This window comes from Sphingomonas sp. PvP055 (genome assembly GCF_040546365.1).
Classification (GTDB): Bacteria; Pseudomonadota; Alphaproteobacteria; order Sphingomonadales; family Sphingomonadaceae; genus Sphingomonas; species Sphingomonas echinoides_A.
In genome coordinates this window covers 2,688,835-2,746,505 of the sequence record NZ_JBEPNS010000001.1, presented here as the reverse complement: position 1 = coordinate 2,746,505, position 57,671 = coordinate 2,688,835, and the positions used below count along the sequence as shown (strand labels likewise).

Sequence of the window (57,671 nt, the reverse complement as noted above, 5' to 3'; positions counted from 1 at the left end):
TCAACGGGTGCCATGCACGGCTATTTGCAGTCCAGCTCCGCAGGCGCGGCGAGACGAGCGACCAGCGGAGCGGACGGGCGATTGGAATGAAGGCAACATCGCTCGCCAGTGCCGCATCCGCAGCGGCAATCTGTTGGGAACGAAGCCGGGGAGAGTCGGCTTCGCGTGCCGCTTCGATCGCCAGCTGGGCCACGCCGCCGCAAGGCTGGCATGCGCGCGCGACGTACCATCGCGCGCTGTCATACGGGGCGACTTCGTCGATCAGACGCAAGTCGGCGGGGGCATCGGGTGCGACCCGTTCCGCGGCAATGCCGAGCGACGCCAGCGCGCCCGCGACATAGCCATACAGGATCGTCGCGCCGGGGCCGGGCGGTAGCGCCACCCGCATCGTGATGGTGCCCGGATTGGCGGCACGCCACGCATCGATCGTCGCGCGGGGGGAAAGATCGTCCGGGCCGGAGGCCTGTGTCCACGCCGCAAGCGCCGGCGGAGCGGCGGAATCAAGTTGTTCCGGCAACAACTGGACCGTCGATTCCCATTCCGGCGAAATGGCAGCGGTAAAGCCCGCGCGGTCGATGCTCCGCGCGATCGCCGCGCGATTGACCGCATTGGCCAGCACGCCGTCCCGGTTGTTGAATGCCAGCCCGAACAACCCCGCCGCCGGATCGAACCGGCGCGCGATCGGCGCGATGCGGGTTTCCAGCACGATCGGCCAGTCGATGAAGCTTCCGCCCAGGACCACATCCGCCAGCCCGGCATCGAACCGCGCGATCGCCATCGCGGCCCGTTCACCGATCAATTTCACGTTGGCGTCGGTCGAGGGCTCGGCAGCCTGATCATCGGCGGCGCGCGACGGATCGAACGCAGGCCGCAACCGCGCGACCGGACCGCGCTGCGCGAGGATCCGGAAAGGGCCGCTGCCGCTTTGCGACGGTGCGACGCGAAAGATTGCGAGCTCGGGTTGCGCGAACAGCTTGAGCAAATCGGGGCGCGGGCGCTTGAGCCGGATCTCGATGACTTCGGGGGTCATCTCGACGATCTCGTCGATCGCAGTGAGAAAGGGGGCGAGGATGTTGCGCGATCGGGGAACGAGCTGACGCCGCAGGAGCCTGACCACTTCCGCTGCGGTAACGGCCTGCCCGTCGGGCCATTCGGCGTCGCGCAGGCGGAAGATGTAGCTGGTACCGTTGTCGATCACGCTCCAGCGTTCGGCGATACCGGGTTCGATCTGGCCCGCTGCATCGAACCGGACCAGTCCTTGCGCGGTCGAGTCGAGCAACACGCGCGCGGATGGGTCGAGCTGTCCTTTGGCCGGATCGACCAGTGCAGGGGCGGCGCCGATCGCGCTTGCGACGATGGGGCCGCTATCGGGTTTTTCGGAGCACGCCGCGAGCAGTGTCGCGGCACAGACCAGAAGCGATGACACGACCGTTCGGGGGGAGGGCGGCAGCAGCATGATGCCCCTGTGCCATCGCAACCGCGGTCGCGCCACTCCCGATGCGGGGCTGGCAGCCGTTATCCTGCTCGAATTCCGGATGGTGCGGACGGCGGGACTCGAACCCGCATTCCGAAGAGGGAGATTTTAAGTCTCCTGCGTCTACCGATTTCGCCACGTCCGCAACCTGCCGTGCCAAGCGCAAGTCACGTGCTGCGTCAAGCGTGCGATGGAGTTTCGGCGCATCGCACGAGAGAGATCAACGGATCAGGCGACGTTCAGTCGCTGCCGCATTTCCTTGCCGGGCTTGAAATACGGGACACGCTTCGCGTCGACCGCGACGAGTTCGCCGGTGCGCGGGTTGCGGCCCGTTCGCGCGTCGCGGGGGCGCGTGGAGAAAGCGCCGAAGCCACGAAGTTCGACACGGCCGCCAATGGCGAGGCGCTTGGTGATTTCTTCGAAAAACGTCGTGACCAGCGCTTCGACATCACGCGGCGTCAGGTCAGGGTTTTCGTTGGCGAGCATTTCTACGAGTTCGGAACGGATCATTGCGTTTTTTCCCACCCCCTACGGACCATGCCCCCACGGTATGGATTAAGGCCGTATCGGCATTGATTTACCGCAACTCCACCAACGTACAAAGGCAAATTACGACGGCATAAGTTAAGTGGGGGTCGTTCTTTCGAACGACCCCCGAACAGTCTTACTTCTTGGTATCGCTGTTCTGTGCCTTGAGCGCTGCGCCCAAGATGTCGCCCAGCGACGCGCCCGAGTCGGACGAGCCATACTGTGCCACGGCCTGCTTCTCTTCGGAGATCTGCATCGCCTTGATCGAGAAGGTCGGCTTCTTGGAACGATCGAAACCGGTCACCATCGCATCGAACTTCTGCGCGACCTGGAAACGCTCCGGACGCTGCTCGTCACGATCGCGGCCGAGATCGGTCCGCTTGATGAAGCCCGTTGCGCCGTCGTCACCGACCTGCACTTCGAGACCGGCATCGCGCACTTCGAGCACCGTGACGGTGACGATCGCGTTCTTGCTGAGGCCCGACGACGCATTGCCGCCTGCTGCAACCGTGCCTGCCGCCGGGGCGCCACGCTCGAGCTGCTTCATGCCCAGCGAGATACGCTCCTTCTCGGCATCGATGTCGAGCACGATCGCCTGAACGACCTCGCCCTTGCGATGCAGGTTGAGCGCGTCCTCGCCCGACACGCCCCAGGCGATGTCCGACATGTGGACCATGCCGTCGACGTCGTTGTCGAGGCCGATGAACAGACCGAATTCGGTCGCGTTCTTGACTTCGCCTTCGACGGTCGAACCGATCGGATGCGCTTCAGCGAAGGCCTCCCACGGGTTGTTGATCGCCTGCTTGAGACCAAGCGAGATACGACGCTTGTCGGGATCGACCTCGATGACCACGACATCGACTTCCTGCGAGGTCGAGACGATCTTGCCCGGGTGGACGTTCTTCTTGGTCCAGGACATTTCCGAAACGTGGACCAGGCCTTCAATGCCCGGCTCCAGCTCGACGAACGCACCATATTCGGTGATGTTCGTGACGCGACCGGTGAGCTTGGCACCAACCGGGTACTTCGCTGCTGCGCCCTCCCACGGATCGCTCTCGAGCTGCTTCATGCCGAGCGAGATACGCTGCGTGTCCTTGTTGATGCGGATGATCTGAACACGGACGGTGTCGCCGATGTTGAGAACTTCCGAAGGATGGCCGACGCGCTTGTAGCTGAGATCGGTGACGTGGAGCAGACCGTCGATGCCGCCGAGGTCAACGAACGCACCGTAATCGGTGATGTTCTTGACGACGCCGTCGATGATCTGGCCTTCAGCGAGGCTGAGGATGAGGCCCGAACGCTGCTCGGCGCGGGTCTCTTCGAGGATCGCGCGACGCGACACGACGATGTTGCCGCGCTTGCGGTCCATCTTGAGGATCTGGAAGGGCTGGGGGATGTCCATCAGCGGGGTGACGTCGCGCACGGGACGGATGTCGACCTGCGAACCCGGCAGGAAGGCCACGGCGCCGTTGAGGTCGACCGTGAAGCCGCCCTTGACGCGGCCGAAGATGACGCCCTCGACACGTGCCGACTTGGCGAATTCGGTTTCGAGCGTGTCCCATGCGGCTTCGCGGCGTGCGCGGTCGCGCGACAGCATCGCTTCGCCGTGGACGTTCTCGACGCGGTCGACGAACACTTCGACTTCGTCACCGATCTTGAGGTCCGCCTTCTGGCCGGGCATCGCGAATTCGCGAAGCGGCACGCGGCCTTCCGACTTGAGGCCGACGTCGATGACGGCGAGGTCGTTCTCGATCCCGGTGACGGTGCCCTTGACGACGCGTCCCTCGAAGCTGTCGGCGCCGCCGAGCGTGAGTTCGAGGAGTGCCGCGAAATCGTCGCGGGTTGGGTTTGGCTGAGTGGCCATAAAGTGTTGAGTTCCTAAATCATGTTCCGGCCAGCCGGTTGTCTCCGGCGGTCTTGGCCAATATTGCCGCGGCGGCCGAATGCCGGACGCGACATCCGCCGGGAAAGAACACGCGGAGGGGCAAGTCGCGGTCATGCGAAAAGGGCGCGAAAGGGCATGCCTGACGCGCCGACCTCCGCGGGCACCGCCCGCCGAACGCCGTCGCTATAGCGCAAGTCGCCCTTTCAGGCAAGGCGATCAGTCTCGCTGAGTCCTCGCGTCGACGATGGCGATAGCGCGCTGGACCGAGGCCTCGATCGACAGGAAGCTCGTGTCGAGCAGCGCGGCATCTTGCGCGGGCACCAGCGGTGCGGTTGCCCGGGTCGAATCCCGCAAATCGCGCGCGCGAATGTCGGCGAGAACCTTGTCCAGGCTCAGCGTCGATCCGCGGTCCTTGAGTTCCGCGTGGCGGCGTTTCGCGCGAATGTTGGGGGTTGCGCGGACGAACAGCTTGGCGTCGGCGTCGGGCGCGATGACCGTGCCGATGTCCCGCCCGTCGAGGACCGCGCCGCCCTCCTGATAAGCGAACCGCTTCTGCCGGTGGAACAGCGCGGCGCGCACCAGCGGGTGCGCCGACACGACCGAGGCGAGCGACCCGATCTCGTCGCTGCGCAGATCGGGATCTTCCATCAACGCATCCTCGAAATCGCACGCGGCGACCGCGTCGGCTTCGATCGCGGGATCGAGCTCGAGCTTCGCGACGTTGGCCGCGACCGCGCGGTACAGCAGGCCGGTGTCGAGATAGGGCAAGTCGTAATGACGCGCGAGCGCCCGCGCGATCGTGCCCTTGCCCGAGGCGGCGGGTCCATCGACGGCGATGATCATGCGCGCGCTCCCGGCCGTGCAACGGTCATTCGGACGAGCCCGAACGCCGCAATGGCGGCCCAGGCGAGTTCGAGGCACAGCGCGGGCAAGTTGAAGTTCACGCTCAGCGACAGCGCGAGCAGCGCTGCGCCGAGGAAGTTCAGCAGCGTGGAGAACAGGTCGGGCGCAGCGTTGCGCAGCGTCTGATGGGCATAGCCGATCAGGATCGTCAGCGCGCCGACGAACCCGATCAGGTCGGCAGTGGAGGCGGTCATCGGTCGGTGGCACCCTGAAGTTGCGCGATCTGGTCGAAGAACGCGGGGTAGCTGGTGGCGACGGGCGACATGTCGTCGAGCGTCACCGGCTTATGACAAGCGAGCGCGGCAATCGCCAGGCTCATCGCGATGCGGTGGTCGAGCAGCGTCGCGATCGTCGCGCCGCCGGGGAGGGGTTCCCCGCCCGAACCGTGGACGATCATCCCGTCCTCGACTTCCTCGACTCGCGCGCCGATCGCGCTGAGCGCGGAAGCCATCGCAGCGATCCGGTCCGATTCCTTGACGCGCAGTTCGTCTGCGCCGCGGGCGATCGTCGTACCGGTGGCGAAGGCGGCCGCCACGAACAGGATCGGATATTCGTCGATCATGCTGGGCGCGAGATCAGCAGGGACTTCGATTCCCGATAGCGCGGCGTAGCGGACGCGCAGATCGGCGACGGGCTCGCCACCGACCTCGCGCGCGTCGCATTCCTCGATGCTCGCGCCCATCATGCGCAGGGCGGTGAACAGGCCGGCGCGGGTCGGGTTGAGGCCGACATTCTCGACCGTGATGTCCGACCCCGGCACGATCGTCGCCGCGACCACCAGAAAGGCGGCGGACGAGGGATCGCCGGGCACGGTGATCTGCTGCGGCTTGAGTTCGGCCTCGCCGCGGATCGAGATGATCTTGCCTTCGGGGGAGTCCTCGACCGTCACGTCCGCGCCGAACCCGCGCAGCATCCGCTCGCTATGGTCGCGAGTCGCGACGGGTTCGACCACGCGCGTGATCCCCGGGGTGTTGAGCCCGGCGAGCAGCACAGCGGACTTCACCTGCGCCGAGGCAACGGGAAGGGTGTAGGTGATCGGGATCGCCGGGCAGATTCCGCGCAGCATCAGCGGCAATTGCCCGCCGGGGCTCGCGGTGAACTCGGCGCCCATTTGCGACAAGGGCGTGATGACGCGGCCCATCGGGCGCTTCGACAACGATGCGTCTCCAGTGAACGTCACGGTGATCGGGTGGCTTGCGACCAGCCCCATCAGCAAACGCGTGGAAGTGCCCGAATTGCCCATCTCGATCGCGCTGGTCGGCTGCAACAGGCCACCGACCCCGACACCGTCGATTGTCCACACGCCATCGTCGCCGCGCACGATCGTCGCGCCCATCGCGCGCAGCGCGGCGGCGGTAGCGAGGACGTCCTCGCCTTCAAGCAGCCCTTCGACCCGGCTGCTGCCCACCGCGAGCGCGGAGAACATCAGCGAGCGATGACTGATCGACTTGTCGCCGGGGACGCGGACGCGTCCCGCCAGCGGACCGGAGGAAGGGATTTCGAGCGGGGTGGGGGTGGAGTGCTGCATGGGGCCTGCGCTTTGACAGTGCGCTTGCGCTATGGCAAGGCGCGCCCCACTTTGCGACGTTCGCGTTGCAAGCTCTCAAATTCAATTTTGAAGAAGGTCAATCGGCCCATGATACAGCCGGAATGGGGCACGAAGCGTACGTGTCCGAAATGCGCCACCCGTTTCTATGATCTGGGCAAGGACGATCCCGTCACGTGCATCAATTGCGGTGCGCATTGGGAGCCAGAGCCCATCCTGAAGTCGAAGCAGCCGCTGCCGTTCGAGCAGGCCAAGCCCGAGCAGGTCAAGAAGGACGACGATCTCGCCGGCGACGACGAGGATATCGACACCGGTGAAGACGAAGAGCCCTCGCCCGACGACGAAGTCGACCTGGGTGGCGACGACGACCTCGGCGTGGAAGCGCCGACGGAAGACGACGAGCATTGATCGGCGGATCGGCCCGCGCGCCTCGGCGTGCGGGTCGATCGCGATAAAATTTCCCTCTAATTTCGGCAAAGCGACGTTCCGCGCTTGCCAACCGCGCCGCCTCTCGGTAGGGGCAGCGCCTTCCCGCCGCAGACCCGCTTGGGTCAGCGCAGAAACGATGGGGCCGTAGCTCAGCTGGGAGAGCGTTCGCATGGCATGCGAAAGGTCAGGGGTTCGATCCCCCTCGGCTCCACCATTCGTTTCCCGTGACGACTACGTCACCTTCACCACCACATTAAGACAGCGTCTTGCGGCAGTTCCGTTCAGGACCGCGATGTAACCTTTCTCGGTCGTCGTGCGCCGCCCGCGCAGGCGAGTAGGCCGCATCCGTTTCGCTGCACTGTCCGTCGGCTGAATGTGCGCGGAAGGACTGGATTCTGCGTCCATTCCTCAATCCTGATCTCAGCGGCGAACCGTCAGGGTTGCGTGGCCGTCCGGCGACCGCGTGCTGATTCCAGAGATTAAATGAATTTCGGACGATACGTCCGGCGCCGCGGACCTCAATAGGAACGCCGTTTTCGTATCATCCAAATTATTCAGTCCGTCGCAGCGCGTTCCTGCAAGGACGGTCCTATAATGAAAATACGATCCAATACAGTCCTGTACACTACGAACTGCATAACTCTGCATCAGCGACCTTAACCTTCGTTCCTCCATGGTAAAGACGCGGTAGCGATCTCTACCATGTCACCGTCGACATTGTCCGGCATCCGGTTTTCGACATTCACGACTTTCCGAGCACTATGCTCGGAGGCTTGAATAGGCGTGCCTACTTCGCATTACGCGCTTCGGATCGTCGCCTCACGCATCGAAATTGACGCAATCGACGTCGATCAGCCAACCTGGAAGGCTCAATAATGCACGCAAGAAACTCGCATCTGCTCCATGCGGGCGTTTCCGCCGTGGCTATCCTGTCTGCTTGGACTCCAGGTCTTGCGCATGCGCAGGAGGCTCCGGCGTCGCCCACCGCCTGGGAAGCCAGTCGGACGATCGACGACCGTGCGACGATCTCGACTGGCGTTGCGAAGGCGCGTGACCCTCTCAATAGCGCAACGTCGACCAGCGCCTTGAAAGAACGCGATATCTCGCTCCTCGCACCGATGTCGCTGGCGGACCTTTTGCGCGACGTTCCTGGCATCCGGGCCGAGGCCGGTACCGGTATCGCCAACAACAGTTACACGGTGCGCGGCCTGCCGCTGGTAAACGCCGGTGCCAAGTATCTGCAACTTCAGGAAGACGGTCTTCCCGTTCTTGAATTCGGCGACTTCGTGGTCGCGCCGTCCGACATTTTCCTACGCACCGACCTCAATGTCGCGCAGATCGAGTCGATTCGCGGTGGCTCATCCTCCACTTTCGCGTCGAACGCGCCGGGCGGCGTGGTGAACCTCGTCTCCAAAACCGGGGAGGTCGAGGGTGGATCGGTCCAGGCGTCGACCGGACTCGACTATAACACCCAGCGGCTGGATGCTGACTATGGCGGCCAGCTCGGCGGGGGATGGCGCTTTCACGTTGGTGGTTATTATCGCCAGGGCGACGGACCGCGCCGCACCGGCTATAATGCGCTGCAAGGCGGTCAGGTGAAATTCAACATCACCCGACAATTTGCCGACGGCTACATCCGCTTGAACGCCAAATTGCTCGATGAGCGTTTCCCCTATTATTACACCTATCCCGTGGCGGTGACCGGTACGAACGCGAAGCCCACGTTCCGCAACGTCGCGAATTTCGATATCAATTCGGACACGGCGCAGTCGCGCTACATTTCCACGCGCATCGCGCCTGGCCTTGGTGGTGCCGTCACCAACACCGATATGCAGGACGACATGCGGGCGAAGTCCAAGAGCCTTGGTTTCGAGGCGCAAACCGTTCTGGCGGGCTGGACGGTTTCCGACCACTTCCGGTATGCCGACAACAGCGGATTGCTCAACCAGGTCGTGCCGCTCGCAGTCGGCCCTGCGGCCGAGCTTGCCCAGACGTTTGGCGGCCAGCCAGGCACGATGCTGAGCTATGCCAGCGGACCCGCCAAGGGTGGCCAGATCGACCCGGCGACGCTCAATGGCAACGGGCTGCTTCTGGCGACGGGGTTCTACCGCGCCGGGATCAACAGCATGCGCAACGTTACCAACGACCTACGCTCCAGCAAGGCGTGGACGATCCACGGCACCACGCTGACCACCACCTTCGGGGTCTACAAGGCATTGCAGGATCTTAAGACGTCGGAGGGAATGACGTCGGTCTTGCAGGACGTGATGGGGGACGGCAGATCGGCGCTGGTCGACCTGCGCCGCCCGGACGGGACGCTCATCACCCAGAACGGTGTGCTGGATTACGGCTTTCTCGGACAGCCCGGCGTCGCCCGGAACGCCGATGTCCGGTACGATATCACTGCGCCTTATGCCTCGTTCAACGTCCAGAAGGACCGCTTCGTTCTGGGCGGGTCGATCCGTTATGATATGGGGAAGGTACGCGGCAGCGCCTTTGCGGATCAGACCAGTCGCCCGCAGGACATGAACGGGGACGGCCTTATCGACCTCAATGGCCCGGAAGCCACGGTGCCCTTTATCGACCCCGCATCGCGCTGGCCGGTGAACTACAATTATCACTACATCTCATACTCGGTCGGTCTCAACTACCGAGTGGCCGAGGCGCTGTCGGCGTTCGCGCGATACAGTCTTGGTGCGCGGGCAGGGGCGGACAGCGTGCTGTTCTCGCCGGCGCTCGACCGGGCGACGGGCGCGCTGGCCGATCGTACGGCAGCCTATGATCCGGTCCGGCAGGTCGAGGGCGGCTTCAAATACCGTTCCGGTGGAATCATCGTCAACGTCACGACCTTCTACGCGTTGACGCGCGATACCAACTCGCAGATCTACAATGACGCGAATGGCAATCAGGTGATCGGACTCGTCCAGCGGTCCTACCGGACGTATGGCGCCGAGCTGGAATCGAAGGTGCGCAGCGGCCCGTTCAGTCTCGCCGGCAATGTCACTCTGGCGGGTGGCAAGATCACCAAGGCGAACGATCCGGCCGTCGTCGGCAAGGCGCCGCGCCACCAGTCCGCTGTCATCTACAGCGTGACGCCGCAGTATGAGACCACGCGGTTCACGATCGGCGTGAATGCGGTTGGCCAGACGTCCAGCTATTCGCAGGACGTCAATCAGTTGAAGATGCCCGGGTTCACGACGGTCGGGGCATTCCTGCAGATCCGCCCGATCGAGCGTCTTTCGCTCGGACTGAATGCGAGCAATCTCTTCAATACGACGGCCTTCGTCGATATCGGGGATGCCGTCCTGCCTGCCTCCGGCGTCGTGCTGGCGCGAACGCTGCCAGGCCGGATGCTCACGGGTTCGGTCCGCGTGTTCTTTTGAGGTGCAGCGGCTGGGGGACGATCCTTGTCGTCCCCCGGCCGCGGCGAAAGTGTTGCCGCGTGGCGGAGGGCCATGCCATTGTTCCGCATCCCGTTGGGGGCAGGGCATCATTGCGAACGCAAAAACCCTAAGCTAGATGCTTGGCGCATCCGCCATTCGGCCTACGCCTCTTCGAAGTTGGGAAATCATGCGCACAGTGGCGATCATCGGGACCGGCTTCGTGGCCGATCTCTACGCAGCCTCGCTCCGGACCTTTCCCGATATCCAGGTGGTCGCCTGCTACGACAAGGATGCCGAGCGGTTGCAGCGCTTCTGTGCGCATTGGCAGCTTCCTGCGGTCGACAGCATCGACGCGGTGCTGACCGGCCCGGCGACGCTGGTGCTCAACCTTACCAACCCGCACGCGCATTTCGAGGTCAGCCGACAGCTGCTCGAAGCGGGCAAGCATGTGTATTCCGAGAAGCCGCTGAGCATGCGGATGGAGGATGCGATCGTGCTCCACGAGTTGGCGAAGGCGCGGGGGCTGCAGATCGCGTCGGCGCCGTGCAGCCTGCTCAGCGAAGCGGCGCAGACCTTGCGGCTCGCGGTCGAGGAAGGGCGGATCGGCGTCCCCAAGCTGGTCTATGCCGAGTTGGACGACGACTATATCTCGCAGGCGCCGCTGACCAAGTGGAAGAGCGAGTCGGGCACGCCCTGGCCGATCGAGGACGAGCTGGTCGTCGGCTGCACGCTCGAACATGCGGGCTATTATCTGACGTGGCTGATGGCGATGTTTGGTCCGGTGCGAACGACCGTGTCCGCGTCGGCCGGGCTCGCGGACGTGTCCGGGCTGACCAGCGCCAAGACCGCGCCCGATTATTCGTCCGCGACCCTATTCTTCGAGAGCGGCGTCGTCGCGCGGCTGACGTGCAGCATCCTCGCGCCGCATGACCACCGGATCCGCGTGATCGGTGATCGCGGCGTGGCGAGCGTTTCGGAATCGTGGGACAATCGCGCGGCGGTCAAGGTGCGGACGCGGCATGTGATCCGGCGGCGGATGATCAACAGCCCCGTCGCGCGCAAGGTGCCGTCGCCTGCGTTCACGCGCCACCCAGCGGTCAAGCGGCGCGGGGCGGCGTCGATGAACTTCATGCTCGGGCCAGCGGAAATGCTCGACGCGATCGCTTCCGGGCGCGAGGCGCGGCAGGCGGGCGATTTCGCGCTGCACCTGACCGAGGTGTCGCTCGCGATCCAGTCCGCGGGGGAGAACACCGGCGCGCAGCACATGACGACGCGCTTCACGCCGTCGCCGGTGACGCGGTGGTCGGGCCAGCGGACCGGGGTGTAAGCGATGGCGCACGACATTCGCGTCGGCGTGGTCGGCACGGGCTATATCGCCCATACGATGGTCGCCGCGATCGGGCATGTTCCGGGGCTGCGCGTCGTCGGCATCTGTTCCGCCAGTGCCGATCGTGCCGGTAGCGTGGCGAAAGCGCTGGGGATCGCAACGGCGTTCACCGGGGTGGACGCGCTGCTCGCCGATCCGGCGGTGGACATGGTCTATATCGCGAATGCCACGGCGGAGCATGCCACGGTTGCGATCCGGGCGCTCGAAGCGGGCAAGGCCGTGTTGGGCGAGAAACCGTTCGCAATCGATTCTGCGGAAGCGCAGCAGGTCGTCGCGGCGGCGCGCCGGACGGGCGTGCTGTTCATGGAAGCGGTAGCGACACCGCTCCTGCCCGCGGTCCACAATGCGCTCGCCGACGTTGCGTCGGGGCGGCTGGGGGCGGCGCGGCAGCTGTCGGCGAGCTTTGGCTATCCCACCACGCCCGCCAGCCATCCCGGGTGCTATGCCGCGGTCGGGGGCGGGGTGCTGCTCGATCGCGCGGTGTACCTGGTAACGCTGGCGCGGCTGGCGCTGGGGCCGGTGGCGGACGTCCGTGCGCAGATCACGCGGGACGGGAACGGCGTGGATACCGAAGCCGCGCTCCTGCTGACGCACGCCAATGGCGCAACGGCCCAGCTGACCGCGTCGCTGACCGCGATGCTCGGCAATATGATGACGATTGCGTGCGAACGCGGCGCGGTGACGGTGGCGGCGCCGTTGCTGTCGGCAGAGAAGATCGCGGTCGAGACGGTCGGCCCCCCGTCGCGCCCGACCGGGGCTAGCGGTATGCGTGACCGCGTCAAGGCGCGCCCGTTGGTGCGGCGGCTCGCGGGCATCGCGCGGCTGCGCAAGACCGGTTTCGCCTCATTTGGTGCGAGCCCCTACGTCCCCGAGCTGCTCCATTTCCGGGATCTTTACCGGGCTGGTGCCATCGAGAGCCCGGTGCTGCCGGTGGACGTGTCGCTGGACGTGATGCGCATCTTGGATGCAGCGCGGGAAGACCGTCGATGAAGCTCGCCTATCTGATGAACTCCTACCCGATGACGAGCACGACGTTCGTCCGCGGGGAGATCGAGCAGCTCGAGGCGCTTGGCCAGCCGGTGAAGCGCTTCGCGGTTCGACATTGGGAAGGGACGTTGCTCGACCCTGACGACATCGCCGAGCAGCGCACGACCGAATATCTGCTGACGGGGAATCTCCGCCGGCTCATAACTGCGGCGCTGGCCGAGCCGTTCGTCAATCTTGGCGGATTGCTGCGCACGCTGCCGGTCTTCCGCCATGTGCTGAGTCAGTCGCACGGCGGATTTGCCAAGAACGTCAACTATTTACTGCAGGCGATCTATCTCCGGCGGCGGACCAAAGCGCTCGGGATCGACCACGTCCACACGCATTTTTCCACGAATGCGACGACGGTTGCGATGCTCGCGAAACATCTCGGCGGGCCGACCTATAGTTTCACGGTTCACGGGCCGGACGAACTCGTCGACCCGAAACAGAATGCGATGGGGCGGAAGGTTGCCGATTCGGCGTTCACCGTCGCGATCACACAATATTGCCGTGGGCGTATTCTGGAGGAAGCGCCTGCGTTCGCGGACAAGGTGCGGATCATCCCGTGCGGGATCGACTTGCCCAAGTTCACGCCATCGGGGCATGCCGGAGAGGCGGGACGGTTCGTGTGCGTCGGGCGATTGTGCCCGAACAAGGCGCAAAGCCTGATCCCAGCGGCGGTCGCACAAGTGTGCAAGGAGTTTCCGAACATCCGGGTCGATCTGATCGGGGACGGCGAAGACCGCGCGCTGATCGAAGCCGAGATCGCGCGCCACGGCGTTCAGCAGCACGTCCACATTCTTGGCTGGGCAGATGCGCCGGGCGTCCGCAGCGCGATCTCGCGGGCGTCGGCGCTGCTGCTGCCGAGCTATGCGGAAGGGTTGCCGATCGTGCTGATGGAAGCGTTCGCGCTCGGGCGGCCAGTGCTGACGACGACGATCGCCGGCATTCCCGAGCTGGTCGACGCGGAATGCGGCTGGATCTTTCCGTCAGGGTCGGTCGAAGCGATCGCGGATGCGCTCCGCTCGGCGTTGCGCGCCTCGCCGGAAGCGATGGTTGCGCTGGGTCAGGAGGGGCGGCGCAGGATCGAGGCACGCCACGACGCGGCGAAATCGGCGCAACAGCTTCAGCACGCGATGGCTGCGACGGTCCCCGCGACGCGCTAAAGGTTCACAGGGACCGCCGTCCACTTTGCGGAACGTGGTCCCGTCCTAGGGCCGCGTCTTGGTTCCCGCAGACGCGAGGGGGGCGAGGTGCGCGGTCAGGACGCGCGCGAAGCGGGCGGCGGGGCACAACGCCGTGCCGCATCCTGGGACCGTGAGCGTAGTAAGCGACGTTTCGCGTCCGAGCTGCCGCAGCGCGGCCGGCGACTGGGTCCGGTACGATACGCGAACGAAGCGGGCGCCGGTTTGCCGGTCGCGGAGCCGTTCGATCAGCAACGCGCCGCCCGGCGGAACATCGTTCGTCGCATAACCCGGCGCAGGAAGCTCGACCCGGAGCGCGCTGGCGAGCGCCGTCACGGTCGTGTCGTGCCCCATGAACACCGTCAGTCGCGGGCCGGGAGACGACAGGGCGCTAAGCACTTCCCGCCCGAGCACCGCGGCCTGATGCGCCGCCATGTACGGAGGATGCGTGAATACCGCGAACAAGGCGGCGTGCAGCGTCCCGATCTGCTGTAGCGTTGCCAGATCCACCCGGCCCCAGCCTACGTCGCTACGGGGCAATCCCTGGACCTCCTGCAGCAACAGCACTTGTGCGACGCCGGACGCGGCGCGGATCGGCCCGGCCAGGACGATTTCCCGTCCATCCGCGCTTGGCGTGACGGCTGGCGCATCGGTCGGGACACACCCGTTGTCCGGTTGCGCGCAGCCGAGAATGCGACCCAGCGTCGCAAGCGCAACGCGGTGACGGTTGGCGAGCACTGCCATCCCGCCCGTGTCGCGATTGATGGAGGCGATCGCCAGGGCCGGATCGAAGGTGGTGGCTCCAGCGCGAAGCGGTTCGAAGATCGGATCGATCGTCCCGATCGGTCGATGATCGACCGCGAGGTGGCACCCGGGGGCGAAGCCGTTGGCGTAGGCGGCGCCGCTGGCGATCGTCCGGTCCGAGCTGTTGGAGTGGATCCGCACGGCGGGGCATCCGTTGGCCGAGATCAGTCCTTTGGATACGAAAAGGGCGCGGTCCTGCGCTGCGACGATTTCGAGCGCCCGGACGCCGTGCGGTGTGACCCGGCTCTCGGCAACCGGCCACGTCGGCCACGGCGCAGCGGTGCGCGTTCCCGACGGTACTTCACCGTCGAGCGGTGCGCGGATGCCGTGCCGGATAACCATCGCCGCGCGTTCGACCACCAATTGGGACGGCGCAGCGTGTGCCATCGAAGCGACCAGCACGCCGACGCCGAGGCACACGCCGCCGATTCCCCTGATCCAGGTCTTGGTCTTCATGGCTGAACCTCGCACTTGGTTGGGACGCGTACCGGGCTGCATCGTTGCATCGTCTTGCCCGGCAGGGTCACGACAAATCCGAGATGGAGCGGATCGGGCGCGCCGGGGTAATAATCCGTGCTCACGGCTTGCGCACCGCTCGCCATTGCAGCGGTCGCCATGGTGTAATCATGCGCGCGCGCTTCGACGGTGTTGGCGTCCGTTCGGGTCCGGACGATGACGCCCGCCGCGACCCAGTTCCGGATTTGCGCTGCATCGGCCACGGGGTCCTGCACGATCTGGATCGCGGATTCGGGCTGATCTTCGGGATACCAGCCGAACATCGCCCGACCGGCAAGGGAGGGGTGCCCGACGCGATAGGCGTCGGATACCGGCTTGCGCACGTCGAACAGGATGAAGATCCGCCCTCGCGCCGCGTCGAGCGAAGGCCATCCTTTCTCGCGAACGGCGTCGCGCAGGCTTGGCGCGTTACCGCGGACTTCGTCGGGGGTGATCAGCCGTCGTCCGGGCAATACCGAGCGGATCTCGCCGTCGAGCGCGTCGAGCAGCGCCCGGTCGTCGAGCGCGAGCGGGGTGGCGATCTCCGGTCGGGACGAGGGCGTGTCGGCGGCGTTGATCGTGATCATGATCGGCAGGTGCCTGGGATGCGCGCGCGACCAGCGATCGACTTCGCCCAGGCAGCGTACCAGGGTCACGCAGGTGCTGAGATAATCCACGTCGGGAATGTGGAACACCTTGAACCCAGGCTTGAGCATCGCGGCGCGATCGAACCCTGTCTTCTCTCCGGCGGCCTTGGCCCAGGCTTCCCCTGCGGGCGCCGCATAGCGGCCACCCTTGGGATCGGCGAAGATGTCGATCTCGATTTGGCGGACGCCGTGGTCGAGCTGCTGCGCCAGCGGCAGATGGTAATAGTCGAGCCCTTGCGCCAGCTTGGGTTCGGCCGCGCGGATCCTGGACATCACTGCGTCCGGGATCTTCGCCTTGAAGCTGTTATGCGACCCGACGACCTGAATGTCGTTCATCGCGCGCGGGGCCGCCGCCGTGCCGGTCAGGACCAGCGCGGCGGCGGCGAGCAGGACGATGCGGCGCATCAGAACTGCGCCCGCACGCCGAACAGGATCGTGCGCCCGTAATTGTTGATCTCGCCGAACTGGAGCTTCTTGTCGTTGTAGGTGTAGGTATTGGCATTGGCGATGTTGATCGCCTCGATGCTGAACGTCACGGCGTGGTTTGCCCGCACCGAGATGTTGCCATCCAGCGACCCGAACGCGGCGACATAGGTCGGAACCTGCGTGGTGCTGCCGATGCCCGCGAGATACTTGTCGCGCCAGGTATAGGACAGCCGCGTCGAGAGCGGCCCCTTGTCGTAGAAGCCGACGACGTTGAAGCTGTTCTTGGACAGCCCGATCAGCTGACCCTTGATCGGCCGTGCGCCGGCGGTGTAGCTCGCCTGGACCGAGGTGTGGGTGTAGGACGCCTGGAAACCGAGACCGTCGAACGGCTTGGGCAGGAAGGTGAACACCTGGTTATAGGCGGCTTCGGCGCCGTAGACCTTTGCCTTGCCGCCATTCACCTGCGTGCTGAGCAGCACCGTGCCGCGGCCGGGGATCTCGACGTTGATGTTCTGCGCGGTGATGTAATCGTCCATCGCCTTGTAGAAGACCGCACCCGTCAGCGATCCGGACCGGCTGAAATACCATTCCAGCGACCCGTCGAATTGCGTCGCAAGGAACGGTTTCAACGCCGGATTGCCGCCGCTTGCCGTCGCCTGATCGGTCGAAACGGTAATTTGCGGGGCGCTTTGCGTCACGTTCGGACGGGTCAGCACGCGACTTGCGGCAAGACGCCCGACCAGGGAGGGCGTCAGCTCGGCGCGCAGGTTGAAGCTTGGCAGCCAGTTGGCGAAGGTCTGCGGAAAGCTTGCGGGCGTCGGGACGTTGCCGGTCGTCAGCGTGCCGCTGGCGACCTGATCGGTATGGACATAGCGCACGCCGACATTCCCCGTGACCGGGACCGCACCGAGCGGGAAAGCGTAATCGGCGCGCACATAGCCGCCGGCGGTCTTCTCGGTCACGACATAGGACGCGCGCAGATCGCCCGGCGCGAGCGGTGCGTTGGCGACCGCATCGGTGAACAGCTTGTCGTAGAACACGCTGGTGATCGGCACGAGCCAGGTGCGCGGAATGTTGCCGCCGACGCCGGACAGGAAGTTGTCGAACGGGATCTGCTCATAGCCGTTCGGCGCGAAGGTGGTTAGCGCGGTGTTCGCGGCTGGATTGACGGTGAAATCGCGGCGGCGATAGTCGCGCTGACGCCAGTGGTATTCTCCGCCTGCAGCGATCTTGGTGATGAAGCCGGACAGGGCACGCTCCACGTCGAGGCGACCGTAGGTGTCCCAATCCTTGCTGTTCTTGGGCGCAATATTGAACGGATAGAGCGTGTACTTGCTCGGATCGAGCACGTTGACCGGTGTCGAGATCGTCGGCGCGACCTGATAGCCGCCCGACGAATCGTAGCTGAGTGGTGCGAAGAACTGGATGCGACTGCGTACCGTGCCTTCGGCGTTGCTGGGGTGGAAACTGTGCGCGTACGACCAGTTGGCGTTGGCGACGATGTGCCAGCCTTCCGGGTTCCAGACCTGTTTCAGTCCGACCGTGATGAGGTCGTGCCGGTTGAGGCTATATTCGCGCGTCCCCATGAAGCGGACGTCGTTGATCGTTGCCGCGACGACGGTGTTCCCGTCGAGCTTCGCCGAACCGGGCACCAGCACCGGGCGATGCCCGGCGACGCTGGCATCGTCGGGATAGATGTCGAGGCCGTATTCGTCATACGCAACGTCGAGCCGCGTCGCGAGGACGTCGAGCGTGGTTTCCAGCTCCGCGGTCGGGCTCCACTGTGCCGAGATCAGCCCCGACAGCCGCTTGCGGTTCTCGGTCTCGACCGTCGGTCGCGTGCGGCCCGGCGTGTAGAAACCGGTCCCGAGTGCCGAACTGAATTTGTCGAGATACCAGCCGGTGTTGTAGAACCGATCGTTGCGGACTTCCTTGCCCCAATATTGCGCGCCGGCGAGGATTCCGAAGGTGCCGTCCTTGCTCTTGTAGCTCGTCAGCGCGGTCGCGTTCGGCGTGACCTTCTTGGCGAGCGTTGTGTAGGTGCCGCGCAGGTTGAGCGTGGTCTTGGTCCCGACTTCGAGCGGGCGGAAGGTGTGGACGTCGATATTGCCGCCCAGCGCACCCTCGGTCATGTCGGGCGTCGGCGTCTTGACGACGTCGATCTGCGACACGAATTCGGCGGGCAGCATTTCGAAGCGGAACTGGCGGCCGTTGGCACCGCCATTCTCGATCAGATCGTTGATGGCGACCGGGCGGCCGTTGAGCAGCGTGCTCTGGAATTGCGGCCCGAGCCCGCGGACGCTGACATAAAGGCCTTCGCCGCGTGGTCGCGTGATTGCGACGCCGGGGACGAGCTGGAGCGCTTCCGCGACGTTCTGGGCGGGAAACTTGCCGATGTCGGTCGCGTTGATCGCATCGACGCCGAACCCGGCCTTGCGCTTTGTCTCCGTCGCTGCGGCGAGGCTGCGGGCGTAGGAACCAGTGACGATGATGTCACCCTCGCCAGGGGCGCTGGAGTCGTTCGCGGGGGCGCCTGCAGCAGCCGAAGGCGCGAGCGTGGTCTGGGCGGCGGCGGGAAGGGCGACGCCCAATGCCGAAAAGGTAAGCGGAAGCGTCGCCAGAATCAGGCGCGAAGAGTGCAACATGTTGTGATTTTCCCCCAACGGACCGTTCGATCCGACGAGCGTCCCTCTAGGGTGGGTCTGTTGCGGTTTGGCGACGTATACGTTGCACTAGCGTTACGACACCGTTTCAAAGATGTGACGCTGACCGGGAGAAGCCGAGGGGTGTAACCGGTGGATAAAGTGTTTCCACTTCCAGACCGATAGCCTAAGGGGCCGCATCCCCGGGGGGCCGCTGTTGCGCGGCTGAGAGGTGGGCTGCAGCCCATGACCCGCTGAACCTGATCCGGCTTATCCCGGCGTAGGGAGGGCTGGCGGAGTGTCCGTTGTCCCCCCGTGTGGAGTGGACTTGGAACGATGCCGGGCATGATTTCGTACGATGGTTTGAGGGTTCGACGCGGCGCGCTGGTCCTGGCGGCGGGGCTTCTGACGATGCCTGCGGCCGCCTGGGCGCAACAAGCGAGCGAGGACACGGCGGACATTCGCGTGACGGGGCACCGCGACCCTGAAGGACTGTTGCCCAACCAGACCGCGCCCAAGGCGGTGAGCGAAATCTCCGCCGACTTCATCGTGAAGCAGGCGCCGACGCTCAATGCGTTTCAGCTCGTCACGCTGTTGCCCGGCGCAAACGTGGCCTCCAGCGACCCCTATGGGCTGTCGACCAGTTCGAGCCTGACCCTGCGTGGGCTGGGGCAGGATGAGATCGGCGTTCTGCTCGAGGGCGCGCCCCAGAACGACATCGGCTATTATTACGCCTATCCGTCGCAATTCGCCGATCCGGGGAACTTGCGGACGATTAGTCTGGCGCAGGGATCGGTGGACATCGATTCCCCGACGGTCGGCGGGGCGGCCGGGCTGCTGTCGCTGACGCTAGACGACCCCAAGGCGACGCGGCAAGCGGTCGTCGATCTCTCGCTCGGCTCGTATAACGCGCGACGCGTCTTTGCGCGGGTCGATACGGGGACGATCGGTACGACTGGTCTAAAGGCGTTCGTTTCCTATTCGAACACGCGGGCCGACAATTGGCGCGGTGCCGGGTTCGACACTCGCCAGCATGTCGATGCCAAGCTGTTGCGCGAGTGGGGCAATGGTAATCGCGCAAGTCTGGCCATTTCGTACAATGACGCGAATTCGTCCAGCTATCCCAGCCCGACGCTGGCCGACTGGCAGGCGGTCGGTCGCGGGTTCAATTACGACGAGCGCTACACGGCGGGGAACACCAATTACTGGCGGCTGTACCGGGCACCGTTCCGGAGCCTCTACGCGGCGGCCCCGGTGCATGTGAGACTAAACGATCGCCTGACGCTCGACAGCACGAGCTATCTCCAGTTCGGCTACGGCAATTCGCCTTATGGCACCGAACTTGCCACGACCGGCAACTTCCTCGGCAACGAAGAGCTGGCGCAGCCGATCGCGCTGCCGGGGGCGGTGGATGGGGTTGCGACGGTGCTCGGCAATTACACGGGCGACCAGATGCGCACCGGCAATGTCAGCAAGCTGACGCTGCAGGCGGGTCTCCACCGGATCACCGTGGGCCTGTGGTTCGATTACGGAACGGACCGAGTGACGCAGACCTACACCTCGATCGATGCCGAGGGGAACCCGACCGATCGCTGGGGATACCGCGACCGGGCGATCCGCACCGCCGATGGCCGCCTGCTCGCTTATGAGAACCAGCGCACCGTTACCGTGACGAAGGGCTTTTTCCTCGCCGACAGTATCGCGCTCACGCCGCGTCTCACGCTCGATGCCGGGTTCAAGGGCGTCAACCTGCTGCGAAGCGGCCGCAACTACTTGCCCGGGCCGCAGACGAACGTGCGTCGCGACAGCTTTGCCGCGCTGCCGCGGGCGGCGATCCATTATGCCGTCAGCGATCGTCAGCAGATCTTCGCCAACGTCACGACCAATTTCCGGACGCCGAACGAATTCACGCTTTACGACAGCTATGCCGGCGGTGTGCTCTCCACGCGCGGTACGGACTCGCTGAAGAACGAATATTCGGTGTCGCAGGAAGTGGGCTATCGCTACATCGGCCCCAATCTCTCCGCATCGGCGACCGCGTTTCACTATAAATTTCGCAACCGGCAATTGGCGACCGTCATCGTTTCGGGCGGCGCGCAGGTCAATTCCACGCTCAACGCCGGGGGACAGTCGTCCTACGGGATCGATGCGGAAATCGATTACCGCCCTGCGAAGGGCGTCAGCGTCTATTTGTCCGGCGAATATCTCCACGCCCGAATCGACGACGACCTGCCGGCCGGCGGGGACTTTCTGCCGACGCGGGGGAAGCACGCGGTTTCCAGCCCGACCGTACAGTTCGGCGCGGGCGGCACGTTTGACGACGGTCGTCTCTTCGGCAGCGTCGCGGGCAAATATCTCGGGCGCCAATATGCGACCTTCATGAACGACGAAAGCATCAAGGGGTATGCGACACTCGACCTGTCGATCGGCGTCCATCTTGCCGACTGGATCGACGGGAAGCGCACCGATCTGCGGATCAACGCGATCAACGTGACTGATCCGCATATCCTGTCGGGCGTGCAGGCGGTCAGCACCAATGCGCACGAGGTCATGGGGCGCGGGGGCGTTATCATCGCAGGGTCGGCCCCGGCCTATTACATCGGGAGCGGCGCCGCCGTGATGGCGACCGTGTCGCGCGGGTTCTGATCTTGGGCGACGGTCTGGAAGCCGCCCTCGCGCATCAGGTGCACGGCATGGGGACTGCGCTGGAAAGCCCGACCTGGCCTGCAATCCTGCGCGACGAAGCGGAGGCGGTGGTGTCGCGGTTCTCGGCGGCGGGGCGGGTGGAGCGATTGACGTGGCACTCGCCGCGCCCGTTTTCCGCCGCGGCTCTGGTCGAGACGACAGGCGGCGCGTTTCTCCTGAAACGACATGATGGCCGGGTGCGGTCGGTCGCGGGTTTGGCGCAGGAGCATGCGTTCATCGCGCATCTCGCCGCCGCAGGATGCGCGGTGCCTGACGTGATGCGCACCGCTGACGGCGCCAGCGCCGTCACCGAGGTCCTGGGGACCTATGAGCTGCACCGCCAGTCGGCGGGGACCGACCTGTATCGCGATCGCCCTTCCTGGACACCGTTCCTGTCGCACGCGCATGCGCACGCGGCGGGGGTCGCGCTGGCGCGTGTGCATCAGGCGGCACAAGGTTTCGATGCGCCGTCCCGGAGCGTCCAGCCGCTGGTTGCGAGCTTTACCATCCTGCCCGCCGAGGACGCGCTGGCCGCCGCCGAAGCCTATGTCGCGGCGCGCCCGGCGCTGGGTGCGTTTCTGGCGGGCAAGGCGTGGCGGGGCCAGTTGCAGTCACTCTTCGCGGCGGCCGGCGAGGGGCTTGCGCAGCGCCTTGGGGACCAGCGGGCGGTGTGGACGCACAATGACTGGCATCCGTCCAACCTGCTTTGGGCCGGGGACGGAACGGTTGAAACCGTGTTCGATTTCGGTCTCGCCGACCGGACGTGCGCGGTGCACGACCTTGCCACCGCAATCGAGCGGACCGCGATCGCGTGGTTGCACCTGGGCGCGGGGGATGTCGTCGCAGATGCCGACGCGGCACTGTCCTTGCTGGCAGGCTATGCGACGATCCGTCCCCTGAGCGCACGCGAGATCGAGACGGTCGTGCGGTTGCTTCCGTTGGTCCATGTCGAGTTCGCGCTTTCGGAGGTCGCGTATTTCGCGGGCGTGCTTGGCGACGGTTCAGCAGCCACGCAGGCCTGGGATGCGTATCTCATCGGTCATGCCGAATGGTTCCTGTCCCGGCCCGGGCAGATGTTCCTGGAGCGTATCCGCATTGGTGGGCGCGGCTGATGTCGACGCTGGAAATTGCTGCCGTCGTGGTCAGCATCCTGGCGATCTGGTTGACGGCGCGCCGCAATCTGCTGTGCTGGCCGCTCAATCTCGTTGCCTGCGCGCTGTACTTCAAGCTCTTCCTCGACGTGCGGCTCTACGCCGACATGGTGCTGCAGGCGGTGTTCGGCGTCGGCATCCTGTATGGCTGGATGGTCTGGCGGCGCGGATCCCGCGAGACGGGGGAGGTCGTCGTCATGCGCTTGATGCCGCGGCAGGCGCTCGTCGGTCTTGGAGCGGGCGCGATCGGTGCGGTCGCGATCGGGTGGTTCACCAGCCATCATACCGATGCGGCTTTGCCGTGGGTTGATGCGACGCTCAGTAGCTTCAGCATGATCGCGCAATATTGGACGGCGCGGCGGCATCGCGAAAGCTGGCTGCTCTGGATTGTCGTCGATGTCGCCTATGTCGCGATGTTCGTGGTCAAGGACTTGATCCTGACGGCTGGACTCTATGCGGTGATGATTGGCCTTGCCCTTGCTGGCTACCGCGCATGGCGCAAGCATACCGACGGAAATACGCGCCAAACGATGTAGAAGCCTGCTTGTTGCAATTTATTCGCATTAGCCCTAATCCGCCCTTGCTCCGTAGCGCTATAGTGCGACCGGATGCTCAGGGGGATCGTCGATGCTTGCAGGTTACCATCGGTTAATGGGTCAGCGCCCCGCGTATGTAGGTCTGAGCGCGATCCTGTTGGCCACCTGCAGCGCGCTTCCGATGGCGGCTTCTGCTCAAGAGGCGCGATCCGAAGGAAGTTCCGGTAGTCCGGATAGCGACATCGTCGTCACCGCGCGCAAGGCAAGCGCCAGCATCCTGGGCAGCGCCGTACCGATCACGGTCTATCCGCAGTCCGTTCGGGTATTTGATCAACGCCAGCTCGAGGCGCTCAACACCACACGGCTCGACGACGTGCTCGATCTGGCCGGGGGCGTGTCGCGCCAGAATGACTTCGGTGGTCTGTGGGACAAATACGCGATCCGGGGTTTCGCCGGAGACGAGAACGCCGGGCCGGATATTCTGATCAACCGGTTCAGCAGCAATCTCGGTTTCAACGCGCCAGTCGACACCGCGACGGTCGAGCGGATCGAGGTGCTCAAGGGCGCCAGCGCCGCCTTGTCGGGGCGGGGAGAGCCCGGCGGCGCGATCAACATCGTCACCAAGGCGCCGCTTGCGCACCCGCATGCCGCGGCGACCGCTAGTTATGGGAGCTGGAACAGCGTGCGGGTGACGGGCGACGTCGGGGGCCCGATCGGCAAGGGTTTGTCCGTCCGGCTCATCGGCGTTGGGGAAGAGCATGATAGCTTCCGCAAGAACGTGGAAGGATCGCGTCGCCTGATTGCGCCGTCGGTCTCCTGGCAGGCAACCGAGGCGCTGCGCCTGCTTTACCAGGCGGAGTATATGCACAATGAATCCACGTTGGACCGGGGGATCGTCGGTATCGCTGGCAACGCCCGCGCGATGGACCGCAGGACGTTCCTCGGCGAACCGTCGGACGGACAGATCTCGCAAAAGATCCTGTGGCAACAGGCCAGTCTATTCGCCGACCTGGGAAGCGGCATCGGTCTCGAACTCGGCGGAAGCCAGCGCGACGGATCGCTGCGCGGGCTCGGCACCATGGTCGACTTCGGTGGCCGCGGGCTCCAGGCGAACGGACGTACCGCCGGGCGCGACCGCCGCTACCACGACTTCTCCTGGAACGACCTTACGCTGCGCGCGGAACTGACCGGGTCGGTGCATGTCCTGGGGCTGGAGCACGATCTGCGGCTGGGCGTCGACCGGGTGCGCCACTTCATGGACTTCCGTCTCGATCGCGCGCGCGGCACGCCCACCCGCCCGATCCTGCTCATCGACCTTTTTCAGCCGGTGTACGGTCAGGCGTTGCCCGTCCCGCCGCCGGGGCTCAGCCGAACCGAGTCGCTGCGCAGCGAAAGCGTCTATGCGCAGGATATCGTACGGTCGGGACCGTTCACGTTGCTGCTGGGCGCGCGGTGGAACAGCTTCCGCCAGAACGTGACCAATCGCCTTACGGGCACCGCCAACCTCGACACGACGAACCGGGGCGTGACGCCGCGTGCAGCGCTGTCGTGGCAGGTCGGCAATGGCCTGTCGCTTTACACCAGCTGGGGGGAGTCGCTGCGGCTCAATCCGTCCGACGGTCTGTCCACCTTCGATGCGGAACGGAGCAACTCGACCGAAGTGGGGGCCAAGTTCACCGCACTGAGCGGCAGGCTGACGGGTCAGGCCGCGTTGTTCGATCTGGAGAAACGCAACGTCCTCAACCCGAACGCGACCGATCCGTTCGTGAAAACGCAGATCGGTCGACAGCGTTCGCGCGGGGCCGAGGCGGAAGCGACGCTGAACCTGATCGATAATCTCTACGTGACGGCGACGTACACCTACCTCGACGCGAAGGTTCGCAAGGACGCGAACCCAGCGCTGATCGGTACGCCTTTGTCCAACGTGCCGAAGAACGCGTGGGCGCTGTTCGCGGTCAAGGACATCGGCAGGGCCTCGGTCGGCGGCGGGGTGACGCACGTTGGAAACCGTGCCGGCGATCCGTTTGCGAGCGGGTATCGCCTGCCTGCCTATACGATCGCGCGCGCGAACCTGAGCTACGCCGTGTCGGACCATCTAAAGCTGCGCTTCGACATCGATAACATCTTTGATACGTATTACATCTCAAGCTCTTATGCGAATGTGTGGACGACGCCGGGGGCGCCCCGCAACGTGCGCTTCACGATCGCGTCCCAGCTATGACGGTTGGCGATCAATCGAGATCGCGCCGCGCTAACCCGACAGGTCAGCCGTTGTAGTAATAGGGCGAACGCTTCGCCCAGATCGACTTTGGGTACCGGCTATGGAGCAGAGCGAACGCGCGTTTGCCGAGATGATTGTGGTTCCCGCCCCAGCGTCCGACACGGATCAGGCGGTACAAGGTCTCTGCCGCGCGGGGATCGTTAGGGTGCGCGCGGACGTAGGCTAGTGCCTCGTCCCACATCGACGTAGCGCCGCTGGCGGCATAATCTTCGCCGTCGCTCATCGGGAAACGCTGGCGTTCCGCGAGCGCGGCCGGGACCAGCGGCACGGCGAAGGGCGGCGTGTGGAACGGGAAGCGTCCTTGGCCGCATTTGCCTGCGCAGGGGAGGTCGGACGGATCGGCGTCCTCTGACGCGTTGCCGCCGTCCCTATAACGTTCGGGCATGTACCCGCTGGCGGGAGGGAACGCAGCGGCCGCTGCCTGATGCCCAACTGGAGGAGTCATCCAGTTTGTCCAATAGCCCGAGAAAGCGGGTTCGGTGCCTTCGGGGCGCGTATAATCGGCAAGGTCGGTGCGCAGGCTCGGGATCTTCGCCATTACGAAGATTTCGGCGAAGCGCTTGTTCGGGCCTGGTGCGGTGGCAACGATCCGCGCCCAGTCCGCCCGCACTTGCGGCAACAGCTTGATCAGGGCGCGGGCCGTCTCGTCGATCGCGGCGGTGTTCCGGAGCGCGACGGCGCGCGCATAATTGGTCAGCGCGAGATCGAGCCGGAAGTCTCGCGGCAGATCGGGATCGCGGCCGAGCGCAAGCCGTGATGCCAGTGGCAACCGATCGATGATGACCCGCGCATCGCCCCCGAGACCGACGAACGCCTGCCCGCGCCGGCCCAACAGTCCGTCGCCGGCGGGCCAGTCGCCGTCGATGCAGCCGGTGGCCGATCCGGCGCAATAGGGTTGCCGAAGTGCGTGAACCGCAAAATCCGCGAGTGTCGGCGCAAGCTGCGTACGAATGGCGAGGAAGATGTTGCGATCGGAGGGGGTAAGGTCGGTTCGCGCCAGCACCGGATCAACCTGTGCTCGCATGACGTCATCCGGCACGCGCCCGATGGTCAGGCGCATCGCGTGATAGTGCAGACTGAGCCAGGCGGGATCGCGAGGATCGGTCCGCGCGGCATCGGCGACGAGCGCTTTGGAAGCCCCATCCTGCGGGGTCACGAGACTGAGTGCTGCAACCAGCCACGCCGTTCGGTGCGTCGCCTGCCACTGCTCTTGCGCATGTGCCACACCCGCCGACCGGTCTCTGGTCTGCACCGTCGCGATCCAGTCCGCCGCCTCCGGCTTCACGGGCGACGTTTCCGACAAGGCCCAATAGTCCTTGAACTTGACCGCGATGTCGGGCGCGGGGGCGACGGTGCCGAGGTCGCGGTCGAGCCGCGCCAGCAACGCCGCCGGGCGTTCGTGATATTCGAGGATTTGCGCGATCCGGTCGATTTCACTCTTGCCGTAGGTCCCGGCGGGGGCCTGCTGCAACCGTGCGAGCGCGGCGTGTGCGCGCGCAAAGCCGGCGGCGTCGGATCCGGTAATGGCGGCGCGCAGCACGGTGCGAACCTGAAGGTACACGGCAAGTGGCTGCCATGATGACTGGTGATCGCGCTCGATCGCGGCGAAGCTCCGCTCGGCCTCCGCCAGGCGGCCATCGTACAGCGCCAGCGCGGCGGCTTGATACGCGTGGTCTGCGCGCAGCCAGGCGGGGGCGGCGGCGTCGAGCGGTGGCAGCACCACCCCCGTTTTGCTGCAGCCGTCGAACACCGCGTCCTGCGCCGCGAGCCACGCGCGGACCCAAGGTGACCCTGCGCCATTGTGCGCCACGCGGTCCTTGAGCGTCACGACGGCGGTGTCGAAAGCGTCGCCGAAACAGGTCGGAATGCTCGTGTAATTGGGCCCCTGGCGCTCGGTCGCGACGTAATAGACGTCGGGTGAGGCACCGGGCACCGTTCGCCGTGCGGCAAGCCAGGCATAGCTATTGTCCTGTCGCTCGCCGCAACACGGCGTCGCGAGGGCGTCGGTCGCCTCCGCGCCGCTTGCGAGACCGTTGAGCAGCCGCCAGTCCAAGTAGAGGACGGGGGCGGGCGCGCCGCCCTTGACGATGCCGACCCGGCCCGCCGCCAGCGCCACGCGATCGATCGGCTGAAGCGCGTTCGCGGTGACATAGTCGGGCAGGGGCGGCGGCCCGCCGGAACCGGAGGCGCGGACCGCCAGTAGCGCCACCGCCGCGACGCTTGCTGCCGCCAACACGCGCCGCCGCGTCATCGCCATTCCTCCACCTGATGCTGCACCGAATCGAAATCCGCTTTCGTCCAGCTCCGTGGATCGAACAGGTAGATCCTACGACCGGCGGGCGCATCGGCAATGGGGGTATCGACGGAAACGGCGAGCGCACGGCGACAAACGGGATCACGCCAATCGCCGTCCTGCGCGATCGTCGCGCGGATCGACGGACCGCCGCGACCCATGCGGAACAGCATCGGCACGACCTCGTCGACCGGCAGCGTATGCAGCCAGTCCTCCTGGCACCAAGAGGCGAGCGCGGTGATAGACAGGGAAACGTCCCGCGGCAGGCCCTGACGGACATCGCGGACGACATCGGTCAGTATCCCGCGCTGGGATCGGCGCACCTCGAAGTCGATCTGTACCCGGTGCGTCGGAATGGTGCGCGCGAAGTGCAGCACCGCAGCGGCGACGCGCTGGCCGAGCAGCGGAGTCCAGCGCACGGGCGTGCGCTCGTCGATCTGGACGTGGACTACTGCGGTCGTCGGTGGCGTCTTGACCAGCAACGGAAACCGGCGCCCCCGCGCGACGAAGCCGTCACCGGCGATCTCTACGAAGCCGGTCTGCACTGCGACCTCGACGTCGTCGGGCAGGAATCGCAGGTCCTCGGGCCGCTCCCACGCCCAGACGACGAGCGTGGCGGGCGTGGGCGCGCGCTTTCCCTCGCAGCCGGACAGCAGGAGCGCGGCAAGCAGGAACAGGGGGCTGATCGTCGTCACTTGCCTAGAAACGATACCGCAATTCCGCGCTTCCGCCGGGCGGCAGGATCGGCGTCCAGGTGACGATGCCGTCGGTACGGTCGACGTTTTCGGCCTGCGGTTCGACCTTCTGCCCCGCCGCGCCGATTGGCACGTCGAGCGTCACCGCAAAGGGATTGGCGTTCGCGACCGTGAGAACCGCTTCGTTTGGCCCGATCCGCTTCTGCGAAACGAGGACCTGACGGCTGACGCCTGCCGCAATCCGCACCCGCTCCCCCACGGTACGGTCGGTCATCGCGCCCAACCCGAGGAGGAACCTTCCGGACTCGCGGCGGGCGTAGAGCGCTGTCCCGCCGGCGGGGAGCGCGACGCCTAGGCCGTTCGCCTTGTCGTTGGTCACGACCAGCACGACCGCGGTCGGTGCCGCATCGAAGGGCTGGCCGGGATAGACCTCGCGCCGGTACCGCCGCTCGAACGGCACCGCAGGCTGCGCCAGCAACGCGACCTGTTTCTGCCCGTTCGCCACCACGGTGGTCGGCTGCGGGACGCGGTACAGCTTCAGGTCGCCTAGATCCTCAGGCGGCGGGGGCGGCGGCGGGGCGGGAGCGGGGGGTGGGGGTGGGGCCATCATCATCACAGGCGTCACCATTCGACCGGCCGTGACGGTGATCTCCTCCGCTGCTTCGAACGCAGTCGTTCGTAAATCGGACGTCGTCGTGCCAAGCGGATAACAGACCAGCCTGAGGTCGGCAGCGGCGACGGGAATCCGCGCCACTTCCTCCCGATTGAGTCTTCCGGCCACCGCCTGAACCGTGGCGTCCGGGAAGCGTTCGGGGTTGCCGTTGGCGAGCGTTAGCCAAGCGAAAAGATCGAGCGTTTTCCCGTTCGGGGCAAGCGTGCCGACATAGCTGGCGCGCCAGTCGAGCCCCGACGCGAGATAGGTCAGCCGCACCGTCACCGTGCGCGATGTCGGCGTATCCGTCGTGACACTCAGCACCGGCATGTTCGATAGCCCGGCGGGGGCGCCCGCGAACGTGACCCGCTCCGAAAGCCCCGAACAGCGCAGCGTTTCGATGCCGCGCGCCGTTCGCAGGATGACGCCCGGGGTGGGCCCGGCGACGATCGTCGCATCCTCACTCGTCTGGCGTCCGCTGGCCCGGTCGGTCCGTGTCAGCGTCACTCCCCGCCCGAGCGTGCCGTCGATCAGCGCGGCGGGCGACAATAGTTTGGCATCGCGGTTTTTCTCTATCGTGCCGCCGGGCAAGCCATCGACGATCGCGCTGACCGGGACGATCCCCTCGGCGACGCCTTCGAACCGCAGGACCGCCCGTCCGCGCGGCAACCGGATTTTCCGGGTCTCGGTGATCATCGCGAACCCCTGAAGGTAGCGCAGGTCGATCGCGCCACGACCATAAGGCGCACGGTAGACCGTCAGGGATATCCGGTCCGGCTTGGGCGAGACGACGACCGCTGTCTGCGCGCCAGCCGGTCGCGCCACGCCAAGCGCCAGCACGACCGCCAGGAGCAACCGTTGGATCATCAGTAGCGCGTGTCGAACGTCGCGGTGACAATGGTGCTGCCATTGGCTGGGATGGCGACTTGCCATGCCAGCGTGCCGGCATCGCGCCGTTCGCCTTTTGCGCTGTCCGCCACGACTCGTACGTCGGCCCAGTCAAGCCCGGCCTGAAGCAACTCGACCGTCACCGGCTTTGCGCGCGCATTGGTCAATGTGTAGCGCATCGCGGTGCGCCAGCGATTGCCGTTGACGCGGGTACGCGAGACAGTGGTCGGCTTGACCTTGACGTCGAACGCGTCACCGGTCGGGAGCGCAATCGTCGAGCCTTGAGGGGTATGCTCGATCCGGTTCTCACCGGTGAACTGCGGCTGGCCGCGCGCATCGCGCACGTACACCCGTACCACCCCCGCCGGTAAGGCATCCCCAAGCCCCGCCGCGCCCGAATTGGCAAAGCGAAGAACCGACTGCGCGCTGCGCGGTTCATCCGAACTGCCGAGCCAGCCGTTCTCGAACCGATAGCCAGAGCTTGCTGCCACGCCCTTGGCATCGAGGAAGCTGACCTGTTTGGTCTGCTTGTCGGCAATGGTCGTGCGTTCGGCCAGCGGGTAGAGATAGAAGTCGCCGATCTGTTCGCGACTGGCGCTTTCGGTGCCGGGCGTGAAGGTCGCCTGGCGGCGGGATCTCATGATCGACGTACCGTTCATCTCGTCGGAGCCGCCGACCTCGCCCGCAACGAGCAGTGTCTTCGCGGCGGTGAACGTCGTGCCACTTGTGTTGCGCAGCGTGATCCAGCCCTGGACGTCGACCTTGCCGCTCTTGTCGTCGAACAGCGCGACGTAATCCGCGTTCCAGCCAAGCCCCCGGCTGAGATAGGACAGCGTCGCGGGGCGAGTGCCGGCCCGGTTGCTTGCGAGCGTTACCGTCAGCGTCGGTCGCGCGAGCAAGGCATCCGGAACGCGGTCGAAGATCGCGCGGACGGGAAGACCGTCGTCGCGCAGCACTTCGATATGTCCGTTGACCTCGATTACGACGCCGCCGTTCACCGCCAGCACCTTTGCGCGGTCGCGCGTTTCGGCACCCGTCGCGGGGTTGGTGCGCACGAGCGTGATCGTTTCGCCGACTGCTTTCTCCATCAGGCTGGACGGGGTCAGCAGGTCGTAATCGAAGTTCTGTTCGACGATCGTGGCATCGGGCACCGTGAGCGAAACGGTCTCCGGACGGATCGCCGCGCTGACGTCGGGGAAGCTTTGCCGAACCGGGCCCTTGGCGAGCGAAAGCGTCCGGACATCCTGCACCAGCGCGATGTCGTTAGTGTAGATTGTTACTGAAAGGTCGCCTTGCGCACTGGCAGCGTTCGTCCCCGCGACTTGCTGCGCGGGAAGCGCCGCGGGTATGATTGCTGCCACCGCGTAAGCCGCAGTCCACACGCCTGTTCTCATCGCTCCCCCCTTTATGTGGCATCGAGCAGACAGAAAATCCCGGTGTGATGCAACTGTCTTGTGACAGCCGGTGCCGATCCTTGTCGCGAAGAGACGCGGATAATGCTGAGTCGATAAAACGGCCGCCGGTACCCCTGCAGTACCGGCGGCCAGGAACTTACATCTTCATCGTCAGGCTGAACTGAAGCACGCGACCGGTATTCATGTAGCCGCCGTTGCGATCGTTCGAGATGTAGCGCTCGGATTTTCCGACCGTCGCCCAGTAAGTGTGCTGGTCGAGCAGGTTCCGTGCGGCGACACCGACTTCGAGCGTGTCGGTTGCCGCAAACGCGATGCCGAAGTTCAGTTCGCCGACCGGCTGGACGTAAATGTCCGGCTGGCTGTCCTGAACCGTCGCGAGGAAACGACCGGTGTAGTTATAGGAGAGATTGGTCCGGAACCGTCCATCGGCATAGAAGACCTCGGCATTGTAGATCAGGTCTGGCGCCTGTGGCAGGCTCGTGCGCCGGATGTCGGTAGCGGAAATCTGATAGTTCGCTTCGGTCTGCTGGAACGTGATGTTGCCGCCGACCCCGAAATTGCCGAGGAATTTCGAGGTGGTCATATCGCCGATCGTGAAGCGACCCGAAGCCTCGATCCCCTTGGCAGTGCCGCTGCGACCGTTGGCAGGCTGGATCGTAACGATGTTACCAACGGCTTGGCTGATCGAGCGCGTGCCGGTCGGCACGAGGATGTTCTTCAGGTCCTTGTAATACAAGGCGACTTGGAGATACCGCCCAACGCCGGCGTAATATTCGACCCCGGCATCATAACTCCATGCCTCGACTGGCTTAAGGTCGGGGTTCGGCCGCGTGACGGTGATGACACCGTTCGAATCTGCGTCGCTGCGCCGGGTCGGCCCGGCGATCTGGTCGAACCCCGGTCGTGCGTAGCTCGAGCGCACCGCACCGCGCACGACGAACCGGTCGTCGGGCTTCCACGCCGCCAGCAGGCTTGGATCGAGATGGTAGTACTTGCGCCCGGCATTCACGAAGCTGCCGCCGACGCCGTTGGCATTGGTCGAGAAATACTGCGCGTCGAAGCTGTTGTCCTCATACCGGAGCCCAGGCACCACTTCGAGCGTCCCAAGCTTCAGCGTCGCCGTGCCGTAGACCGCCTTGCGCTTTTCGTTCGCCTTCAGCAGCCCCTGGTTGATCACCTGCGGCGACACGGCCGCCTGGTTCACAAATTGACTGACCTGTGAGTCGAGTTGGCCGCGGTCGAGCACCTTGATTCCGCGCGCGGGGTAATAATCGAGAAAGTCCTTCAGGACGTAGCCGAAATACTGATTGATCGACGGTCCTTGTACCGTGCCCGCCTGCAAGGGCGTGCGGAACCGATAGCGCGTGGAGTCGGGCGACAGTGAGCGCCCGTCGCGATCGGAATTCTCGTACAGCCCACCGATCTCAACGCTTGCGAGAAGTCCTGTGCCAGCCCAGCCGAGGCTGCCCTTTACGGTTTTCTTGACCTCCGACAGATAATCATAGCCCTGCTGGACGTAGAGCTGCGTCGGTAGGTCAAGCGAGCCGACATAAGCACTCGCGCCCGGCGACAGGATAGGGCGGGGCGAGCGTGGGTCCGATAAGTCGACGTTCACGCCCTGGGTTGCCGCTCCGGTGTTGCCCGGCGCGCCGTTGTACGCGATCCCACGGAACGCCGCCTCGATCCGCTGCGGCTGATCGAACCGTCCATCGGCGTAGGCACCCTCCAACGCCGCGGTGAAGCGGTTCCAATGTGCCTTTCCGCCGACCTGGGCGGAGAACAGTTCCTGCTCGACATCCTCGGTACGGAAATAGCTGGCGGGGTTGATCCCTAGCGGCGTGAAGACCCCGGCGGCGTTATAGGCTTGCGTCGTGCCACCCCCGGTCAGGGCACGGACCGGATTTGAATTCGTCTGCCCGGAGGTCAGTTCGTTGCGCAGGCCCGTCTGGTTCATCGTGTTGGTGTTGAGGTAGGTCGCGTAATTGACGTGCGCGAACAGCTCGACCGGATCGCTGTGGAAATCGAACGAGCCAGTGGCACCATAGCGCTTGATCTCGTTGTTGTAGAAGTTCCACTGGATGCCGTCCGCGGACAAGGCATTGCCGTTGGCGCGTGCAGTGCCGACGTTAAAGTTGGTTGTCCTGTAATCGTTCTGGACTGCGGTCGATTCAGCGGCGTTGGCGCGTTCCTCGTAATAGCCCGCTACATACACGCCGAATTGGTGATCGTTGCCGAACCGGCGGGCGGCGTCGATGCCGACGGCGCCGCCGAAACCCTTCTGCTTGCGGTCGAGCGCAAGCTGCGCACCCTGCGCCAGCACGCGCGCGCGAATGAAATTGGTCGAGAAGTCGAAGGCGGTTGGGGTGCGCAAGTCGACGATACCCGCGATCGAGTCCGAGTCCTTGCTGGCGCCCGGCGTCTTGTCGACCGCGATCGCGCCGACTGCGAAGGGCGAGAACAGGTTGAGCGAAATCGCGCGCGAGCTGCCGGCGACCTGCGGCAGGCGCAGGCCATCGAGCGTGTAGGCGTTGTAGCCGGTGTCGAAGCCGCGGATCGAAACATATTGCGCTTCGCCGGTCGCGCTCTGGTTGCGACCTTGGTCGCGACTGACCGAGATCCCGGGGAGCGTCTTGGCGAGATCGGCGATCCCGGTCTGCGAGTGGATCGCGACGTCGCCGGTGGTAACGATGTCGATCACGCCGACCGCCTTGCGCTCTTCTGCAAGTGCACTTTGTTGGCGACGGCCGTTGACGACGATGTCGCCCGTCAGCGCCTCGCTGGCGGTTTCCGGTGCCGGCTCCGCCGGAACGACGCTGGCTGGCTGCGTCTGGGCGAATGCGGCGGTGACCGGTACGCACAGGCCTGCGATTACCAGGGCACTCCAAGCGGTCTGGGTCGACAAAGCAAGCGCGTGCGAACGCTGCCGGCGCACCGGCATCGTGGATTTCGTGATCATGGTTTCCCCCCTGGGATGGTGGTCATGGGCTGAACTGCCCGTTCGAGCTGGCCGATAGGACCGTTTCGATACCGTTTTGTGACAGGCCAAGGAATTTCGGTTCGTCAGGTCACAATTTAACAAAATTGTTTTTATATTGCGACGAGGTGATGGATCGGCGCGGTGGAGAAGGGTCGCAAGCGGGAACGGCGACTATGACGGGGGAGGGCGGCATGCGCCCTCGCGTCGTCGGATCCGTCATTGTCACGCAACGTTCGATCGGTATGACATCCGTCCCACGTTTCAGTGGTCGCGTGTCACACCGCCTTGAGGTTTCCCGCTATGCCCATGATGATCTTGCGTCTTTTCGCGGTGTTCGCCGTCCTGCTCGCGGAACCCGGCACGGCACGTACGCCCATTGCGACCGATCTTCGCGTGATGACCTTCAACGTCCGGTATCCAAACCCTGACGATGGACCGAACGTCTGGCCGCGACGCCGCGCAGTGTTCATGCAGACAATCACCGCGGCGGATCCGGACGTGATCGGCACACAGGAACTGTTCGCGTCGCAGGGTGCCGACATCGCTCACGCGCTTCCCGGCTACACGTGGTTCGGGCGAGACCGCCGGGGCGGGCATGCCGACGAACATATGGGGATCTTCTATCGGCGTGATCGCCTGACGCTGATCCACCACGGCGACTTCTGGCTGTCGGAGACACCGTCGGTCGTCGGCAGCATGTCGTGGGGGACGACGTTGCCGCGAATGGTCAATTGGGGCGTGTTCGAAACCCGTGGCAAGGGCAAGCGCCGGTTCGTGCTGTTCGACACGCATTTCGCGCATCGAGACGAGGATGACGGCGCGCGCGAACGGTCCGCAACGCTCCTGATAGAAAAGCTGCGGTCGATTGCGGGCGACCTTCCGGTCGTGCTGACCGGAGACATGAACGCGACGCCCGACAGCAAAGCCTACCACATTCTGGCCGGGCAACTGACCGATGCCTGGGCGACGGCGCCGACACGGCGCGGCCCGGAGCGCACGTTCCATGACTTCACCGGCATCGCAGACCGCCGGATCGACTACATTTTCACGCGCGGTTTCACGTCGCTGCAATCCGAGGTGCGGACCGATCACGTCGGGGCGACCTTTGGATCGGACCATTTCCCGGTGGTCGCGGTGCTCCGGTTTGGAGGGGCGAACGTCCACTGACGCGGCAGGTCCGTGTTGCGCGTGCGAGCGGGATCGAACGGAATGGTGCCGTTCGCGTCCTGAGGTCTTGTCCCGAAGCTTAATGATACTATGTATCATTCGACAAGAACGGTGACTGTGGCACAATGCGACGTATGCGGGCTTACGGAATGGATTGGCTGGATCGCGCGGCGATGGCAGGATCGGCGCTGTGCATGGTACATTGCCTCGCGCTTCCGATCCTGTTGGCGGCGGTCCCGGCGATATCAGCGATCGTAGCCATCCCCGAGAGCTTTCACCGCTGGGTGCTGCTCTTTGCCGCGCCCGCCGCCGCAATCGCGTTGGTGAGTGGCTATGCACGCCACGCTGCGCCCTTGCCTCTGGGTGTCGGTGCGATCGGAATTGGATTGATGGCGTTAGGGGCGTTTGGAGTCCCGGAAGGTCCTGTCGAAATTGGCATGACTATCATGGGGGGGATGCTGGTCGCGTTCGCACACGTCGCCAACCTGCGATTGCGCCATCGCTGCGCGGTCTGACGGAATTTCATCGGTCAATATTGGTTTTGAGCAACGATGCAAAGAACATCAGGTCAGCATTCGCCGACCCGCGCCATATCGAATATGGTGACTTTTACGGAGGCGTCGTTCCCGCAAAAAGGCACGTATTTTCAAGGGTCTCTGACCGTCCTGCCCATCGGTTTGTACACACGGTCTGTATCCGCATGCATCGTAAATTCAGCTTGGTCTAGGCAAGCCGTCAAGCGAAATCTGGTAGATTGTCGACAGTCCGGTTTCCGTTGGAACCGTTGAAATTTGACCCTCGTAAGAGTTTCGTTTGACGGCCTAGGCCGGGTTTGAACTGACCAATAGACGTCTAGCGTATCCCCCTCGGGATCCCTCACAAGACGCCATTCGCTGCACTGGGCACGGCGGTTCATTCCAAAAGCTGCCGAGCGGCGCTTATCTGTTGTTGCCAGCCGCCCGGCTTTCACATCGTCCGTCAGTGCGCTGCAAAGTGCGTCACGAGATCGTAAATGTAGTCCCGGCCGCGGTAGAGCGCATCCGTCGAAATACGCTCGTTCAGCCCGTGAGTGCCTGCCGTGGCAGGATCGTTCCACAGCCCCGGAATGCCGTATGTCGGAATGTTCAGCTTGCTGAGGTACGTCGCATCGGTAGCCCCCGCCGACTGCGTGGGGATCACGGGAATGCCCGGAAAGTGTTTCGCCCCAATCGCGGCGATCGGCTTGAGGATCGCGGGGTCGAGCGGCGGCGTCACCGCGACCGGGCGTTCCTGGATCTTGCTCGGCGACACCTTCACCTGCGGATCGGCGATCACCTGTTCGATCGCTGCCTTGGTTTCCGCGGCGGTTTCTCCCGGCGCGATGCGGCAGTTGACGGACGCCGTGACACGCTGCGGCAAGGCGTTCGCGGCGTGGCCGCCCTCGATCAGCGTTGCGACGCACGTCGTGCGCAGCAACGGGTTGAGGCTCACATCCGCCGAGACGGTTTCCGCCGCCTTGGCATCACCGGGTTGCCTTGCAAGCTGAACCATCGCGACCCCAGTCGCGTCCTTCCGCAAAGCGCCAGACTGCGCCAGATAGGCTTGCGATACGGGGTTGAGATGGACCGGGAATTGCAGCGTGCTGACCTTGGTCAGCGCGGCGGCGAGGCGATAGATCGCATTGTCGGGCTGCGGTTGTGAACTATGGCCACCGCGATTGGTGATTTCGAGCACGAAGTTGCGCGGCGACTTCTGCGATACCTGGACACCCAGCGTCTCGGGACCGCCGCCGGGCGCGGTCCGCCCGCCGCCACCTTCGTTGAACGCGAAGCCGGCTTTCACCAGCTCGGGCCGGTTGTCGACGAGCCATCCGGCACCGTTGAGCACGCGCTCGTTCGTTCCTTCCTCGCCGCAGGTGAGCGCGAGCTTCACCGTGCGGCGCGGCTTGAAGCCGGATTGCTTCCAGCGGATCAGCGTATCCGAAAAGATCGCCGCCTGCGCCTTGTCGTCGCTGCTGCCGCGACCGTAGAAATAGCCGCCTTCCTCAACGAGGACGAAGGGATCACGGACCCAATCCTCGCGTTTCGCTTCGACGACGTCGATATGCGCGAGCAACAGCAAGGCCGGTTCCTTCGCGTTCGATCCGGCCCAGGTCACCACCAGGCCGCCGTCACGGGGGCGTCCATCCGGCACGTAGAGCACGAGGTCCTGCGCCGCGAAGCCCGCCGCGCTAAGCCGGGTCTGGACCTGCCGCGCCGCCTTGGTGCAGTCGCTGACCGAGGACGTCGTGTTGGTTTCCACCAGTTCCTTGTAGAGCGCGCGGAAGGCGGCCCGGTCCGTCCGTTGCGCAGGGGCCTGCGCGGCCGAGGCCACGGGGAGCATCACGGAGGCGGTCGCCAGCAGGGCGGATAGGAGAGGCTTCATGGTATGTCGTCCTGTTCGATATGGGGGCAAGTGTGGATCGAGATGGCAAGTCTGCCAATCTCGATCAGGGCAGGTCAGAAGCTCTTGCGCGCATTGACGCCGAGGGTTCGCGGGCGCGAGCTGACGTAATAATCCGGGACCCCGGTCGCCGACGCGACGCGATTGAGGCCGTATGTGTCGAACAGGTTGTTCGCGAACACCGACAGCGCGAACCCGTCCTGCGTATCGAAACCGATCCGGGCGTTGAAGATGCTGAAGTTGCCGATCTCGCGGTAGAAGGCGTTGGTCGTTCTGAGTTCGGTGTTCATCCGACCGGTATAGGTCCAGTCGAACCGCGCCAGACCCGTCAGCCGGCCGGAGAGGGGCGGGGTATATTCGATCCCCGCCGAGGCGGTTGTCTTCGGAATATAGGCCAGCGTGTCGCCGCCGCGCCCCGGAGCATTGATGAAGCCGGTTGAATCGACCTGGTCGGACGTCAGCCGGGCGTTGTTGTAATTGACGCTGCCGTTGATGCTGAGGTGGCGGATCGGACGAACGCTCGCTTCCGCTTCGATGCCCTCGACCCGGACGCCCGCAAGATTGTAGATGAAGTTGAAGTTGCCGCCGCCTTGCTGGAGCGTCGATACCGAGGTCTGTACCTCGTCCCAATCGGTCCGGTAGCCCGCGATGTTGAGCGTTGCCCTGCGATCGAACCAAGATGTCTTTGCGCCGAGCTCGTAGTTCCACAGCGAGTCCGGGCGGTAGACGAGATATTGTGCGGGGAGATTGGGGATGTTGTTCGCGCCCCCCGGACGGAAACCCTGCGCCGCATTGGCGTAGAACAGCACGTCGCGGGTCACGCGCAGTTCGGCGTTGAACTTCTTGACCCAGCCCTTGGCGTTGGCCTTGGTTTCCTCATACGGTCGGGGTTCCTGGCCGTTGGTGAAATTGTACCCGAGATATTCGCCACCGACGACCTTGGTATAGTCGAAATGGCGCAAGCCTACCGTGACGGTCAGTGGGGATAGCAGGCGGTAACCGACTTCGCCGAAGAACGCGGTCTGCTTGACGCTGGTCAGGATGTTGCGGCCGCCCAGATTGTCGACCGGATCGCGTTGTCCGCCCGTCACGGGGTCGCCTGCGAACGGCAAGGTATCGACGCGGTCGAAGCGGTCCTCGTGGAACAGGCCGACGGTGTAGGTGAGCGGGCCTTTGCCGTTCGATCCGAGACGCGCTTCCTGAATGAAGTTGCGGACGTAGCGCGGTTGATAGGCACCGAAAGGGGCCTTCGAGCGGGCATAGGCCTGATAGGCGGTGCGTTGCGCAGGCGTGCAGGTCGTCGTCGGGACGCCGAGCGCGACCCGCGTGTAGAGCGGGCACCAGCGTGCCCCCGAGACGACACTGGCGAAGGCGGCGTTGTTGTCGTTGGTGCTCTCCACATCCCACCGATACCAGGATGCATTGGTCGTCAGCGTGGCGAAGCCCAAATCGAACCGCCCGACGCCGTTGTAGAGTTGCAGCTTGTCATGCCACGGCTGGAAGATCTGGAAATCGGTGCGGAACGGGCCAAGGACCGAATTGTATTGCGCGGTGCCGTCGATATTCTGGGTCTGGAGCAGCGCGGTGGCGGTGATCGAAACGGCGCTGCTTGGCGTAAAGCCGAGCATGACACGGCCACCCTCGAGCGTTGCCCGGTTGGTGTTCTTGCGATCGAGCAGGGTATAATCGACATAGCCGCCTTGCCGCTCGCGGTAGCCAACGACGCGGAGAGCAAGCTTGTTGGCGACGATCGGGACGTTGAGCGCGCCCTTCACGAAATACCCTAGGCCGCCATTCTGTGTGGTGGTGGCTTGCGCCTCGACCGTGCCTTCGTATTTGCGGGCATCAGGCTGGTTGAACAAGACGCGCAAGGTCCCGCCCATCGATCCCGAACCATAAAGGGTTCCTTGCGGGCCGCGCAAAACCTCGACCCGCTCAACGTCGAAAAGATTGAGGTTGGGCGTATTGCCCGCCGGGTCGGAATTCGTTCCGGAAGGTCCCGTCAGCGGGGTCTCGCCGTAATACAGGCCGACGGTGCTTTCACCTGCCGCCTGAACACCACGGATCGAGACACGGGTCCGTCCTGAATCACTTTCGGTCAGTTGAAGCCCGGGGACCTGGCGGATGATATCGGCGATCGTCGTCGCACCGAGTCTCGCCAACTGCCCTTCGCCGAGCGCTGAGATAGCGATCGGTGTCGTCTGCACCGTCGACTGGCGACGCAGCGCCGTGACGACGATGTCGCCGGATTGATCATCGGGTGTCGCGGTTGCTGGGTTTGACGGGGCTTGCTCTGCCTCGGTCTGGGCGAAGGCCGGATCTGGTGCCGCCATCACGGCAATAACCATCAGGCCGGATCGTGTGGATAATAGCATTCTGCCCCCATTCGTCATTCGATCGGGCAAGCGTCCTACGCTCACCGATCGGGGCATGATGGCTCAAACTCCTACCAATCCAATGGGGTATTGGGTTTCGAGGGGCCAAGATAATGCATGTTGCTGATCGTTCTTGCGATTTGCTACGCGCCCGGCGTTTTCGAGGCTTCTGGCGCGCGCCTTTATTGCAGGATTGCATAGCTCCGAGCTGCTCGAACATAGCATAGTGGTCGTGCTGCCCATTAGCTCTTGCCGCAAGAACAATGCCCGGTTGCGGCCGAGAAATTGCGAACCCGGTCCTTTTGGCTTCAGCGGTGCACTTGTTCAGGGCGTCGACATTGTGCGCTCGAGGAGAGTTAGGGCTTGCCGCCTCGTATGACTAGGCGCTCTTCGGTAGCCAACCGCACGATCAGTCTCTAGGAAGCTCCGCGTCGACTGTCCTTCCCGCATTCCGGACCTGACGCTTGGCAGCGGTTCTGTTTCAGGCATGCCCACGAACACTTTCCAATGGCCAGAGTGGCGATCTGTCGAACGCTTGCGGGCTGAGGGGAAGGAATGTCCCGAGGCGGTTGTCGATCAGAGCTGTCCGCTCTTAGATATCCGCGTGCATATCTACACCGTCGCGCCGCGCCCTTGTAACCCGCGCTGAGCCCGAGATAGAGCAAGCTCAAACGACGGTGTGTACGCCCTCGATGGCGCGAAAGGTCGCGCGCAACCTCATAGAAAAGGCAGCCATCACGTCTTGATCACGGCGGCGGTGGGCCTGCGCGGCGACCAGGGCAGTGTCGGCCCATAGCCGAAGCGCATGACGATGTCGGGACGTCGCCCCTTTAGACCGACCAGTGCTGCCAGATCGGGACGCAGGCTGGCGACTTCCACAGGCTGATTGATGAAGGCGTGCTTGAGCCCAAGCGCCGTCGCCTGCAACGCGAAGCGTTGGCAGGCTTGGCCGACCGCCACCCAGTTTGCTGGCGATTCCCCGGCACCCACGAAGATTGCAATGCCCGCGGACGAACGGATCTGCCGCGAATAGACGTCGTTCTGCGATGCCGCCGTGGACAGCCAGTCGAACGCTGGTGGCCCCAGCCAGTCCGGAAGCGCCGGGTTGCCGCTCGCCACGCTATAAAGGCCGTCGCCCGTTCGCAGCGCCTGACGCGGGTTGAAGCGCAGCCAGGACTTCAATTCGCGCACGAAAGCTGCATCGGCCATCTGCGCACTGTTGCCCGTGACCACCAGGTCACGCAGGCGGTCGATCCGCGTGCGATCAGTAAGTAACACGAGATCGACGCCAGGAACGCTCGCTGCGCTGGCGAGGCGATCGAGATCGGTCGGATCCACCGCGCGGCCGTCATAGTCGGCGCGCGTGGACTGTCGCTTCGGAATCGCATCGAACAAAGTCGATGGTCGCATCGCCCCGTTCTCGAAATCGAAAACGATCGATCCGGCAGCCGACGGATCGAAGCGGACGCGCCCGGGGCGACCCCGTGCCGCAGACGCCAGCGAGAGATTCTCGGCCGCGCAGCCCAGGCTGACGAACAGATGGTGGTCATCGGGATCGACGACCGGCGTTCGCCGCGCGAAGTCGGGGAGAACATCGATCTGCCTCTCGCCCAGCCGAAACCGCCATGGCTGCGTGTTGTGACCATTGGCCGCGAGCGTGGCGTAGCGGAGGAGATCGCGGAACGTGGCAGGATCATCCAGCGGCTTGCGGAGCGAAGTGATGTCGGTTGCATAGTCCGCAGATGACCCCATGCCAGATAGGGTGAGCAAGGTCGCGCTGCCGCCGAGCGCGACTGTTGCGCCGGCTCCGATGAGCAAGTGCCTACGGTTCACGCGTCGTTCCTTTTCGAGAGGGTGGTGGGGATGTCCGAGGCGGCGAATTGGGTGCTGCCGGAGATTTCCCAGGCGGCCATGAACAGCGCCGCAATCACTGGCCCTATGACGAAGCCGTTGAACCCCATGAGCTCGAACCCGCCGAGCGTGGCGATGAGGACGACATAATCGGGCATGCGGGCGTCGCGCCCGACAAGGATCGGGCGAACGACATTGTCCACGCTGCTAATAATGAAGAAGCCGCACGCGCCCAGCACGACAGCCTGCCAGATCGCGTCGGTGGCCAGCAGGTAGAACGTTACCGGAACCCAGATCAGCCCGGTGCCGATGGCGGGGAACAGCGAGAACACACCCATCGCCACACCCCAGAGCAACGCACCCTGAATGCCGAGCGCCCAGAACACGAGGCCGCCGGTGGTCCCCTGCAGGATCGCGACGATCAGGCTCCCCTTGATGGTCGCGCGGATCACCGCGACGAACTTCGCGATGAGGACTACGCGCTGGTCGGGGGGCAACGGTATGGCGCGCTCGATCCGCGCCGCCAGCGCATGCCCGTCGCGCAGCAGGAAGAAGGTCAGGTACAGCATCACGCCAAGCGCGAGGAAGAACGCGAAGGTCCCCTGGCCGATATTGAGAAGCTGTCCGGCAACCATCTGGAAGCTGTTCGCAATGCCCTGGCCAAGCTTGGTACGCAGCCCGCCCATGTCGCCGAGGCCGATATCGGCGAGCCAGCTTCTGGCCCAACCGGGAAGATGCTCCTGCGTCTCCAGGAAAACATGCCCGAGATCAATGTCGCCCGCGCGGATGCGGGTGTAGAAGGCGGTCGCTTCGCGCAGGAGGGCTGCCGCCAGCAGCATCGCCGGCACCACCACGACCATGACGATCACCAACAGCGTGACGACCGCAGCACTGCCCCGCCGCCGTGGCATCCCGCGAAGCAAACGCGTGTTGAGCGGATCGAACAGCACGGCCGCGATCACAGCCCAGAGTATCGCCCCGGAGAAGGGCGCGATCAGCCACAGGAAGGCTAGCGTCGCAACGGCAACCAGCGCTACGAGCGTGACACGCGCCAGCGCCGTGGAGGCGGGTACACCCTCGCTCATGGTGCCGCCGTTTGGTTGCGGACGGAAGTTGGCGATACCCATGCCGCCAGTCGCCGGACCAGCGGCTTGCACCCTTCGAGCAGCACCAGCAGGACAATGCCCAGGCCGACCGCGAGCGCCATGTCGCGCCACGCGATCGACCCGAACTTCAGCAAGACCTGCGCCTGCGGCAGGAACAGGATCAGCGCGGTTACGCCGCTGATCGCGACCGCGACATAGCGCAGCGCCGCATTGTGCCGGACGAACGCTTGCCCAAGCGACGCGCTGAACGACCGGTTGACGAGGATCAGCGCGACGATCGCGGCAACGAGCGCGAAGAACATCAGCGCGCGCAGCTCGATCTCCGGCATTCCGCTCCACGTCTCGACCAGGAAGACGGTCGCCAGCATCGTAAAAGCGAGGCCACCCTGGAACACGCTCCAGACGATCATCGGCAGCGAGAACAGCGGTTCGGCTGGCGCGCGCGGCGGGCGGGCTATGATGTCGTCTTCGTCCCGCTCGGCTTCGAACACGAGGGCACAGACGGGGTCGATCACCATTTCGAGCAGCGCGATATGGATCGGCCCGAACACGATCGGCAGGCCCAAGATCAACGGCAGCAACGCCAGCCCGGCGATCGGCACGTGCACCGCGAAGATGAAGGCCATCGCCTTGCGGAGATTGTCGTAGATCCGCCGCCCGAGCCGGACCGATTGCACGATCGATCCGAAGTCGTCCTCGAGCAGGACCATGGCGGACGCCTCGCGCGCGACGTCGGTGCCGCGCTTGCCCATGGCGATGCCGATGTGCGCAGCCTTGAGCGATGGCGCATCGTTGACTCCGTCCCCGGTCATCGCGACGATCTCCCCGTCGGCCTTGAACGCCTGGACGATGCGCAACTTCTGCTCGGGCATGATCCGGGCGAACACCGTGACCGTCTTCAGGCGCTCCGCGAGTTGTGCGTCGTCGAGCGATGCCAGCTCGGAGCCAGTCAGCACGTCTCCCTCGGCGATCCCGGCTTGGGTGGCGATCGACCGGGCGGTGGCGGCATAGTCGCCGGTAATCATTACGACCCGGATTCCGGCGCTGCGGCATTCGGCCACCGCGCCCGGCACGCTCACGCGGATCGGATCGGCCATCCCGACCAGCCCGGTCAGCGTATAAGTGTAGTCGCGCTGGGTTTCGGCCCAGTCGCGATTTGGCGGTGTGGCGGTCGCGACGGCGAGCACGCGGATCCCGCGGATCGCCATCGCTTCGACGGCGGCTGTCATGGCTGCGAGCGCGTCCCCGATAAGGTGGCAAAGGCCAGCGATTGCTTCCGGAGCGCCCTTGGCCGCGATGGACAGCGTGTCGCCATCGTCCCAGACGTTCGACATTGCCAACAATTCGGGACGCAGCGCATACGCATGCACCGGCCCCCCGTTGGGCAAAGCGATCGACGGGAGAGCGGTGCGCGCGCCGTGCAGGGCGACATCCATCGGATCGCTTGGCTCGACGGCACTTGCGAGCGCCGCATTCTCGATCAAGGCGTGAAACGAGTCTGCGACGACACCGTCAGGCCCGATCGTGAACGTCTCGCCCGTAGGCAGCCACAATTCCGCAAGCGACATGCGGTTTTCGGTCAGTGTGCCGGTCTTGTCGGTGCACAGCACGGTCGCCGACCCGAGCGTTTCGATCGCCGTCGCGCGCCGGGTGAGCACCCCGACCGTGCCGATCCGCCACGCGCCCATCGCGAGGAACACCGTCAGAACGACGGGAAACTCCTCGGGCAGCATCGACATGCCGATGGCGATGCCGGCCAGCACCGCCTCGATCCAGCCGCCGCGGAGCAGGCCGTAGAGCGCTACCACCAGCAAAGCGACCGCACCGCCGCCGATCGCGCACCAGGTGACGATCCGCGTCGTTTCGCGGCGCAGGCGCGGCGCTTCGGTATCGAGCGTGGCCAGCGACTGGCCGATCCGGCCGATCTCGCTGCGCGGTCCGGTGGCCAGCACCTGCGCGGTGCCGCTGCCGCGCGCGACGAGCGAGCCCGAATAGACATAGGGCTGGCCGTCGCCACCGGGGCGGCGGGTTTCGGACGCGGCCTGGTCGGTCGCGACGACCTTGCCGACCTGAAGCGATTCGCCGGTCAGCAGCGATTCGTCGGTCTGGAGATCGCTCGCCTCGACGAGCACCGCATCGGCGGCGATGCGGTCACCTTGTTCCAGCACGATCAGGTCGTCGCGCACGACCTCGCGCCCGGCGATGGTCACGCGGGCGCCGTCGCGGATGACGCGTGCACGGGGAGCGGACAGGTCCCGCAATGCCTCCAGTACATGCTCGGTCCGCGTTTCCTGGATGACGGTCACGCCGACCGAAAAGGTCGCGAAGCCGAGCAGGATCAACGCCTCGGTCAGATCGCCGAGGAGCAAATAGGCGACACCGCCCGCCAGCAGGAGTGCCAGCATCGGCTCGCGCAAGACTTCGAACGCGATCCGCAGGATCGATCGCCGTCCCGCCCGGGCAAGCTCGTTCGGGCCGTCCTCCGCAAGCCGCGCGGCGGCCTCGGCCGAGGACAAACCTGTGGGAATTGGGACCGTCATCGTGAAAACAGGACTGGCAGTCGAGCCTTGTCGAGCAAGCGGTGTGTGACGCCACCGAACACCGCTTCCCTCAAGCGTGCATGGGCGAAAGCACCGATGGCGAGCAGGTCCGCGTCATTCTCCAGCGCGAAAGCTTCCAGCGTCTGGGTATCGGATAACTCGTCGCTTCCGATCTGTTCCCAGTCGGCGCGTAACCCATGCCGGATGAGGTGGCGAACCACTTCCCCCGCACTCTCGGCAGCGACGCGGTGTTCGTCCGCAAAGCCACCGACGGTGACGACGGTGATCTTGGCATCAGGCGTAGCCAGCGCCACGAGATCGTGCACAGCGCGCCGCGCTTCTGGGCTGTCCTTCCAACCGATGACGGCATTCTGCACCGGGGGCAGTTCGTCGCCTTGGGCCAGAACCAGCAGCGGTGAACCGGCACCCATCACAATCGTCTCGGATGCGTGGCGCCGCAGCCACTGCGTTTCCCAAAGGTCTTCGCCACCGATCAGGATCAGGTCTGCGACCGGGCCGGCGCGGCCAGTGCGGCGGGCCAGCGCGAAGATTTCGTCATGCAGGCCGACCACACGGATCGTGGCGGTCGATTCGGCGACCATGTCGGAGATCTGTTTGCTACGCTTGGTGTGATCGTCCGCCATCGCCCAGTCCGGCACGTACATCGTCGTCAGCGGCGCCAGAGCAGGGATCAGAACCGGGCTGGGTGTCAGGACTTCGATCGTAAGGTCGGCCGCCATGCGCTCGGCCATCTTTACGGCGGCGCGAATGATCGGATTGGCGTGCGCCGAATTCTCGACGATGAGCAGGAGGTCCTTGACCATGATGAATTTCCTTCGGGCGTTGGGTTGATCTCTGAGAGGATATTGCGTTCAGTCGTCTCTCCCGCCTTCGCGGCCCTCGCCACCTTCGCCAGAGCCGCTGCGATGGCAGCGCGCACAATTCTCGATGTTCTGGATCCCTTCCTCGGCATGCTTGGCGCGGATCCGATCGGGCTGGTGCTGGTGGCAGCTGAAACAGGTCGTATGGCGGGTGTCGCCACCGGTGTGGCAGGTCGCGCAGGACGCATTGTGCGGGCCGGTAAGCGCGAAGAACTTTGCATGGTCGAAGGTCGCAGGTTTCCACCGGGCCTGGGTGTGACATGCCGCGCAATTGCTGCCGGCCTGCGCATGCATCGCCGTTTGCGGTGCCCGGTGGCAGGTCGCGCACTGGCCGCGCACGTCTGGCCGTAGCAGGGCGTGGGCAAAGCGCGGCCGCGACGCCTTCACCAGATGGGGGGCGCTATGGTCAGTGTGACACGCCATGCAGTTGGGCGTCGTCAAAGACTGGTGGAAGGCGATTACATCACCATCCTGCTTGACTGGCGCCCCTGTTGTCGTCCGGATGCCGATGTCGTCGACCCTGTGGCAAGCGGTGCAGCGATCGGCCGACGCGCCCTTGAACGGCGCATGGCAGGCGAAGCAGTTTGTCGTGATGCTCGCGTGCGGCGGGATCAACGGCCCTGGCGCAACCATCAGGTGCGGCAAGGCAAAGACAAGCGCGATCAGCCCGCACAGGTTGATGACAATCAGCCAGAGCCCCCAACGGCGCATCACGTCCACCCCCAGAACAGGCAGATCGCGATGATATGCGCCAACGCCAGCACGCCGAACGCCAGCGTGATCGGCAGGTGGACAATGCGCCATGCCTTGACGACATCGAAGGCGAGGCTGTCCCAATAGGTCTGCTCTTCAAGCGCTTCCGCCGACAGCCCCTGCGCGCGCAACCGCGTGCGGGTCGCTTCCAGTCGTTTGCGCGATCGTCCCAGCAGATATTTGAAGGTCAGGCCGCTGGCGATGTTGATGAGCATCGCCCAAACCGCGAGCCAGGCAAGGATCGCGTTGAAGTGGATGCCGGCATGGACGAGGACCAGCAACGATCCTGCCCAGGCGAGCCGCTCATGCCAGCGGAGCAGGTTGGCCGGCTTGCCCGACTTGATCAGCTTCCGCTTGCGCATCGAATAGCCTGACGAGGCAAGGATCAGCAGAACGCCGGGAATGCCGAGATAGCGACCGATCCAGACGGCATTGGCAAGGTGCAATGCCGCGTCGAGTGCCAGTGCAGCCCCCCCGAGCGCGGCGAGCGACAGGTAGAACGGGATGACCTCGCGGCTCAACAAACTGGTGCGCAGGCCGCTCATGCCTGGAGGACCAGATCGCCGGTCGGCACAGCCACACAGAGCAGGCAATGGCCCTTGGCAACTTCGAAGGACGACGGTTGCGGGTAGCGGACTTCGCCCGCCGTCAGCGCCGTCTCGCAGGTGCCACAGCTTCCCGATCGGCAGCCGGAGTCGACTGTGATGCCGTGGCGTTCGGCAAAGTCGAGCAGGTTCTTGTCAGCGCTTGTCCAACTGAGCGTCCGGGCCGAGGTCACGAACTGTATCTTGATCGCCGTTTCGAGCGGGGCTGCGATCCCCTGTTCGGTGGACTGGATCGAGGCCGGACCGAACGCTTCATAGTGGACAGCGTCGCCTGCCACGCCCCACTCAAGCAGTGCGGGGACGAGGCTCGCCATCATTGGTGGTGGCCCGCACACATAAAAATTGTGCCGCCCGCGCGGCAGGACGCGACGCAACAGCGCAACGTCAATGAAGCCTGTGGCGTGAAAGCTGTCCCCTTCGGCCTTCCCCGGAAGTGGGCAACTTTGGACGATCGTCACGTGGAAATTGGGATGCTGCTGCTTCATCGCGAGAAGGTCGGCCTCGAACACCAGTTCGCGAAGGTCTCGGACGCCGTAGAAGAGATGGAGCGCGCGGCCAGGGTGCGTCGCGAGCGCGGCGCGCGCCATTGCGAACAGCGGCGTGATACCGATGCCACCCGCGATCAGGACTGCCGGGACGCTGGAGTCGTCTCCAAGCACAAATGCCCCGGCAGGCGCGCGTAACTGAAGGATGGAACTCGGTGCGACCTTGTCGTGGAAGTAATTCGAAACGAGCCCAGGCGGCAGATCGGGCCGATCGCACGGCGCTGGGACCCGCTTCACCGTGATCCGAAACGCTTGCGGGTCATGCCGGTCGGACAGCGAGTAGCAGCGGGTAACCCGTTTAACCTCCCCTTGGGCATCGGGCAGCTCCAACTGGAACGTCAGGAACTGGCCGGCGCGATATGGGGCAAGCGGCTGTTGATCGACGGGCTCCAGGTAGAAAGAAGTCTGGCTGGTCGCGTCGTCTTCATCCTCGCGCGATCGGACGCGAAAAGCGCGTAAGCCGGCCCAGGCTGCGTTTGGGAGCGAGCGGCCTTGGGCAGGTTCCAGCAAGGGCGGTCGGCGGCGAAGTGCTGTGAAGAGGATCGCAACGATGACCTGGGCCAGCAGCGCGGCGGAGATATAGCCGAGGAGCGCGAGCGCCGTCACCCGTACCAGCATTCGGGCGAAGCGGCCGCACGGTGTTTCATACCGCCGCTCCTACCAGCATGCCGATCCCGGCTGTCAGCGCCATTGCCAGCGCCCCCCAGAAGGTGACACGGACCGTTGCGATCCAGACCGGCGCGCCGCCCGCCCGCGCGCCAACGGCACCCAGCAGCGCGAGGAATAAAAAGCGACGCGATGGCTTCGATGACGACCAGCCAGGGCGCCGGCGCAAAGATCACGATCGCCAATGGCAGCGCGGCACCGGCGGTGAAGGTCGCGGCGGAAGTGAGCGCAGCCTGGATCGGCCGCGCCGTCGTCATCTCGGAGATGCCGCGTTCGTCATGGGCATGGGCGGCCAGCGCGTCCTTGGCCATCAACTGCCGTGCTACAGTGTCGGCGGTTGCCGAATCCACGCCACGCTTCATGTAAATGCCAGCGAGTTCCTGGATTTCCGCATCAACGTCGCCGGAAAGTTCGGCGCGCTCGCGAGCAAGATCGGCCTGTTCGGTGTCGAATTGCGAGCTGACCGAGGCATATTCGACGGCCGCCATCGACATGGCCCCAGCGACCAATCCCGCGACATCGGCTATGAGGATATCGCCCCGCTTTGTGACGGCCGCCGATACGCCGATGATCAGGCTGGCGGTCGAGACGATGCCATCGTTAGCCCCGAGGACTGCAGCACGGAGCCAGCCGATGCGAGATACCAGATGGCGTTCGGAGTGAAGGTGCAGCCTAGTCATCGCCGCGTTCGCCTTTTTCGGGACCGCCATTGTGGGTGCCTGCATCGGCATGAGCACCGGGGGTGAATGCTAAGGGGGCGACCACCGTGGCTCCATACGTAGTTCCCGCGGTTACGACCGCAGCGACGGGCAGCGCTAGGGCTTTGCCTAAGCGAAGAACGACACCTCCTGCGTTTTCCAGCGATCGCGCACGCCGACCTCGCCCTGATAGAAGGTAAACGTTGCTCGGACGCGTTTGCCGTTATGCACGCCACCGCCGAGGACGGTTTCTGCGGTCTCTTCGGTCATTTGTTCGCCACCCGAATGCCGACCGTGATCTGGTCCTGTTGCTGGAAATTGGTGGTGAAGCTGATCTCCACGCCCAGGACGATGCCGGTGCCGTTGAAGATCGAGCTGCCGCGCATGGCGGTCGCGATCTCGACCCAGAAGGCGAACGTCAGCCCGGCGTAACGTGGCGTGTAGTCGCCGTCCGTCAGCACCATTAAACCGGCGGCCGTTGCGTCCGCGTTCGGAGTGACGGCGAAGGAGGTCACCTCCTCGCCCGGCTGCAGGATGTCGCGCAGCGTGTCGCCGCGGGTGTCTGCCGCGATCGATGCGATGCCGCCGATGGCTCCCGGGCAAACCACTTATCTCGTGACGGGGTTCGGCAAGCTGTATTCCAAGGCGGGCTTCGGCAACGCGTTCCGCGACTGGTGCGACGAGGCGGGGCTGCTGCAATGCACGGCGCATGGGCTGCGCAAGGCGATGATGCGGCGCCTGTCGGAACAGAAAACCAGCCAGCAGGGAATCAAAGCGGTGTCCGGCCATAGTGGCGATCAGGAGGTGGCGCTGTACGTCGCCGCAGCGAACCAGAGAGAGCGATGGCGGACGACGCGATCACCTCGGTTTCCGATTGGGAATTGTCTAACTAACCATGACAAGCATGTCTAACCACCCCGCAAACAGCGGTTTTATAACGCTAATTTTCGAAGGTGGTGACCCCTACGGGAATCGAACCCGTGCTTCAGCCGTGAAAGGGCCGCGTCCTAACCGCTAGACGAAGGGGCCGTCCCCGATTGCTCGGGAAGCGAAGGGCCGGTTAGGCAAAGTCTGCGCGGCGGTCAAGCGCTTTACGCATCAATTTGCCCAAGCGGCGTCATCGAGGTGCAATTCCGCAGTTGGGCGAGACCCCCAATCGTCGAGTTTGGCGCGGCCCGCGAGCCACAAGCGGCGATGCGGTGGGGCGCCTAGCAACGCCTGTCCGAGCAGACCCTCCGCCGCGCGGAAGGCGACCGTCTTGAGCGTACCGCCGCCATCGCCCGCCACGATCGCGCGGACGTGCCCGTTGCCGACGATGTCGGCCTTGATCACCCGGACCGGCCCCGCGACGATGCGCGGCTGCGGCCAGCCCATGCCGTAAGGTCCGCCGACTTCCATTGCCGTCACGAGCTCAGGATTAACCCCCGCCGTCGTCAGCACCGCGTCGAGCAGTAACGCCCGGTCCCCCATCGCGCGGGTGACGGCGGCGTCCAGGCGGTCGCTGAGGAAATCGTCGAGCGTAGCGATTCGGTCCTCAGCGATCGTCAGGCCCGCTGCCATCGCGTGGCCGCCGCCCGCGATCAGCAAGTCGGACTCCTTTGCGGCCAGGACCGCAGCGCCGAGATCGACGCCCGGGATCGATCGACCTGAGCCCTTGCCCATCCCTGCATCGTCGATCGCGATGACGAGGGCAGGGCGCCCGTATTTTTCCTTCAGCCGTCCCGCGACGATCCCGATCACGCCGGGGTGCCAGCCATGGCCGGCGACGACCAGGACCGCGCGATTGCTCTTCGATTGAGCGATGATGTCCGCCGCTTCCTGGACAATCGCCTCGATGGCACGGCGTTCTTCATTGAGCCGATCGAGTTCGACCGCGATGGCATCCGCTTCCGCCGGGTCCCGGGTGGTCAACAGGCGAACCCCGAGGTCTGACTTACCGACTCTGCCGCCGGCGTTGATGCGTGGGCCAAGCGCGAAGCCGAGGTCGCTGCACGTCGGCGCGCGCGTTAGGCGGGAGGCGGTGATCAGCGCGTTGAGACCGATGTTGCGGCGCTGCGCCATCACCTTGAGCCCTTGCGCGACGAAAGCGCGATTGAGCCCCTTGAGCTGCGCAACGTCCGCGACAGTGCCCAGCGCGACCAGATCGAGCAGGTCGAGCAGTCGCGGCTCCGTGCGGGTTTCGAAAAAGCCGCGTGTGCGCAGGGTGCGGATCAGCGCGGCGGCGAGCAGGAAGGCGACACCCACTGCGGCAAGGTGGCCGTGCGCGGCGCCTTCGGTCTCGTCGAGCCTGTTCGGATTGACCAGCGCATGCGTCAGCGGCAGCGCGGTCGCGCATTTGTGATGATCGACGACGACGACGTCGACCCCGGCTTCGCGCGCGGTCGCCAGCGCGTCGAACGCCTGGGCGCCGCAATCGACGGTGATGATCAGGCTCGCGCCTTCATCGTGGAGTTGAACCATCGCGGCACCGGTCGGTCCGTACCCCTCGGTCAGGCGATCGGGGATATAGGGCCGGGCCTCGATCCCGAGATCGCGCAGCACGAGGATGACGAGCGCGGCTGAGGTGGCACCGTCGACGTCGTAATCGCCGAACACCGCAACCTGCTCTCCGGCAACGACCGCGTCGGCCAGGCGGGTCGCGGCTTTGTCCATGTCCTGGAAGATCGACGGGTCGGGCATGAAGCCACGGATACTGGGCGCTTTGTGCAGCGCGATTTCGTCGCGCGCACAGCCGCGGGCGAGCAGCAATTGGGTGACGAGGTCGTCGGGCGCGAAGCCCGGGTCGCGTGCGTCGGTTTCGAGCATGCGCCAGCGCCAGGGCTGGCCGAGGATCGAGCGGTCGATGTTGAGGACGGTGTTCACCCGCCCGGCTCTACTGGATCCGGAGGACGGCGCAAACATCGCTGGTATCGAACGATATTTAGGCCTTGATCCAGTTGCCCTCGCGAAACCACTTGGTGATGATCGACTTGGTCCCGGCGGTGACCGGCATACCTTCGTGCAACGTATTGGGATTGGGGCTTCCGTCCGGGCGCATGTTGTTCCAGGCGATCAGCAGTCCGCGCTTCGGGGCGATCCGCACGCCGACCAGCGGGAACCAGGTCGCGCCGCCTTCCTCGACATCGTTGAGATAGATCATTGCGGTCCATGTCCGCTGGCCGCCGCTCTCGATCATCTTCGGCCAGTACGGCTGGTCCTGGTTGAAGTAATCATTGTGCGCGCGAAAATGTTGGCCGATCGCATAGCGTTGGCCTTGCATCGTCTCGCCGTGAACCGGGTCGATCCCGAGCAATTCGGCGATCGCTTCGTCGGTCGGGCGGACGTCGGGGGACCAGCGATCCATGTCGCAGCTTTCGCTGGTGCGGAAGTCCTGGACCGCGTCTTCCGCCAAGACGGTCGAGCGGCGGCGGTTCGCGTCGATGAGCTTGACGAACTTCGCGCAGGTGGCGGCATCGAGGAAATCGGGATGGCGATAGATTTGCGCGTCCCCGACCGATGACCGGGTGATCGCGGGATTTGCGTCCAGCCGCCGGGACACCGTCTCGCCGAACGCGCGCCGTACCGGCGACGTCGCGCCGGATTTCTTGGAAAAAAAGCCCATAACCGGGACTTTGCCCTCGGCACCGGAAAAGACAAGGGGTCGCACCGCCGGACGGCACGACCCCGGGAGTCTTACCAGAAGATGTCGTAGACCGTGTCGACGACATTGCCCGTGCGGACGTCGACGAGGAGTGCGTCGTTGTAATAGCGGACCCAGCGATAGGGACCATAGGCCGGCGGAAGCCGGTAATAATCCGCGTTGGCGATCCAGTAATCCTGCCGGAACAAGATCGAGTTCAGTTGAAATCCGATCCCGAAACGACGATATCCATAGCCCCAGCCGCTCGGCGCATAATAGCGGGGCAGGCGGTAGGCGTTGTAATTTTGACGTCGATAATCGCCGTAATTGAATCGATTGTCGCGCCTCCACTCGCGATTCCACGCCCCATTGCTGCCGTTCCAGCCCCGATTCGCGCCGTTTCGGTCGCCTGCGTTCCAATTGCCGGCGCGCCAATCGTTCTGGCGGTCGTTGCCGCGCCAGTTACCGCCCCGACGGTCGTCGCCGCGAGGATCACCCCGACGATCGTCGTCGTTCCAGTTGCGTCGACCAGGAGCCTGGTTTCCGCGCTGGTCGTCGAACGCGCCGCGTCTGCCCTGATACCCGCGATCCTGGGGTTGCGGGCTCGGGACTTGTCCAGCCTGCGGGCCGCGATCCCATCCGCCGGGCCGGCGGAAATCGCCGCGCTCCCCATCGGGACGCCCGGGTCGGTCGGGGCGTTCGTAGCGCGGTTGCGGCTGGCTCTGCGGTTGGGGCTGGGGCTGGCTCTGGGGTTGCGGTTGCGGTTGCCGCTGAAACTCCGGCTGGCCGTTGGCACGCTGTTGCCAGCGCTGCCCGCGGTCTTGCCCGCCATCCGGACCGCGATCGCCCCGGAAGCCCTGCCCGCGGTCCTGCGGCGGCTGGCCGGGTTGTCCCGCCTGTTGTCCACGACCTTCGCCGCGACCGCGCCGTTCGCCGCCATCCTGTGCGAGCGCTGCTGCCGGGATCAGGGCGGTTGCCGCAATGATGGCGGCGAGCAAAGACTTTCGCATTCTCATGTCCTTTACCGCGGCGGGGAAGAAGACCGAGCCGTGATCCACCGTGTAGACGTCCCACGCTGCATCATGTCTGAATTGTCATGACAGCTTTGCGAAAGCTTCCGCTACCGTCGCACCACCAGCGCCGGCACCGCCCGGGCGGCATCGCCCGGAAGGATTCCCGGGGCAGGGGGAGCGTCGATCGTCTCGTCGCCGCGCTGGATGCTCGCCGCGAGCAGGATCGCCTCGACCAGCCGGGGGTAGCATCCGCATCGGCACAGGTTGGTGATCTCACGACGAATGTCGTCCTCGCTCGGCGTGCGGTTGTGCTGGAGCAGCACCGCCGCCGCCATCACCATGCCGGGGATGCAGAACCCGCATTGAACGACGTTCTTGGCGATGAAGGCGGTCTGGACCGGGTGGCTGCGGTCGCGCGACAAGCCTTCGATCGTCGTAACGTAGCTGCCCTCGATCGTGCCGATCGCGCGAAGGCAGGATCGCACCGCGGTCCCGTCGACATCGACGGTACAGGCACCGCACGACCCCGTACCGCAGCCATATTTGGTACCGGTCAGGTTCGACGCATCGCGGAGCGCCCACAGCAATGGGGTCGCGGGATCCATAGCATATTGGACGGGCTGATTGTTGACGGTGAAGCGGGTCATGTGCGTCGCGGACTTTAGGGGAACTTTGCCGGTCATCAAGCGCTTCGAGCGCTGGGTGGTACCGGGCGATCCGCACGGCGCCAAGGGATCGGCTGCAGGGGTTTATCACAGTGGCGGCGATACGCGATGCATGGCGCCAAGGCGTCGTGGCGATCATGCTTGGCGGGGCCGGCATGCTCGGCGCGTCCGGCGTCGCGAATGCGCAGTCCTTGCCCGCATCGCCCGCATCCTCGACCGAGAAACCGGGGCAGGAGGAGACTGCGCCGACCAAGGATGACGATGGTCTGCTGGTGACGGCGGCGATCCGGGCGCGCTACGAAACGGTTGGCGGACGACCCAGTCCGGACGTAGCGGCCGCCGAACAGGCGTTCCTGGTGCGCACCGGAATCGCGCTGGAATACGGGCCCGGCCCGCTGACGATCGGAGGCGAACTGGTCGACAGCCGTGGGTATGGCATCGGCACCAGAACGCAAATCGACAATGGCGACATCAATGCGCTCGAACTGCCGCAGGCGTACCTCAAGCTGCGGCTCGACCCCGGCGCGACCCCGCTGGGGCTGGCGTCGGTCGAGGGAGGGCGGTTTCTGATAAACCTGGGGTCGGGGCGCCTGGTGGCGACGGACGAGTATCGCAATACGGTGACGGGGTTCACCGGCGTGCGGTTCGACTTCAAGCCGACCCGGAGCACCGGCGTGAGCCTATTCTACGTCATGCCGCAGGAACATCTGCCGAGCGGCGACGCCGAGGTTCGGCGCAACGTCGTGCGGTTCGATCGCGAGACGTTGAACAACGTCCTGTTCGGGGCCCACATCACGCAGAAGCAGGCGCTGGGTGCTGGGCAGGTCGAGCTTGCCTATTACCGGTTGGCGGAGCACGATTCGCCAGGTCGCGCCACCGCGGATCGCCGCTTGCAGACGATCGACGCGCGGTTTTCGCGGAGCGCGCAGGACTGTGGCTTCGATTACGATCTCGAAGGCGCCTACCAGTTCGGGCGAGCGAGCGAGTCTATGCGCGCCGACGCGACCAACGCGCCGGTGAAAGCGGGCTTCGTCCATGCCGCGGCGGGGTTCACTTTCGGCGGCGCGATCAAGCCACGGCTCGGGCTGTTCTACGATTATGCCAGCGGGAATGGCCGACAGGCGGGGGCTGGCGGGACGTTGCATCGCTTCGACACCTTGTTCGGCAGCCGACGCGACGATTTCGGGCCATCGGGCACCTATGCCGCGCTCGCCCGCAGGAATATCAGCGCGCCCGGCGTCCGCTTCGAGGCCAAGCCGGCCGATCGGTTCGAAGTGCTGACGGATTACCGCGGCATCTGGTTGGCGTCGCGCTACGACGGTTTCTATGATCTCACGGATCCGACCGGCAGATCCGGGCGCTTTGCCGGGCAGCAGGTCGAGGGGCGATTGCGCTATTGGGTGATCCCGAATCGGCTGCGGCTCGAAAGCAATTTCGCCGTGCTGTTCAAAGGGGCGTTCCTGCGGAACGTGCCCGAAGCGGTCGCCCGCAAGGCATCGACTGTTCGGTTTCTCGAAACCAATCTGCTCGTTACCTTCTGAAAACGCATCGGATCGATCGTCGCGGGACGGGCGCGTGGATCACGCGGTTTGCCCGATCCGCGCGGGCGCGATAGGCCTGTCGAAACAGTCTGCACAAGCAGCGAATCGGGGACGCCGAAGCGTACCCCAGGGGGAGAAACGAATGACGTTCCGTGTCGCGGTCGCGCCGCTGTTGCTGCTTTCCGGTGCCGTATCGGCGCAAGTCGCCGCGCCCCCGCCGCCGGCCAAGCAGGCCCCCGATGCCGGGATGCCAGCGCTTGCCCCGTGGGACAAACCGCCGATCAAGGGCGTGTGGAGCGACGCGACGCAAACCCCCGATGCCCGCGCCAAGGCGCTCGTCGCCGCGATGACGACGGACGAGAAACACACCCTGGTGTTCGGCTATTTCGGTACCGACTTTCCGATCTCCCGCTACATCGCGCCCAAGGCGGCGCTCGAAGGTTCCGCCGGCTATGTCCCCGCCATCCTGCGGCTCGGCATTCCCGCGCAGTTCCAGACCGACGCCGGGGTCGGGGTCGCCACGCAGGGCGGCGCCAAGGTCAAGCGCGGGCGCACCGCGCTTCCCTCCGGACTTGCGATCGCGGCCAGCTGGGATCGCGACGTCGCGCGCGCCGGCGGTGCGATGATCGGGGACGAGGCGCGACGGTCCGGGTTCAACGTGATGCTCGCAGGCGGCGTCAATTTGCTGCGGGAACCGCGGAACGGGCGGAACTTCGAATATGGCGGGGAGGATCCCGTGCTCGCCAGCAGCATCGTCGCGCAGCAGGTGATCGGGATCCAGTCGAACCACGTCGTCTCGACGATCAAGCATTATGCGTTCAACGACCAGGAAACCGATCGCAACACCGGCAACTCGGTGATCGACCATAGTGCGGCGCGGGTCTCCGACTTGC

Annotated in this window: 43 protein-coding genes, 3 tRNA genes, 1 pseudogene and 1 riboswitch (2 of these 48 only partly in view); of the genes and pseudogenes, 15 read left to right on the top strand and 32 right to left on the bottom strand. The window is 65.0% G+C overall.

Annotated features, from left to right (window positions below; genetic code table 11):
• The 7 genes from ABIC16_RS12930 to aroA form a co-directional block, all read right to left on the bottom strand.
• A protein-coding gene (locus ABIC16_RS12930; RefSeq protein ID WP_354291413.1) for an ABC transporter substrate-binding protein crosses the window boundary here: on the bottom strand, positions 1–1,456 show its 5' portion. It extends 26 nt beyond the left edge of the window; 1,456 of the gene's 1,482 nt are visible here — the first part of the coding sequence; it begins with the start codon at positions 1,454–1,456; the stop codon falls past the left edge of the window.
• Positions 1,457–1,536: 80 nt separating this feature from the next.
• Positions 1,537–1,619 (bottom strand) — tRNA-Leu (locus ABIC16_RS12925).
• A gap of 83 nt (positions 1,620–1,702) precedes the next feature.
• The gene (gene ihfB / locus ABIC16_RS12920) at positions 1,703–1,984 is read right to left on the bottom strand and encodes an integration host factor subunit beta (RefSeq protein ID WP_277968343.1); all 282 of its coding nucleotides are present in this window, start codon (positions 1,982–1,984) and stop codon (positions 1,703–1,705) included.
• Between the two features lie 154 nt (positions 1,985–2,138).
• The gene (gene rpsA, locus ABIC16_RS12915; RefSeq protein ID WP_354291412.1) at positions 2,139–3,866 is read right to left on the bottom strand and encodes a 30S ribosomal protein S1; all 1,728 of its coding nucleotides are present in this window, start codon (positions 3,864–3,866) and stop codon (positions 2,139–2,141) included.
• Positions 3,867–4,103: 237 nt separating this feature from the next.
• Positions 4,104–4,730: a (d)CMP kinase gene (gene cmk, locus ABIC16_RS12910; protein WP_354291411.1), complete on the bottom strand. Its 627-nt coding sequence runs from the start codon at positions 4,728–4,730 to the stop codon at positions 4,104–4,106.
• The gene (locus ABIC16_RS12905; RefSeq protein ID WP_277968340.1) at positions 4,727–4,984 is read right to left on the bottom strand and encodes a CBU_0592 family membrane protein; all 258 of its coding nucleotides are present in this window, start codon (positions 4,982–4,984) and stop codon (positions 4,727–4,729) included. Before ABIC16_RS12905 ends, cmk begins: the two co-directional genes overlap by 4 nt.
• The gene (gene aroA, locus ABIC16_RS12900; RefSeq protein WP_354291410.1) at positions 4,981–6,318 is read right to left on the bottom strand and encodes a 3-phosphoshikimate 1-carboxyvinyltransferase; all 1,338 of its coding nucleotides are present in this window, start codon (positions 6,316–6,318) and stop codon (positions 4,981–4,983) included. Before aroA ends, ABIC16_RS12905 begins: the two co-directional genes overlap by 4 nt.
• Positions 6,319–6,426: 108 nt before the next feature.
• Between aroA and ABIC16_RS12895 the strand changes: the two genes are divergently transcribed.
• From ABIC16_RS12895 to ABIC16_RS12870, 6 genes are all read left to right on the top strand, one after another.
• Complete coding sequence (locus ABIC16_RS12895) at positions 6,427–6,744, top strand: TIGR02300 family protein (protein ID WP_354292322.1); 318 nt, start codon at positions 6,427–6,429, stop codon at positions 6,742–6,744.
• Positions 6,745–6,903: 159 nt separating this feature from the next.
• Positions 6,904–6,979, top strand: a tRNA-Ala gene (locus ABIC16_RS12890).
• A 706-nt stretch (positions 6,980–7,685) separates the two neighbouring features.
• Entirely contained in the window at positions 7,686–10,148 is a 2,463-nt protein-coding gene (locus ABIC16_RS12885; RefSeq protein WP_354291409.1) for a TonB-dependent receptor domain-containing protein, read from the top strand.
• Between the two features lie 187 nt (positions 10,149–10,335).
• On the top strand, positions 10,336–11,475 hold the full coding sequence (locus ABIC16_RS12880; RefSeq protein WP_354291408.1) for a Gfo/Idh/MocA family protein: 1,140 nt from the start codon (positions 10,336–10,338) through the stop codon (positions 11,473–11,475).
• A 3-nt stretch (positions 11,476–11,478) separates the two neighbouring features.
• Positions 11,479–12,525, top strand: coding sequence for a Gfo/Idh/MocA family protein (locus ABIC16_RS12875; protein ID WP_354291407.1), 1,047 nt, complete (start codon positions 11,479–11,481; stop codon positions 12,523–12,525).
• The gene (locus ABIC16_RS12870; protein WP_354291406.1) at positions 12,522–13,727 is read left to right on the top strand and encodes a glycosyltransferase family 4 protein; all 1,206 of its coding nucleotides are present in this window, start codon (positions 12,522–12,524) and stop codon (positions 13,725–13,727) included. The genes ABIC16_RS12875 and ABIC16_RS12870 overlap by 4 nt, the downstream gene beginning before the upstream one ends.
• 45 nt (positions 13,728–13,772) lie before the next feature.
• Here the strand turns inward: ABIC16_RS12870 and ABIC16_RS12865 are convergent, their stop codons facing one another.
• From ABIC16_RS12865 to ABIC16_RS12855, 3 genes are read right to left on the bottom strand one after another with little or no spacing between them, the layout of a single operon-like run.
• A complete protein-coding gene (locus tag ABIC16_RS12865) occupies positions 13,773–15,005 on the bottom strand; it encodes a histidine-type phosphatase (protein ID WP_354291405.1) in 1,233 nt (410 codons plus the stop codon).
• Positions 15,002–16,096, bottom strand: a complete 1,095-nt coding sequence (locus ABIC16_RS12860; protein WP_354291404.1) for a Ca2+-dependent phosphoinositide-specific phospholipase C — start codon at positions 16,094–16,096, stop codon at positions 15,002–15,004. Before ABIC16_RS12860 ends, ABIC16_RS12865 begins: the two co-directional genes overlap by 4 nt.
• Complete coding sequence (locus tag ABIC16_RS12855) at positions 16,096–18,762, bottom strand: TonB-dependent receptor (protein ID WP_354291403.1); 2,667 nt, start codon at positions 18,760–18,762, stop codon at positions 16,096–16,098. The genes ABIC16_RS12860 and ABIC16_RS12855 overlap by 1 nt, the downstream gene beginning before the upstream one ends.
• 191 nt (positions 18,763–18,953) lie before the next feature.
• Positions 18,954–19,063, top strand: a riboswitch (TPP riboswitch).
• 32 nt (positions 19,064–19,095) lie between these two features.
• Here ABIC16_RS12855 and ABIC16_RS12850 point away from each other — a divergent pair.
• The 4 genes from ABIC16_RS12850 (at position 19,096) to ABIC16_RS12835 (ending at position 25,352) form a co-directional block, all read left to right on the top strand.
• The gene (locus ABIC16_RS12850) at positions 19,096–21,405 is read left to right on the top strand and encodes a TonB-dependent receptor (RefSeq protein WP_502958312.1); all 2,310 of its coding nucleotides are present in this window, start codon (positions 19,096–19,098) and stop codon (positions 21,403–21,405) included.
• A 47-nt stretch (positions 21,406–21,452) separates the two neighbouring features.
• Positions 21,453–22,556 (top strand): phosphotransferase enzyme family protein, encoded by a 1,104-nt coding sequence (locus tag ABIC16_RS12845; protein ID WP_502958348.1) that lies wholly within the window; start codon positions 21,453–21,455, stop codon positions 22,554–22,556.
• Positions 22,556–23,131 (top strand): nicotinamide riboside transporter PnuC, encoded by a 576-nt coding sequence (pnuC, locus tag ABIC16_RS12840; protein WP_277968331.1) that lies wholly within the window; start codon positions 22,556–22,558, stop codon positions 23,129–23,131. The genes ABIC16_RS12845 and pnuC overlap by 1 nt, the downstream gene beginning before the upstream one ends.
• 181 nt (positions 23,132–23,312) lie before the next feature.
• Positions 23,313–25,352, top strand: a complete 2,040-nt coding sequence (locus tag ABIC16_RS12835; RefSeq protein ID WP_354291402.1) for a TonB-dependent receptor — start codon at positions 23,313–23,315, stop codon at positions 25,350–25,352.
• Positions 25,353–25,395: 43 nt separating this feature from the next.
• Here ABIC16_RS12835 and ABIC16_RS12830 read toward each other — a convergent pair whose 3' ends face one another.
• The 5 genes from ABIC16_RS12830 to ABIC16_RS12810 form a co-directional block, all read right to left on the bottom strand.
• Entirely contained in the window at positions 25,396–27,663 is a 2,268-nt protein-coding gene (locus tag ABIC16_RS12830) for a hypothetical protein (RefSeq protein ID WP_354291401.1), read from the bottom strand.
• Positions 27,660–28,400 carry a hypothetical protein gene (locus ABIC16_RS12825; protein ID WP_354291400.1) on the bottom strand — a complete coding sequence of 247 codons (741 nt, stop codon included), beginning with the start codon at positions 28,398–28,400 and terminating at the stop codon, positions 27,660–27,662. Before ABIC16_RS12825 ends, ABIC16_RS12830 begins: the two co-directional genes overlap by 4 nt.
• 4 nt (positions 28,401–28,404) lie before the next feature.
• Positions 28,405–29,919 (bottom strand): DUF4139 domain-containing protein, encoded by a 1,515-nt coding sequence (locus ABIC16_RS12820; protein WP_354291399.1) that lies wholly within the window; start codon positions 29,917–29,919, stop codon positions 28,405–28,407.
• On the bottom strand, positions 29,919–31,334 hold the full coding sequence (locus tag ABIC16_RS12815; RefSeq protein ID WP_502958311.1) for a DUF4139 domain-containing protein: 1,416 nt from the start codon (positions 31,332–31,334) through the stop codon (positions 29,919–29,921). Before ABIC16_RS12815 ends, ABIC16_RS12820 begins: the two co-directional genes overlap by 1 nt.
• A 157-nt stretch (positions 31,335–31,491) precedes the next feature.
• A complete protein-coding gene (locus ABIC16_RS12810) occupies positions 31,492–34,311 on the bottom strand; it encodes a TonB-dependent receptor (protein WP_354291397.1) in 2,820 nt (939 codons plus the stop codon).
• 321 nt (positions 34,312–34,632) lie between these two features.
• Between ABIC16_RS12810 and ABIC16_RS12805 the strand changes: the two genes are divergently transcribed.
• Together ABIC16_RS12805 and ABIC16_RS12800 are read left to right on the top strand one after the other, a co-directional pair.
• Complete coding sequence (locus tag ABIC16_RS12805; protein ID WP_354291396.1) at positions 34,633–35,499, top strand: endonuclease/exonuclease/phosphatase family protein; 867 nt, start codon at positions 34,633–34,635, stop codon at positions 35,497–35,499.
• 149 nt (positions 35,500–35,648) lie between these two features.
• Positions 35,649–36,014 (top strand): MerC domain-containing protein, encoded by a 366-nt coding sequence (locus tag ABIC16_RS12800; RefSeq protein WP_354291395.1) that lies wholly within the window; start codon positions 35,649–35,651, stop codon positions 36,012–36,014.
• A 463-nt stretch (positions 36,015–36,477) separates the two neighbouring features.
• Here ABIC16_RS12800 and ABIC16_RS12795 read toward each other — a convergent pair whose 3' ends face one another.
• The 12 genes and pseudogenes from ABIC16_RS12795 to ABIC16_RS12740 all read right to left on the bottom strand — a co-directional run bounded on the left by ABIC16_RS12795 (position 36,478) and on the right by ABIC16_RS12740 (position 50,548).
• Positions 36,478–37,902: a M20/M25/M40 family metallo-hydrolase gene (locus tag ABIC16_RS12795; RefSeq protein ID WP_354291394.1), complete on the bottom strand. Its 1,425-nt coding sequence runs from the start codon at positions 37,900–37,902 to the stop codon at positions 36,478–36,480.
• Between the two features lie 74 nt (positions 37,903–37,976).
• Complete coding sequence (locus ABIC16_RS12790) at positions 37,977–40,253, bottom strand: TonB-dependent receptor (RefSeq protein ID WP_354291393.1); 2,277 nt, start codon at positions 40,251–40,253, stop codon at positions 37,977–37,979.
• Positions 40,254–41,030: 777 nt separating this feature from the next.
• Positions 41,031–42,128, bottom strand: coding sequence for an Acg family FMN-binding oxidoreductase (locus ABIC16_RS12785; RefSeq protein WP_354291392.1), 1,098 nt, complete (start codon positions 42,126–42,128; stop codon positions 41,031–41,033).
• Positions 42,125–43,231: an AI-2E family transporter gene (locus tag ABIC16_RS12780; protein WP_354291391.1), complete on the bottom strand. Its 1,107-nt coding sequence runs from the start codon at positions 43,229–43,231 to the stop codon at positions 42,125–42,127. The genes ABIC16_RS12785 and ABIC16_RS12780 overlap by 4 nt, the downstream gene beginning before the upstream one ends.
• The gene (locus ABIC16_RS12775) at positions 43,228–45,792 is read right to left on the bottom strand and encodes a cation-translocating P-type ATPase (protein WP_354291390.1); all 2,565 of its coding nucleotides are present in this window, start codon (positions 45,790–45,792) and stop codon (positions 43,228–43,230) included. The genes ABIC16_RS12780 and ABIC16_RS12775 overlap by 4 nt, the downstream gene beginning before the upstream one ends.
• Positions 45,789–46,616 carry a universal stress protein gene (locus ABIC16_RS12770; RefSeq protein WP_354291389.1) on the bottom strand — a complete coding sequence of 276 codons (828 nt, stop codon included), beginning with the start codon at positions 46,614–46,616 and terminating at the stop codon, positions 45,789–45,791. The genes ABIC16_RS12775 and ABIC16_RS12770 overlap by 4 nt, the downstream gene beginning before the upstream one ends.
• 48 nt (positions 46,617–46,664) lie before the next feature.
• Complete coding sequence (locus ABIC16_RS12765; RefSeq protein ID WP_354292319.1) at positions 46,665–47,384, bottom strand: cytochrome c3 family protein; 720 nt, start codon at positions 47,382–47,384, stop codon at positions 46,665–46,667.
• A complete protein-coding gene (locus ABIC16_RS12760; protein ID WP_354291388.1) occupies positions 47,384–47,971 on the bottom strand; it encodes a hypothetical protein in 588 nt (195 codons plus the stop codon). Before ABIC16_RS12760 ends, ABIC16_RS12765 begins: the two co-directional genes overlap by 1 nt.
• Positions 47,968–49,182: a 2Fe-2S iron-sulfur cluster-binding protein gene (locus ABIC16_RS12755; protein ID WP_354291387.1), complete on the bottom strand. Its 1,215-nt coding sequence runs from the start codon at positions 49,180–49,182 to the stop codon at positions 47,968–47,970. Before ABIC16_RS12755 ends, ABIC16_RS12760 begins: the two co-directional genes overlap by 4 nt.
• Positions 49,183–49,219: 37 nt before the next feature.
• A pseudogene (locus tag ABIC16_RS12750) lies at positions 49,220–49,922 on the bottom strand (VIT1/CCC1 transporter family protein).
• Positions 49,923–50,069: 147 nt separating this feature from the next.
• Positions 50,070–50,210: a hypothetical protein gene (locus tag ABIC16_RS12745; RefSeq protein WP_354291386.1), complete on the bottom strand. Its 141-nt coding sequence runs from the start codon at positions 50,208–50,210 to the stop codon at positions 50,070–50,072.
• Positions 50,207–50,548, bottom strand: coding sequence for a hypothetical protein (locus ABIC16_RS12740; RefSeq protein WP_354291385.1), 342 nt, complete (start codon positions 50,546–50,548; stop codon positions 50,207–50,209). Before ABIC16_RS12740 ends, ABIC16_RS12745 begins: the two co-directional genes overlap by 4 nt.
• 7 nt (positions 50,549–50,555) lie before the next feature.
• Here ABIC16_RS12740 and ABIC16_RS12735 point away from each other — a divergent pair, with 7 nt between their 5' ends.
• Positions 50,556–50,852, top strand: coding sequence for a tyrosine-type recombinase/integrase (locus tag ABIC16_RS12735; RefSeq protein ID WP_354291384.1), 297 nt, complete (start codon positions 50,556–50,558; stop codon positions 50,850–50,852).
• Positions 50,853–50,894: 42 nt separating this feature from the next.
• Here the strand turns inward: ABIC16_RS12735 and ABIC16_RS12730 are convergent.
• The 5 genes from ABIC16_RS12730 to ABIC16_RS12710 form a co-directional block, all read right to left on the bottom strand.
• Positions 50,895–50,969: transfer RNA gene (locus ABIC16_RS12730), tRNA-Glu, on the bottom strand.
• A gap of 69 nt (positions 50,970–51,038) precedes the next feature.
• The gene (recJ, locus tag ABIC16_RS12725) at positions 51,039–52,802 is read right to left on the bottom strand and encodes a single-stranded-DNA-specific exonuclease RecJ (RefSeq protein WP_354291383.1); all 1,764 of its coding nucleotides are present in this window, start codon (positions 52,800–52,802) and stop codon (positions 51,039–51,041) included.
• A 58-nt stretch (positions 52,803–52,860) separates the two neighbouring features.
• Positions 52,861–53,541 (bottom strand): prolyl hydroxylase family protein, encoded by a 681-nt coding sequence (locus ABIC16_RS12720; RefSeq protein ID WP_354291382.1) that lies wholly within the window; start codon positions 53,539–53,541, stop codon positions 52,861–52,863.
• A gap of 71 nt (positions 53,542–53,612) precedes the next feature.
• Positions 53,613–54,569: an RcnB family protein gene (locus tag ABIC16_RS12715; RefSeq protein ID WP_354291381.1), complete on the bottom strand. Its 957-nt coding sequence runs from the start codon at positions 54,567–54,569 to the stop codon at positions 53,613–53,615.
• 110 nt (positions 54,570–54,679) lie between these two features.
• The gene (locus ABIC16_RS12710) at positions 54,680–55,219 is read right to left on the bottom strand and encodes a (2Fe-2S)-binding protein (RefSeq protein WP_354292318.1); all 540 of its coding nucleotides are present in this window, start codon (positions 55,217–55,219) and stop codon (positions 54,680–54,682) included.
• Positions 55,220–55,329: 110 nt separating this feature from the next.
• On the opposite strand from ABIC16_RS12710, the gene ABIC16_RS12705 reads away from it, so the two are divergent.
• Positions 55,330–56,778, top strand: a complete 1,449-nt coding sequence (locus tag ABIC16_RS12705) for an alginate export family protein (protein WP_354291380.1) — start codon at positions 55,330–55,332, stop codon at positions 56,776–56,778.
• Between the two features lie 142 nt (positions 56,779–56,920).
• Positions 56,921–57,671 carry the 5' portion of a glycoside hydrolase family 3 C-terminal domain-containing protein gene (locus ABIC16_RS12700; RefSeq protein ID WP_354291379.1) on the top strand. 1,511 nt of this gene lie beyond the right edge of the window, so 751 of the gene's 2,262 nt are visible here — the first part of the coding sequence; its start codon is at positions 56,921–56,923; its stop codon lies off the right edge, out of view.

Coding starts and splice junctions, on each gene's coding strand:
- ABIC16_RS12810 (WP_354291397.1), bottom strand. CDS start 34,311: ATGATCACGAAATCCACGATGCCGGTGCGCCGGCAGCGTTCGCACGCG.
- ABIC16_RS12715 (WP_354291381.1), bottom strand. CDS start 54,569: ATGCGAAAGTCTTTGCTCGCCGCCATCATTGCGGCAACCGCCCTGATC.
- ABIC16_RS12830 (WP_354291401.1), bottom strand. CDS start 27,663: ATGACGCGGCGGCGCGTGTTGGCGGCAGCAAGCGTCGCGGCGGTGGCG.
- ABIC16_RS12855 (WP_354291403.1), bottom strand. CDS start 18,762: ATGTTGCACTCTTCGCGCCTGATTCTGGCGACGCTTCCGCTTACCTTT.
- ABIC16_RS12835 (WP_354291402.1), top strand. CDS start 23,313: ATGGCGGCTTCTGCTCAAGAGGCGCGATCCGAAGGAAGTTCCGGTAGT.
- pnuC (WP_277968331.1), top strand. CDS start 22,556: ATGTCGACGCTGGAAATTGCTGCCGTCGTGGTCAGCATCCTGGCGATC.
- ABIC16_RS12880 (WP_354291408.1), top strand. CDS start 10,336: ATGCGCACAGTGGCGATCATCGGGACCGGCTTCGTGGCCGATCTCTAC.
- ABIC16_RS12875 (WP_354291407.1), top strand. CDS start 11,479: ATGGCGCACGACATTCGCGTCGGCGTGGTCGGCACGGGCTATATCGCC.
- ABIC16_RS12805 (WP_354291396.1), top strand. CDS start 34,633: ATGCCCATGATGATCTTGCGTCTTTTCGCGGTGTTCGCCGTCCTGCTC.
- ABIC16_RS12895 (WP_354292322.1), top strand. CDS start 6,427: ATGATACAGCCGGAATGGGGCACGAAGCGTACGTGTCCGAAATGCGCC.
- ABIC16_RS12905 (WP_277968340.1), bottom strand. CDS start 4,984: ATGACCGCCTCCACTGCCGACCTGATCGGGTTCGTCGGCGCGCTGACG.
- ABIC16_RS12795 (WP_354291394.1), bottom strand. CDS start 37,902: ATGAAGCCTCTCCTATCCGCCCTGCTGGCGACCGCCTCCGTGATGCTC.
- ABIC16_RS12745 (WP_354291386.1), bottom strand. CDS start 50,210: ATGACCGAAGAGACCGCAGAAACCGTCCTCGGCGGTGGCGTGCATAAC.
- ABIC16_RS12770 (WP_354291389.1), bottom strand. CDS start 46,616: ATGGTCAAGGACCTCCTGCTCATCGTCGAGAATTCGGCGCACGCCAAT.
- ABIC16_RS12710 (WP_354292318.1), bottom strand. CDS start 55,219: ATGACCCGCTTCACCGTCAACAATCAGCCCGTCCAATATGCTATGGAT.
- ABIC16_RS12780 (WP_354291391.1), bottom strand. CDS start 43,231: ATGAGCGAGGGTGTACCCGCCTCCACGGCGCTGGCGCGTGTCACGCTC.
- aroA (WP_354291410.1), bottom strand. CDS start 6,318: ATGCAGCACTCCACCCCCACCCCGCTCGAAATCCCTTCCTCCGGTCCG.
- ABIC16_RS12865 (WP_354291405.1), bottom strand. CDS start 15,005: ATGAAGACCAAGACCTGGATCAGGGGAATCGGCGGCGTGTGCCTCGGC.
- ABIC16_RS12860 (WP_354291404.1), bottom strand. CDS start 16,096: ATGCGCCGCATCGTCCTGCTCGCCGCCGCCGCGCTGGTCCTGACCGGC.
- ABIC16_RS12815 (WP_502958311.1), bottom strand. CDS start 31,334: ATGAGAACAGGCGTGTGGACTGCGGCTTACGCGGTGGCAGCAATCATA.
- ABIC16_RS12845 (WP_502958348.1), top strand. CDS start 21,453: ATGGGGACTGCGCTGGAAAGCCCGACCTGGCCTGCAATCCTGCGCGAC.
- ABIC16_RS12820 (WP_354291399.1), bottom strand. CDS start 29,919: ATGATCCAACGGTTGCTCCTGGCGGTCGTGCTGGCGCTTGGCGTGGCG.
- ABIC16_RS12720 (WP_354291382.1), bottom strand. CDS start 53,541: ATGGGCTTTTTTTCCAAGAAATCCGGCGCGACGTCGCCGGTACGGCGC.
- ABIC16_RS12765 (WP_354292319.1), bottom strand. CDS start 47,384: ATGCGCCGTTGGGGGCTCTGGCTGATTGTCATCAACCTGTGCGGGCTG.
- ABIC16_RS12760 (WP_354291388.1), bottom strand. CDS start 47,971: ATGAGCGGCCTGCGCACCAGTTTGTTGAGCCGCGAGGTCATCCCGTTC.
- ABIC16_RS12850 (WP_502958312.1), top strand. CDS start 19,096: ATGCCGGGCATGATTTCGTACGATGGTTTGAGGGTTCGACGCGGCGCG.
- ABIC16_RS12790 (WP_354291393.1), bottom strand. CDS start 40,253: ATGGCGGCACCAGATCCGGCCTTCGCCCAGACCGAGGCAGAGCAAGCC.
- cmk (WP_354291411.1), bottom strand. CDS start 4,730: ATGATCATCGCCGTCGATGGACCCGCCGCCTCGGGCAAGGGCACGATC.
- ABIC16_RS12775 (WP_354291390.1), bottom strand. CDS start 45,792: ATGACGGTCCCAATTCCCACAGGTTTGTCCTCGGCCGAGGCCGCCGCG.
- ABIC16_RS12800 (WP_354291395.1), top strand. CDS start 35,649: ATGGATTGGCTGGATCGCGCGGCGATGGCAGGATCGGCGCTGTGCATG.
- ABIC16_RS12870 (WP_354291406.1), top strand. CDS start 12,522: ATGAAGCTCGCCTATCTGATGAACTCCTACCCGATGACGAGCACGACG.
- ihfB (WP_277968343.1), bottom strand. CDS start 1,984: ATGATCCGTTCCGAACTCGTAGAAATGCTCGCCAACGAAAACCCTGAC.
- rpsA (WP_354291412.1), bottom strand. CDS start 3,866: ATGGCCACTCAGCCAAACCCAACCCGCGACGATTTCGCGGCACTCCTC.